This is a genomic window from Blastococcus sp. SYSU DS0669 (assembly GCF_054050895.1).
In genome coordinates this window covers 1-55,855 of record NZ_JBJHAE010000012.1, presented here as the reverse complement: position 1 = coordinate 55,855, position 55,855 = coordinate 1, and the positions used below count along the sequence as shown (strand labels likewise).

Below are 55,855 nucleotides of genomic sequence, written 5' to 3'. Positions count from 1 at the left end.
CGACGCCCCGATCGTCGACCTGACCACCGAGGCGAGCCGGGCCGGTTCGGTCCCGCTGGCCGGGACGGGCGAGGTCACGCTGACCCTCGACCGGGTGGACCTGGAGCCCGGCGCCTACTGGGTCGACGCGGGTATCTACTCCCCCGACTGGGAGGTGCCCCACGACTACCGCTGGGACAGCGTGAAGGTGCTGGTGCTCGGCACCACGACCAGCGGCTCCGTGCAGCCGCCGCACCGGTGGAGCGCCACGTGACCGGGGGACCGGGCAGGGACGGGGGAAGAGGAGCACTCATGGGTTTCCTGGGCAGACGTGCCACCGGTAGGACCGGCCGAGCCGCGGACGGCGGCTTCGCGGAGGTCGTCCACGTGCTCTTCGACGACCGCGGGCGGGTGCCGACCGGCGACTGGGCCGGACGGCTCACCCTGCTGGTCCTCTGGGCCGGGGACCGGCCGGTGGCCCAGAAGTGGGTGGCGCCCGCGGACGATCCCGAGGCGGCCCTCCGAGACCTGTTCTCGTCGGCCGCGCCGGTGCCCGCACCGGAGGCCCCGGCCGCGCGGCCGACCCCGACGGTCAGCGTGGTCATCTGCACGCGTGACCGGCCGGAGGAGCTCGCCCGCTGCCTGGCCAGCCTCCCGCGGCAGAGCCACCCGCCGGACGAGGTCATCGTGGTGGACAACGCCTCCACGGGGCCGCGGACGCGGGAAGTGGCCGTCGCCGCGGGGGTCCACTACGTGCGCGAGGACCGCCCCGGGCTCGACATCGCCCGCAACACGGGGCTGCTGGCGGCCCGGTCGGACCTGATCGCCTACACCGACGACGACACCGAGCTGCACCCGCGCTGGCTGGAGCGGCTGGTGGCCGCCTTCGAGGACGACGAGGAGGTGTTGGCCGTCACCGGGCTGGTGCTGCCGGCCGAGCTCGACACGGAGGCGCAGTGGATCTTCGAGTCCCGATGGGGCTTCGGCCGGGGGTTCATGCGGATCGACTTCGGGCCGGACTTCTACCGCGCGAAGCGCCCCTACGGCTGCCCCGCCTGGGAGATCGGCGCCGGCGCCAACATGGCCTTCCGCCGCTCCGTCGTCGACGAGGTGGGTCTGTTCGACGAGCGGCTGGACGTCGGCGCCGCCGGGTGCTCGGGCGACTCCGAGTACTGGTACCGCATCCTGGCCGCCGGCCGGACCTGCCGATACGAGCCCTCGGCGGTGGTCTTCCACCACCACCGCGCCGGCATGGCCGGGCTCCGGAGCCAGATCTTCCACTACATGCGCGGCCACGTCACCGCACTGCTCGTGCAGTACGAGCGCACGGGTGATCTCGGCAACCTGCGGCGCGCCTTCCTGAGCCTGCCCTCCTACTACCTGCGCAGGAGCGTGCGGCGCGTGACGAGGGGGCGGGAACCCGGCGACCGCGTCTTCGGACGCGAGGTCAGCGGGGCGCTCGCGGGTGTCGTGTTCTACCTCCGCAACCGGCGTACCCGCACGCGGCCGGCCGCGGTCGGGGGCCCGAGGTGAGCGGCGGGCACGACCGGAGTGACGACGCGGTGACGGTGGTGATCCCGACGCGCGACCGTCGTCGGCTGGTCCTCCGCGCCATCGACTCCGTCCTGCGGCAGCGGGAGGTGCAGGCCGAGGTCGTCGTCGTCGACGACGGGAGCCAGGACGGGACGGCGGACGCGGTCGAGGGCCTCGCCCACCCCCGTGTCCGGCTGGTGAGGCACGAGCGGAGCAGGGGCGTGTCGGGTGCCCGCAACGCCGGGCTGGCCGAGGTCCGGACGCCGTGGGTCGCCTTCCTGGACGACGATGACCTGTGGGCGCCGGGCAAGTTGCGCGCCCAGCTCGCGGCCCTGCGCGCGGTCCCCGGGGCGCTGTGGTCCTGCGTGGGGGCGCTCCACGTCGACGGCGACCTCCGGGCGACGGAGTACGCCCCGGCCCCGGCCTCCGGGCGGCTCCTCGGGGAGCTGTCGCGCCGCCCGGCCGTTCCGGGGGGCGGTTCCGGAGTCCTCGTCCGCACCACGGAGGCGAGGGACGTGGGCGGCTTCGACGAGGAGCTGTCCATCCTGGCCGACTGGGACTTCTACGTCCGTCTGGGTGCCGGCTCGCCCGTCGCCGCGGTCGACCAGCCGCTGCTGGCCTACTACGTGCACTCCGACAGCATGTACCACGACCCGGACGGGGTGGTCCGGGAGCTGACCCGTCTCCGGCACAAGCACCGCGACCTCGCCGGTGGCGAGCGGTTCGACCCGGACCTGGCGCACTGGTACGTCCGGGTGGCACGGATGGCCCAGTTGCTGGGTGCCCCCGGCACGGCGGTCCGGCTGCTGGGCAGAGGCGTGGCGGAGGCCGGCATCGTCCCCGTGAGCCGGCAGCTGGCCCGCCGCCTCACCGGCCAGCTGGGCAGCGACGCGCGCGGGGTCGGTGCGGCCCCCGCGCCGCCGCCCGAATGGCTGGCCGCGTACGCCGGCTGGGCACGATGACGACGGGGCCCGCCGTCACGGTCGTCATCCCCACACGGAACCGCCTGGACCTCGTCCGCCGGAGCGTGTCGTCGGCTCTTGCCCAGGACGGTGTCCCGGTGGACGTCGTGGTCGTGGACGACGGGAGCGACGCCGCCACGGCCGGAGCCCTGGACGCCCTGGCGAGCTGCCGGGTGCGGATCATCCACCACCCCGCGAGCCTGGGTGTGTCCCGGGCGCGGAACGCGGGGATCGCCGTGGCCAGGACGGCGTGGGTGGCCCTCTGCGACGACGACGACTACTGGGCCCCGGACAAGCTGCGCAGCCAGCTCGAGGCCCTGGCCGCCGCGCCGGGAGCCGGCTGGTCCTCCGTCGGGGCGGTGCACGTGGACGACGCCTTCCGCCCCCTGCACTGGCACGAGCCACCGACGCCCGAGACGACGCCCTCCGTGCTGGCGCGCACCGGCGGCATCCCCGGCGGTGGGTCCGGCGTCCTGGCGGCGACCGCCCTCGCCCGGCAGGTCGGTGGGTTCGACCCAGCGCTCAGCATCCTCGCCGACTGGGACTTCTACTACCGGCTCGCCCTGGCCGCACCGGTTGCGCCGGTGAACAGGCCGCTCGTCGGCTACTACCGGCACTCCGACAGCATGTTCCACGACCCGGTCGGGTTGGACCGGGAGCTCGTGGCCATCGAGCGGAAGTACCGCACCGGTGCGGCACCCATGGACCTCGACCACACCAGCTGGGCGGTGCAGCTGCTGCTGATGGCCGTCCGGTCCCGGGATCCCCGCGTGGTGGCGAAGATCCTGCGCAGCCGGGTGCTGCGGCAGGCCCGGAAGCCCGCCCTCGCCCGTGCCGCCATCGCCCGCGTGCGCGCGGGGGCGGACAAGGACCGGCGGCACTGCCCGTCCGCCTGGTCGGGCGAATCGCTGGAGTGGGTGACGTGGACGGTCTGACCGAGCACCGCTGACCACGGATTACCCGGAGGTGCCGCTGCCCGGGCGCCGACCGGCCAGACCGGGGGGACGTGCCGACCCCCAAGAGTGGGTGAACGGATCGGTTCCGACTCCGGACCAGCTCCGGGACGCCGTGCCGCCGGTTAGCGTTCGACCGCTCCTCCCCGGATGTTCCCCCGGCTCGCAGACCCTGGCGGTGATGACGATGACCACCTCGCCCCCGCCGGCGCCTGGAGCCGATCCGGGCGGCGACCCGCGGTCCGTCTCCCCTGCCCCCGGAGCCGGCTGCGGGCCACGGCGACCGACGCCGTTCCCGCGCGATCCCTCCGCCGCCCGGCCGGTGGCACCGCCGGTGCGCCGGCGCGTGGTCCCGGCTCGGTCGGCACCACGGCCGTCGCCGCCGGCCCGGTACCAGGCCCAGCTGCTGGCCCGCCGCCGGCTGCGTGCGCTGGCCGCCATGACCGGCGGCGTGGGCTCCGCGGCCCTGCTCGCCCTGACCGGGTTCGGGGCACCGGTGCCGGTGGCCGGCGCCGTGGAGGTGGCAGCCGACGACCGGGTGGACCCGCAGGCCTGGGTCCTGCCCGAGGGCGCCGGCATGGGGCCGCTGGTGATCCCGACCATCGGTGCGCTCCCCCCCGGCTCCGCCGACTGGTTCCTCCCTGGCGCGCCCGCCGCGGCCGCCCCCGTCGCCGATTCCCCCGCCGTCTCCGTCAGCTCCGTCCGGAAGGTGGTGTCATCGGCCGAGCGCGCCCTCGACGCCGCCGTCGACGCCGCCCTCGACGCCGAACTCGACCTCGACTCGGGCCCCGGCCCCTCCGCGGCGCCGGCGGCGCCCACGACCGCGCCGCCCCCGTCCGCGGCGGACCGCGGTGAGTCCCGGGACCAGGCCGTCGCGCCGCCCACCCACCCGGCACCGCCCGCCGGGTCCACGGCCCCGGCGACGACCCTGCCGCCGTCCGGACCGTCCTCCTCGGTACAGCCCTCCCCGGCGACCACCCCACCGGCGACGACCCTGCCGCCGTCCGGACCGTCCTCCTCGGTGCAGCCCTCCCCGGCGACCACCCCACCGGCGACCACCCCACCGGCGACGACCCTGCCGCCGTCCGGACCGTCCTCCTCGGTGCAGCCCTCCCCGGCGACCACCCCACCGGCGACCACCCTGCCGCCCGCGAACCCCTCACCCACGGAGCCGACCCCCGCGGCCCCCTCACCCGCCGTCCCTACACCCGCCGTCCCGACGCCCACGGACCCGACACCCGCGGCCCCCTCACCGGCCGACCCGACGCCCACCGACCCACCCCCGGTGGAGCCACCCCCGGCCGCGGAGCCGCCGCCTGTCGAGGAGCCGCCGCCTGTCGAGGAGCCGCCGCCACCCGCCGTGGAGCCGCCGCCCGCCGAGCCGGTCGAGCCGGCGCCGGTGGAGCCGCCGCCGGTCGTGATCGTCCCGGGATCCGCCGTGGACGTGCCCGACCCCGCAGGCGGTTCCGCCCTCACCGTCACCGTGGAACACGTCCTCGCGGGCGCGTCCTGCGCCGACAGCTCCGTCGTCGCGGGCATCGGCACGCTGGTGGCCGTCCGCATCACGGTGACCACCGGCGCCGACCTGGCCCCCCTGGGTGGGGAGCGCAGCGTGGGGCCCGGCGACTTCCGCCTGGTGGGGGACGACGGGAGCGTGGCCACCGGCGGCGCACCCGCCGGCTCCTGCGACACCGGTGCGGCGGCCTTCCCGGGCGGTCCGCTGGCGCCGTCCTCCGCAGTCACCGGCACCGTGGTGCTGGACGTGCCGGCGCGGTCGGGCACCGTGGTCTTCCGCCCGGCCTGGCTGTGAGCCTGGTGAGGCAGCGGGCCGGGGTGCGCTGCGGCAGGGTGGGGGCATGACGACGCCGGAGCCCGAGACGCCGCAGCCCCGCGACATCGCCCTGGAGCAGGAGTCGCCCGAGATGGCGGCGTCCCTGGAGGCGCAGAGCGCCCCGCGCGAGGCGCCGCAGGGCGACGAGGGGGACCTCGAGGGCCACCCCTCCTAGGCCTGGGAGCGGGCCCCGCCGGTGAGCTGCCGGGCGGGGATGCGGCCCTCGGCCACGTAGTACAGCGTCGTCCCGGCTTCCAGCGGGGTGTCCCACGTCGGGCTGACCGCGAGCCCCTGGGGGCCGCGCACCGCGAGCACGGTCGCGCCGAAGGTCGCGCCGAAGTGGCGCTGGCACTCGCCGAACGTGCCGTGCGGGAAGCCCCGCGGCACCGTCAGCGAGTAGGTGTTGCGCCCGCCGTGGGTCATCAGCTCGCTGTAGACCTGGGTGATCCCGGGGTCGTTCGCCTCCTCGGTCAGCAGCGAGGGCATGTGCCACTGCACGGCCTGCACCCCGGCGCTGACGTAGCTCAGCGTCTCCCGCCGCTCGAGGTCGCGCAGGGCGGCGACGAGGTGGACCCCCGGCCGGGCGTGCTCGACGGCGACCGCGACGGCGAGCGTCTCGTTGTCGTCCCGGGCGTCGATGACCACCGTCCGCGCCGCCGGCACGCACGCCCGCCGCATGACGTCCTCGTGGGTGAGGTCGCCGCGGACGAAGTGCACCGCCGGCACGTCGGGCATCGGGTTCTCGCCGACCTCGTCCCAGGCGCAGAGCACCACCTGGGTCCGCCCCTCGGCGGTGAGCTCGGCGACGATCCGCTCGGTGCGCCCGGGCCAGTAGCCCAGCAGCACCACGTGGTCGGACATGTCCAGGGGGACCACACCTCTCAGACGCCGGCCCCGCAGCGACTGCAGGGCCTCGGACAGCTGGGTGAACAGCAGGGTCAGGGTGACGATGCCGCCCACGATCACGTAGGCGCCGATCAACCGGCCGCCGGTCGAGCTCGGGAAGACGTCGCCGTAGCCCACGGTCGCGGCGGTGACGAGGAAGTACCACCAGTAGGTGCCCGGCGCGGTGATCCCGCTGTCCGCCGGCTCGACCAGCGCCATCGCCAGCCAGCTGGAGAGGAAGACGAACGCCGCGACGGCGAGCGGCAGCCGCCAGCCGCTCAGGCGCAGCCGGACGAACCGGGCGAAGTGGACGAAGAACGGCAACGGAGCTCCTGGGGCGGGAACCGGGACGACGCAAGCTACCGCGGCAGGCCCCCTCCCAGCACCGCGCCGATCGGTCCGGCCGGCGCCTCTGCCGGTCGATGCGTGATAGCACGCTGCACGAGGGGCAGCATCCGCCGGTTCGCCGTACGTTCGGGGTCGTGACCGTCGACAGCCCAGACTTCTACGCCATCGAGGACCTGCTCGAGCCCGCCGAGATCGAGCTCCGCGACCGGGTGCGCGCCTTCTGCGACGCCGAGGTCACACCGCACATCAACGACTACTGGGAGCGCGCGGACTTCCCGTTCGAGATGGCGCAGAAGCTCGCGGGGGTGGGGGTCGTCGGCGGCACCATCGAGGGTTACGGGTGCCCGGGGATGAGCAACGTCGCCGCGGGCCTCGTCGCCGCCGAGCTCGCCCGCGCCGACGGCAGCATCGGCACCTTCAACGGGGTGCACAGCTTCCTCGCGATGCAGTCGATCGCCGTGCTCGGCGACGAGGAGCAGCGGGAGCGCTGGCTGCCGGAGATGGCGCGGCTGGAGAAGATCGGCGCCTTCGGCCTCACGGAGCCCGCGCACGGCTCGGACGCCGTCGCCCTGGAGACCTCGGCCCGCCGCGACGGCGACGCCTACGTGCTGAACGGGCAGAAGAAGTGGATCGGCAACGGCTCGATCGCCGACTACGTGATCATCTGGGCCCGCGGTGAGGACGGCGCGGTGGGCGGCTACGTGGTGGAGAAGGGCACGCCGGGCTACGAGGCCACCGTCATGACCGGCAAGACGGCGCTGCGGGCGGTGTGGCAGGCGGAGATCACGCTGACCGACGTCCGGGTGCCGGCGGAGAACAAGCTGGCCAACTGCCACTCCTTCAAGGACGTCTCCCAGATGCTCGACCGGACCCGGTACACCGTGGCCTGGCGGGCGCTGGGGCTGGCGACGGCGTCCTACGAGCTCGCGCTGGCCCATGCGCTGCGGCGGGAGCAGTTCGGCCAGCCGATCGCGGGGTTCCAGCTGGTCCAGGACAAGCTCGCGCGGATGCTCGCCGAGATCACCTCGATGCAGCTGATGTGCTGGCGGCTGTCCAAGCTCGCCGACTCCGGCCGGATGACCGCGGCCATGGCGTCGCTGGCCAAGATGAACCACGCGGCCAAGGCCCGGGCGATCGTCGCCGACGCCCGCGACATCCTCGGTGGTGACGGCATCCTCCTGGACCACCACATCGCCCGGCACCACGCCGACATGGAGGCGATCTTCACCTTCGAGGGCACCGACTCGGTGCAGGCGCTGATCGTCGGGCGGGCGATCACCGGGCTGTCCGCGATCAGCGGCCGGAAGCCCGAGAAGCGCTGAGCCGGCCGGCCGGGGGTCAGCGGGCGGAGGTCAGCCGGCTGTCGACGGCGGTGATGCGCGCGCACTCGGGGCAGCCGGTGCGGCCGACGCCGACGCGCTCCCACCTCTGCGAGCCCCAGACCTGGACGATGGCGCCGCAGACGGCCAGCTCGACCTCGCCGTCCAGCTCGGCCGGCGGGCGGTGCGCCTCGACGGCGTGCCACGGGTAGCTCTGCTCGGTCCGCTGCCCGGCCGACCAGCGGTCGGGTCGGGCGAATCCCACGGCGTACGTGTCCACGGGTCACACGTGCCCCAGATCACTCCCGCTCAATCCCCTCGATCGGGCGAACACGGCTCCGGTTCGGGCGCAACGCGAGGCCCGACCCGCACGCCGGTGCGGGCGGCCCGCGCGCGCTACCGTCGGAGGCCTCGCGCGGGAGGTGCACGCAGATGGATCCGATCAGCCTGCTGGTGGGCGCCGGGCTGCTGGGCGCCGGCTTCCTCGCCGGCCGGATGGGCCGCCGCCGGGGCAGCGCCCCGCCGCCACCGGTCACGCCGCTGTGCGGCTGCGGGCACACCCTGAGCCAGCACGACACCGGGACCAACACCTGCTACGCCGAGCTGCGCCGGGACACCTACGACAAGCGCGGCCGCTGGTCCGGGCACAGCTGGGTGCCGTGCACCTGCCGCCAGTACGTCGGCCCGCGGCCGATCGACGAGGTGTTCGTGCCCCGGGTGCTCCCACCGGGCGACTGACACCTGCGCCTCGCGGGCATGCAGGTCGGGTGAGCACTCCGTCCGGGCGCCCCCGCGCCGCCCGCACCGACGACCTGCTGGCCCTCACCGAGCCCGTCCGCGCCGTGATGAGCGCGGGTGCGCTCGCCGCCGGCACCCCGCTGCTGCGGTGGGCCCCGCGCGGCGAGCCGCACCCGGTCGTCGTCCTGCCGGGGTGGCTGGCCTCCGACGTCTCCACCCGGACGCTGCGCCGCTGGCTGGGCCGCCTCGGCTACCCGGCCGTCGGCTGGGACCTCGGCCGCAACCACGGGCCGCGGCCGGAGGTCGTGGACGGCGTCCGCGACCTGGTGCGGCGGCTCGCCGACGAGCACGGAGGCCCGGTGAGCATCGTCGGGCAGAGCCTGGGTGGCATCTTCGCCCGCCGGCTGGCCGAGCGCTCGCCCCGTCTGGTGCGGCAGGTGGTCTCACTCGGCTCCCCGTTCGCCGCCGTGACCTCCCGGGCGCGCCCTGCCGGCACGCGCGCCGGCACCTACGGCGAGCTGCGACGGCTGCGGGCGGTGCAGGACGTGCGCCCCGCCCGGCCGCTGCCGGTGCCGAGCACCTCGGTCTACTCGCGGTGGGACGGCGTCGTCGACTGGCGCACCTGCCTCCAGCAGGAGGGACCGACCAGCGAGAACGTCGCCGTGCACGCGAGCCACCTGGGCATGGGGGTGGACCCGGCCGTGCTGTGGATCGTCGCCGACCGGCTGGCGCAGCCCCAGGACGCCTGGCGGCCGTTCCAGCGGCCCACGCGCCTGGGCCTGCGGGCGCTGTTCCCGGAGGCGTGAGGAGCGCGGCGGAACCGGGACAGGGGTTCCGCCGCGTCGTCCCCTCAGCGGTGCAGCAGCTCCCCGAACCGGGCGCAGGACTCCTCGATCGCCTTGTGGGCGGCCGGCGAGATCGTCCCCATGTCGAAGAAGCCGTGGATCATGCCGTCGTAGCGGAGGACCTCGGCGGTCACGCCCGCCGCGCGCAGCGCCTCGCCGTACGCCTCGCCCTCGTCGCGCAGCGGGTCGTACTCGGCCGTGACGACGACCGCGGGCGGGAGCCCGGAGAGGTCCCCGTGGTGCAGCGGCGACAGCCGCGGGTCCATGGCGTCGTCCCAGCCCTCGGCGTAGTGCCCGTAGAACCAGTCCATGGTGTCCTTCTCGAGGAAGTAGCCCTTGGCGTTCTCGATCCGCGACGGGTACTCGCCCTCGGCGTCGACCGCCGGGTAGATGAGGAACTGGGCGGTCATCGGCGTGCCGTCGGCGTGCAGGGCCTGCGCGACGACCGCGGAGAGGTTGCCCCCGGCGCTGTCGCCGGCGACGCCGAGCCGCTGGTCGCCGCCGAACTGGTCCAGGTGGGCGGCGATCCAGCGGGCGGCCGCCACGGCGTCGTCCACCGCCGCCGGGAACGGGTGCTCCGGGGCGAGCCGGTAGTCGACGGCGACGACGACGGCGCCGCTGCCCCGGCAGACGTTGCGGGCCATGTTGTCGTGGGTGTCCAGGTCGCCGATCACCCAGCCGCCGCCGTGGAAGAACACGACCGTGGGGAACGGCCCCTGACCCTCGGGGCGGTAGACGCGGGCCTTCAGGTCGCCCTCGGCACCGGGAACGGTCCGGTCCTCCGTGCTGGCCACCGGCACCAGCTGCTCGGGGGTGCGCGCGCCGTGGGTGAGCGCCAGGTAGAGCGCCCGCCCGGCCTCGGGGGTGCCTTCGTACATGGGCGGCAGCCCGGCCTCCTCCATCATGGTCAGCATCGCGGCGATGTGCGGGTCGACGGGCACGTGGTCTCCAGATCTGTGCGGGTGGGAGTGGGCGGGGCGGGCGGTCAGCGGTAGACCAGCGACCCGTCGTCGAGGTCGACGGCAGGCAGCGCCGTCCGTTCGTGGGCGTACTCCAGCAGGTGGGTCCACGGCTCGCGGTCCCCCTGCTTGAACATGCGGTCCACCGAGCGCATGACGTAGCCGGAGTTGAAGTTCTCCGGATCGGCCCAGGGCCGCAGCGGCATGTCCGCGTCCTCGGGGCGCAGCGTGGGGACGACGACGGAGGCGCCGCGTTCCTCCAGGTGCGCCAGGAGCCGGCAGACGAGCTCGCTCACCAGGTCGGCCCGCAGCGTCCAGCTCGCGCGGAAGTACCCGAACACGTACGCCATGTTGGGCACGCCGCTGATCATCGTGCCGCGCCAGGTGACCCGTTGGGTGAAGTCCACCGGTTCGCCGTCCACGGTGAACGCGATCCCGCCGAAGAGGCACAGGTCGAACCCGGTGGCGGTCACCACGATGTCGGCCTCCAGCTCCTCGCCCGAGGAGGTGCGGATCCCGGTCTCGGTGAAGGTGTCGATCGTGTCCGTGACGACCGAGGCCTTGCCCTCCCGGATGGCGGTGAACATGTCGCCGTCGGGCAGCAGGGCGAGCCGCTGCTGCCAGGGCCGGTAGGTCGGGCTGAAGTGCTTGGCGATGTCGAAGCCCTCCGGCAGCAGCGGACGCATCGCCTCGATGAGCATCTCGCGCAGCTCGTCAGGCGACTCGAACGACATCCGCGTGATCTCGTCGCCCTCGGCGATGTAGGCGCGGCGGAGGATCTCGTGGGTCCAGTCGTCGGGCACGTCGAGCGCGCGCAGGGTCTCGGCGAGCTCGTGCGTCCGGGGACGGGCGAAGAAGAAGGTCGGGGACCGCTGCAGCATGGTCACGTGCGCGGCGGTCTCCGCCATGGCCGGGACGATCGTCGCCGCGGTCGCGCCCGAGCCGATGACGACGACGCGCTTGCCGGTGTGGTCGAGGTCGTCCGGCCACTGCTGCGGGTGCACCACCACCCCGCGGAAGCGGTCCGTCCCGGGCCACTCCGGCCGGTAGGGCTGCCCGTGGTCGTAGTAGCCCTGGCACATCCACAGGAAGTCGGTGGTGAGGGTCAGCTCCTCGCCGGTGTCCTCGCGGCTGACCCGCACGGTCCACCGCCGCTCGGCCGACGACCAGCTCGCCGAGGTCACGCGGTGCCGGTAGCGGATGCTCCCGGCCAGGTCGTCCTCGGCGATGACCTCGTCGAGGTAGGACAGGATCTCGGCCGAGGTGGCGATCGAGGCGCCGCGCCAGGGCTTGAACTGGTAGCCGAAGGTGAAGAGGTCGCTGTCCGACCGGACGCCGGGGTAGCGGTGCGTCCACCAGGTGCCGCCCCGGTCGTCGAGGGCGTCGAGGACGGTGAAGGTCCGTCCCGGGAAGCGGTCCTTGAGGTGGTGGGCCGCCCCGATGCCCGAGATCCCGGCACCGACGATGAGCACGTCGACGTGCTCGGTCGTCGACGTCCTGGCGGGTTCCTGCGCGATCGCCGTCATGCGTGATGTCCCCTCCGTGCCCGACCGTGACGTCCGCGAACGTAAGGGCGGGACCGCGGTGTGAGCCATGGCACAATCGGCCGCACCTTGATGATTTCGGCCAACTCCGTCCACGCCGCGGCCCGGGGCACCGGCAGCGCGGCGCTGCTGTGCGCGCTCGCGGAGGAGCACGGCCTGGACCGGGCCGACCTGCTCGCGGCGGCCGGCGTCACCGAGGCGCAGCTCCGCGACCCGGCGGCGGAGATCAGCGCCGAGCAGGAGGTCCGGCTGGTGGCGGCCCTGGTCGGCGCGCTCCCCGAGGACGGCGGCCTGGCCGCCGGGGTGCGCTACCGGCTGGCCACCTACGGCATCTGGGGCTTCGCCCTGCTCTCCAGCCGCACGCTGCGGGAGGGGCACGAGGTGGCCATGCGCTTCCTCGACCTGACCTACGCGCTCACCCGGATCAGCGCGCACGAGGAGGACGGCGAGCTCCTGCTCTTCTTCGACGACCTCGAGCTGCCCGACCCGGTGCGCCGGTTCGTCCTTCTGCGCGACAGCTCGGCGGCCCTGCAGCTGTGGCGGGAGTCCCTGGGCCGGCCGGTCGTGCCGCGCCGGGTGGAGCTGCGGCTGCCCGAGCCCGCCGACCCCGCGCCCTACGCGGAGGCGTTCGGCGTCCCGCCGCGGTTCGCCGCGCCGCGGTCGGTCCTGGTCTTCGACGCCGTGCTGCTCGACCAGCCGCTCCCCCAGGCCGCCCCGCTGACCGCCGCGCTGTGCGAGGCGCAGTGCCGCGAGCTGCTGGAGCGCCGTGTCCACCGCCGGGGGCTCAGCGGCCAGGTGCGGGACGTGCTGCTCCGCCACCCGCAGCGGATGCCCGGCCAGGAGGCGGTCGCGGCCGAGCTGCACATGAGCGTGCGGACGCTGCGGCGCCGCCTGGACGAGGAAGGGACGAGCTTCCGCGCCGTCGTCGACCAGACCCGCAGGCACCTGGCCGAGGAGCTCCTCGCGACCGTCGGGCTGAGCGTGGAGCAGGTCGCCGAGCGCATCGGCTACTCGGAGGCCTCGGCTTTCGTGCACGCCTTCCGGCGGTGGACCGGCGACAGCCCGCGACGGTGGGCCCGATCCGCCGCGCGGGACTGAGAGCTCCGCTCGCTCAGGCCCAGGCGGTCCCGGCGGCCAGCACGACGAGTGCCGTGGTCGTCCCGGTCTCCACGGCGGCGCCGAAGACGTCGCCGGTGACCCCGCCGAGCCGGCGGCCGGCGTGCGCGGTCAGCGCCGCCGCGGCCGCCAGCGCGACCAGCACCGCGGCGACCGCCCAGCCGGCGTCGGCCGGGGAGCCACCCGCCAGCAGCCGCAGCCCGGCCGCGGCGGCGAGGAGCAGCAGCGTCGCCGTCCACCGGACCGCGGGCGTTCCCGCCCCGGCCACCAGGACGCCGAGCGCCGAGCCCGCCGCCGGTGGGCGCGCCGCCGCGTGCAGCACCGCCACCCGGCCGGCCGTCGTCGCCAGGACGACGCAGACCAGGCCTGCGGTCCGCGAGGAGTCGTCCAGCACCGCCCCCAGCGCCGCCACCTGGACCACGAGCAGGCAGACGAGGGCGGCCACCCCGAACGCGCCGACGTCGGGCCGCCGCATGATCGCCAGCGCCTGCTCGGCCGGGCGGCCGCTGCCCAGGCCGTCGGCGAGGTCGGCGGTGCCGTCGAGGTGCAGCCCGCGGGTCAGCAGGGCGAGCGCGCCCACCACCACCGCGGCGGCCAGCAGCGGGGCGCCGCCGTCGCTCCCCCGCCACACCGCCAGCGCCGGCACGAACGCCAGCGCCCCGAGCAGCGCGCCCACCAGCGGTAGCCACCGCAGCACGCCGGCGCCGGGCACGCGGGCCGACGGCGGCACCGGCAGCACGCTGAAGACCCCGAGCGCGGCGAGCGGCCCGCCGCGGGCGGGCCCGGTCACCGGAGCCGTTGCGGGATGCCGGCGGTGACCAGCCACACCCGCTGCGACGCCGCCGCCACCCGCGCGTTGAGGATGCCCAGCTCGTCGCGGTAGCGGCGCCCCGAGACGGTCGCCGGCACGACGCCGGAGCCGACCTCGTTGCTGACCGCGACCACCCGGCGGCGGGTGCCCGTCCAGGCGGCGACGACGTCGTCGACCGCGCGGGCCAGCCGCTCGTCCGCGCCCTGCTCCCCGGTCCAGACCCCGCAGTCGTCCATCGCGCGGGCCAGCCAGGTGGAGAGGCAGTCCACCAGCAGCGGCGGGCCCGCCTCCCCCAGCACGCCGACCAGGTCGACGGTCTCGCGGGTGCGCCAGCTCGCCGGGCGGCGGTCGCGGTGCAGGGCCACGCGGTCGGCCCACTCCGGGTCACCGCCGTCGGCGGGCAGGCCGCAGGCCACGTACTCGACCTGCCCGGCGCGGCCCAGCAGCTGCTCGGCGTGCCGCGACTTGCCCGAGCGCGCCCCCCCGAGCACCAGCGTGCGCCGCGGTCGGCGCAGGCTCACGAGACCCGCCCGGCGGTGCGCCGGGCCCGCAGCGCGGTGAGCAGCAGCTGCGCGGCCAGCGCGGCGCCGACGCCCTCGCCGGCCCGCAGGCGCAGGTCCAGCAGCGGCTCCAGCCCCAGGTCGGTGAGGACGGCGGCGTGCCCGCGCTCGCGGCTGCGCTGGCCGGCGACCAGCGCCGTCTGGGCGGCCGGCTCCAGGCGCACCGCGACGGCGGCGGCCACGGAGGTGACCAGCCCGTCGAGGACCACCGGCGCGCCGGCCGCGGCGGCGCCGAGCGTGACGCCGGTGAGCACCGCGATCTCCGGCCCCCCGAGCGCGGCGAGGAGGGTCATCGGGTCGGCGGAGCCGCGCTCCTCCCGGACCCGGTCCAGGGCACCGCGGACGACGGCGCGCTTGCGGTCGAGCATCGCCGCGTCGGCGCCCGCGCCGAGGCCGACGGCATCGTCGGGGTCGAGCCCCAGCAGGCCGCAGGCGAGGGCGGCGGCCACCGTGGTGTTGCCGATGCCCACCTCGCCCAGGCACACCAGGCCGGCGGCGGCGAGCTCCCGCCCGAGGGCGCGGCCCTCCTCGACCAGCGCCGCCGCCGCGTCGACGGTCAGGGCGTCGGCGGTGAGCAGGTCGCCCTGCGGCCCCGGCGGCACCGCGTGGTGCGCGTGCACCCGCAGCCCGGCCTGGCGGGCGGTCGACGCCCCGAGCGACTCCCCGGTGCGGGTGGCGGCCAGCACGTCGGCGGTCACGGTGAGCGGGTAGGCCGAGACCGCGTGCGCGTGGGCGACGGGGTGGTCGCCGGCGACGACGACCAGCGTGCCGGCGTCCGGCACCGACCCGGGCAGGGCGAGGACGCGGTCGACGGCGCGGTCGAGCACCCCCAGCGACCCGGGGACGGCGAGCAGGTCGTCACCGGTGTCGCGCGCGGCGACCACCGCCTCGGGACGCGGCCCCGCGAGGTGGCTGACGGGGGCGGCCGGGCTGTCGTCGGCCGGCCACCGCTCCCGCAGCACGACGTCCTCGAGGGGGGCGCGGTGGGACCAGCCGTGGCGCACCAGCCCGGGCTCGGGCGGGCGCTCGTCGGGCCAGCCCAGGCAGAGCCAGCCGAGGGTCTGCACCCCCTCCGGCAGGTGCAGCAGCGCGGCGAGGTCGGCCGGCTGGAAGAGCGTCACCCAGCCCATGCCCAGCCCCGAGGCGCGGGCGGCGAGCCACATGTTCTGGATCGCGCAGGCGCAGCTCCACAGGTCGGCGTCCGGGAAGGTCGCCCGGCCCAGCACGCCGGTGGCATGGGTGCGGCGGTCGCAGGCGACGACGACGCCCAGCGGCGCCTCCCGGATGCCCTCGAGCTGCAGGTCCAGCAGCCGCGCGCGGCGGTCGGGCGTCAGCAGCTCGGCCTGGCGCAGCCGCTCGCGGTCGGCGAGCACCGCGGCGCGGTCGCGGGTGCCCTGCTCGGTGACGACGACGAACCGCCAGGGCTGCGAGTGCCCCACCGACGGGGCCCGGTGACCGGCCTCCAGCACCGACCGCAGCAGCTCCGGCGGCACCGGGTCGGGCCGGTAGCGGCGGATGTCCCGGCGGGCCGCGACGACCGCGTGCAGCGCCTCCACCGTCGCGGGGTCCAAGGCCCAGCCCGCGGGATCGGCGGCCCGCTCGGCGGCGTGCGTCTGGTCACCGATCACCGGGACCGGCCGGGGCCAGGTCATGCCAACTCCTCCATCGGTCTCGGGAAGACCCTCGCACGAGGGCAGGAGCGCGCGGACCCCCGTTCCCCGCACGCGTCCGGCGGCTCAGCCCTCCGGGGTGGCCAGCTCGCCCAGCGCCCGGCGCAACCCCTCGACACGGGCAGGGCCCAGGGAGGCGGCCAGCGCCGCCTCGTGCGCCCGCACCAGGCCCTCCCAGCGGCGCAGCCGGTCGCGGCCAGGGCCGGAGAGGTGGACGACGACCTTGCGCCCGTCCTCGGGGTGCGGCAGCCGGTAGGCCAGCGCCTGGTCGACCGCACCGTCCACCAGCCGGGTACAGGTCGGCGCGGGCAGGTGCAGCGCGGTCCCGAGCTCCCCCATCGTGCGCCCGCCGCCGGTGAGCGCCCGGAGCAGCCGGTACCCGTCGAGCGTGCCGCCGTCCTCGGCGAGCGCGGCCGCCACACCGCCGGCCACCCGGCGCTGGGTCACCGTCAGCAGCTCGACCAGGTCGTCTGCGGCGGTTACCGCCTCGACGTCACCGCCCGGGAACATGGGGAGACCATACTTCTCGCCGTGACCGCTGCCAGGCCTCTGCTCGATCCGTGGGAGCTGCTGCTCGCGGGCCCGCGGACCGATGCGCTGCACGTCGGGCTGGCGGTGCCGCTGTCCGGTCCGCTCGCCCTGATCGCGCCCTCGGCCCTGGACCTTGCCGGGCTGGCCGCCGACGAGCTCAACGCGGCCGGCGGCGTGGACGGCCGGGAGGTGCGGCTGGTCGCGGTCGACTCCGGGCGAGCGGCGGAGGTCGTCGCGGCCGAGGCGGCGTCGTTGTTCGCGGCCGGGGCCTTCGACGTCCTCGTCGGGTTCCACACCAGCGACGTGCACCGCGCGCTCGAGCGCGCCCTGCCGCCGGGTGCCCGGTACGTCTTCACCCCGCCGCACGAGGGCGGGCGCCCGCGCCCCGGCGTCCTGCGCACCGGAGCCTCCCCCGCGGGGCAGCACGCCGCGGCGCTCAGCTGGCTCGTCGCGCACCGCCGGGCACGCCGCTGGGTGCTGCTGGGCACCGACTACGTGTGGCCCCGGGCGGTGCACCGGGCCGCCCACCGGGCGCTGGGCGCGGCCGGCGCCCGGGTGGTCGGCGAGGCGCTGGTGCCCTTCGGCCCCACGGACATGGGTCCGCTGCTCGACCTGGTCCGTCGCACCCGGGCCGATGGCGTGCTGCTGAGCATGGTCGGCCGGGACCTGGTGACCTTCAACCGCGAGTTCGCGCGCGCCGGGCTGGACCGGCGGGTGGTGCGGCTCTCCGGGGCGCTGGAGGAGAACGGCCTCTATGCCCTGGGCGGCGACGGCACCGGCGAGCTGTACGCCTGCATGCCCTCGTTCGCCTCGTCCGGTGACGGCCCCGATGAGGCGCAGCTGGACCTTCAGGAGCGTCATGCCCGGCGCTCCGGCCCGTCGGCGCCGGTGGTCTGCGCCTACGCCCGGGCCGTCTACGACGGTGTCCGACTGGCGGTCTCGCCCGCGGGATCGGCGCGGTCCGGCCGCCGCGCACCGGCCGCCCGGCTGGCCCGCGCCGATGGGCTGGCGCTGCGCGAGATCCCGGACCTTCTCACAGCCTGAGACAGATACTTCCATCTGGAAGGAATCGGTCCTACTCTGCTCGCGCCCCGGCACCGCACCGGGAAGAGAGACGGAGTCGACCGCCCATGAGCGAGCCCCGCACCACCACCGGCGCCCCCGGGGGCGCCCCCACCCTCGGCGGCGCGAGCCCCGCCGCGAGCGCGCAGGGCGTGGAGTCCTTCGGCTACAAGCAGGAGCTCAAGCGCTCCCTCACCTTCGGCGACCTGCTGGTCTACGGCCTGGTCTTCATGGTCCCGATCGCGCCGTTCGGCATCTTCGGCGGCGTCTTCCAGGCCTCGGGCGGCATGGTCGCCCTCGCGTACGTCGTCGGCGGCCTGGCCATGGCGTTCACCGCCGCGTCGTACTCGCAGATGTCGCGGGCGTTCCCGATGGCGGGCTCGGTCTACACCTACGCCGGGCGGGGCATCGCCCAGCCCGTCGGCTTCATCGCCGGGTGGATGGTGCTGCTGGACTACCTGCTCATCCCGGGCCTGCTGTACCTGATCTCCGGTTTCGCCATGAACTCGATCGTGCCCGGCGTCCCGGTGTGGACGTGGATCGTCGGCTTCGTCCTGCTCAACACGGTGGTCAACTACTTCGGCATCGAGTTCACCGCGCGGGTGAACAAGATCGTGCTGGTGGCCGAGCTCGTCGTCCTGGCCATCTTCCTGGTGGTCGGCGTCATCGCGCTGGCCGGCGGCGCGGGTGGCGGCTGGGACCTCACGCCGATCTACAACAGCGACACGTTCTCTCTGGAGCTGGTGTTCGGCGCGGTCTCCATCGCGGTGCTGAGCTTCCTCGGCTTCGACGCCATCTCCACCCTCGCCGAGGAGAACCGCGACTCGGCGCGCTCGATCGGCAGGTCGATGATCGCCGCACTGGTGCTCGCCGGCACCCTCTTCGTCGTCCAGACCTGGGTCGCCGCGCTGCTCGTGCCCGACCCCGACACCCTCATCGCCGAGGGCGACGCCGCGGGCACCGCCTTCTACGATGCCGCCGGGGTCGCCGGTGGCGAGTGGCTGGCGACGCTGACCGCCGTCGCCACCGCCATCGCCTGGGGCTTCGCCAACTCCCTGGTGGCCCAGGCCGCCACGTCGCGCTTGCTCTTCGCCATGGCCCGCGACCGCCAGCTCCCCGGCTTCCTCGCCAGCGTCCACCCGGTCCGCCGCGTGCCGGTCAACGCCACGCTGCTGGTGGCGGTGATCTCGCTCGTCCTCGGCGTCTACATGAGCACCCGGGACGACGGCATCACGCTGCTGTCCACGCTGGTCAACTTCGGCGCCCTGTCGGCATTCCTGCTGCTGCACGTCTCGGTGGTCGTGCACTACATCGGCCGGCTCCGCAGCCGGAACTGGTGGCTGCACCTGGTGGTGCCGGTCGTCGGCTTCGCGATCCTGGCCTACGTGGTCTACAACGCGCAGGTGGCGGCGCAGGAGCTCGGCTTCGTGTGGTTCGCCGTCGGCGTGGCCCTGATGATCGGTCTGCTGGCCACCGGCCGCCGGCCCGAGCTCCGGACGGAGGAGAAGCTGTGAGCCTCGAGGTCGTCTCCCTCACCCCGACGCCCGACCAGTACCGGTACCTCTTCGGCGGGGGGCCCGAGCCCCTGGTGCGCGTCCGGCCGGGAACCGTGGTCGAGCTGACCACCGAGGACTGCTTCGGCGGCCGGGTGACCAGCACCGACGACCTGCCCAGCCGGGTCTGCGACTTCTCGCAGCTCAACCCGGTCACCGGCCCGATCCACGTGGAGGGCGCCGAGCCCGGCGACACCGTCGCCGTCCACTTCGTGGACATCGCGCCGGCCCGTGACTGGGCCGTCTCGACGACGTTCCCGCACTTCGGTGCGCTGACCGCGACGCACAGCACGGCGATGCTGCACGACCCGCTCGAGGAGGTGGTGTGGGTCTACGAGGTCGACCGCGAACGGAGCACCTGCCTGTTCCGCCCCCGCCGCGGTGGCCCCGAGGTCGAGCTCCCGCTGGACCCGATGCACGGCACCGTCGGGGTGGCGCCGGCCGGCGGCGAGGCGTTCGCGACCATCACGCCGGGCGCGCACGGCGGGAACATGGACACCCCGGAGCTGCGCGCCGGCACGACGGCGTACTTCGGCGTCAACGTGCCCGGCGCCCAGCTGGCGATCGGGGACGGGCACTGCCGGCAGGGCGAGGGCGAGGTCTGCGGCACCGCCGTCGAGGCCGCCATGCGCACCGTCGTCGTCGTCGACCTGGTCAAGGGTGCCGGCACCCCCTGGCCGCGGCTGGAGACCGACGACTTCCTCATGTCGACCGGCTCCGCGCGGCCCCTGGAGGACGCCTACCGGGTGAGCCAGCACGACCTGGTGACCTGGGCCGCCGAGCTCACCGGCTGGGACACCCTCGACGCCTACCAGCTGGTCAGCCAGGCCGGGCTCGCCCCGGCCGGCAACGTCGTGGACACCAACTACACGATGGTCGCCAAGCTGGCGAAGGCCTACCTGGGGCGCGAGGGCGTCGTCGTCGCCGACGGCGTGCACGACCGGCTGCGGCAGACGGCCGCCGCCTACCTCGCGCAGCGCTGAGGACCGGGCGGCCCCGGTGCGTGCGTCGCGCACCTGCGGGTAGGGCCGAGGTCGATGCCTGCACCGACTTCGGAGGAGGACGGACGCATGACCAACGAGACCCCCGACACCCCGGGCCTGAGCGAGACCGCGCTCCGCGAGATGAAGGTCGACGAGCTGCGGGAGCGCGCCAAGGCCGACGGCATCGAGGGCACGTCGTCGATGAAGAAGGAGGAGCTCGTCGGCGCGATCTCCGAGGCCTACCAGCAGGGCCGCGACTCCGCCGGCGGGAGGGGCGGCGGCAACGGTGGCGGGGACGGCGGCGGGGACGAGGCCGGTGCCCCCGGTGACCGCGGCCCCGACGACGGGCACCTCCGCACGGGCGACCAGACGTCGCGGTCGCTGCAGTACTCGCAGGAGGTGACCTCCCTCGAGGAGGACCCGGAGCGCCCGGGGCGCAGCCTGGCCACCTCCAGCCACGAGGTCATCCGGCGCTGGGCCGAGGAGCGCGGTGGCGTCCCGGCCACCGTGGAGGGCACGGAGCACGGCGACCACCTCGGCGTGCTGCGGTTCGACTTCGGCGGCGAGAACGAGAACCTGCGCCACGTCAGCTGGGACGAGTGGTTCCACACCTTCGACGCCCGGAAGCTGAACTTCCTCTACCAGGAGGAGCGCAAGGACGGGAACCAGAGCAACTTCTTCCGCCTGGAGAGCCCGGACCGCGAGGACGCCTGACCGCGCGCACCGGGTCGTGCCCCCCGCGGCGGGGACACGGCCCGGCGCCGGCTCAGGAGGCCTTGCTCGACCCCTGGCGGGCGTCGGCGACGGCGCGGGCGAGCTCGTCGCGCGTCATCTTCGACCGACCGGAGACGTCGAGGTCCTGAGCCATGTCGTAGAGCTCCTTCTTGGACCTGCCCTCCAGGTCCTCCGCCGCCGGGCGCCCGCCCCGCCGGTGCGCCTTCCGCGTCCGCAGCCCGGCGTCGTCCCCGGAGTTCCCCGGCCGGTGCTTGCCCGCGGCCTCCACGCTGGCGCGCAGCGCCGACATGAGGTCGACGACGTTCGAGGCGGTCTCGGGCTCCCCCTGGGTGACCACCTCCTCGCCGCGGCGCTTGGCCTCGATCAGCTCCTCGACCCGCTCGCGATAGGTGTCGCGGTAGTTCGTCGGGTCCCACTCCGTGGTCATCGAGTCGATCAGCGAGACGGCCATGTCGAGGTCGCGGGAGGCGAAGGAGTGGCGGACGGGGAGCTGCTCGATCTCCTCCAGCGGGTCCCGCACCTCGTCGGCGAAGTACATCGTCTCCAGCGTGAGCACGTCACCCTGCGGGCGGACGGCCGCCAGGTACTGCTTGGACCGCATCACGAAGGTGGCGACCGCGACCCGCCCGGCCCGTTCCATGGCCTGCAGCAGCAACGCGTACGCACGATGCGCCTGCTCGTCCTGCGGAGCGAGGTAGTAGGTCCGGTCGTAGTAGATGGGGTCGATCTCGGAGACGTCGACGAAGTCGGAGATGTCGATGACCCGCGACCGACCCGGCTCGATCTCCTCCAGCTCCTCCGGGGTGACGATCACGTACCGGCCGTCGCCGATGTCCTCGCCCTTGACGATGTCGTCGTAGTCGACCTCCTCGCCGGTGTCCTCGTTGATCCGCTTGTAGCGGATGCGCGACGAGGTCCCCCGCTCGAACTGGTTGAAGTGGACCGACTTGTCCTCGGTCGCCGAGTACAGGCCCACGGGGACGTTGACCAGGCCGAACGCCAGGGCGCCGGTCCAGATGGCTCGTGCCACGGCTCCTCCTCCCGACTGATCCGCCAGGCGTACCCCCGGGCCGGCGGCCGTCACCCCGATCAGGCGGTCCGGTCGCCCCGGGCGTCCTCGCCGGCCTCCGCGGTCAGCCGGTCGACCCGCGCGCGGGCGCGGTCCCGCACCTCGCCGGCCCGCCGCGCCCGGCGTTCCCCGGCGTCCCGGCGCCGCTGCGCCCCGCGGAGCTCCTCGCCCGCCTCCGCGGCCTCCCGCTCCGCCTCGCGCAGCTGCTCGGCCAGCTCGTCGACCCGTGCGCGGGCTCGCTCCCGACGGGCGCCTGCCTCCTCGGCCCGTCGCTGGTCGGCCCGCGCCTCCTCCTCGGCCTCGGCCGCCGCCGCCTCGGCCTCCTCGAGCTCGCGGCGCGCCTTCTCCAGCGCGTCCTGGCGCCCCCGCCGGCGCCCCGGCAGCGCCGCCCGGGTGCCGACCGCCGCCGGTCGCAGGCCCCCGCCGGCGCCGACGTCGGCCACCGCCCCCTCGACCCCGATCCGGGCCAGGCCGTGGTGCGACAGCGGCGTCAGGAGGCGACCGGTGAGCACCGCCTGCCCGGCGGTCTCGTCGGCGATCGCCGCCCGGAGGGTGTCCTGCACCTGGCCGGCGACGGAGTCGCTCACCGGGTGGCCGAGGTCCTGGGCGAGTGAGCGCGCCTGCCGGGTCAGCGCCGCGACCACGCGGTGGCGCTGCTGGGAGAGCTCCCGCAACTCGTCGCCGTCGAGGTCGCCCTGGGCCTCGCGCAGCCCCGCACCCAGCTCCACCAGCTCGGCGACCTCGGCCGGTTGCCGGCGCACCAGGGTGTTCACCACCCAGGCCGCGGTCGTCGGCTTGCGCAGCTTGCCGATCACGCCCGCCAGCTCCCGGTCGCCGGCGGCACGGACCTCCTTGCGCCGGGCCTCCCGCGCCTCGACGAAGTCCTCGGGCGGGATGCCGTACAGCTCGTCGGCGACGTCGGCCGGCGTCACGGCACCCGTCTCCCCATGCGCTCGATCATGGCGGCCGACCCCTCGGAAGGCCACCGATCAGGGTGACGCGTAGCCCGCCGGGCGGACCTCCAGCCGGCCGCCCCGGGGGTCCTCCGAGAACAGCAGCGCCCCGCTGCGGTGACTGTCCGGAGGCACGTAGGCGATCGTGGTCGAGGACTCTTCGACTTCGCGGCCGTCCCGGGTGATCGAGCCCGACACCTCCAGCTGCTCGGCCGTGCGGTCACCGGTGTTCTCCACACGGAAGGAGACCGCCCACCCCTCGCCTCGGGGCTCCACGGCCGTCACGCTGACCGCGAGGTCGGGGGCGGCGCCGGCGTCGGTGACCGCCTCGAACCCGACGAACGCGAGCAGGACCAGGACCAGCAGCCCGCCGAGGGTGCCCAGCGCGTACTCCCCCGCCGTCGTCCGCTCCCGGCCCCCCGTCTCCTCCTCCGGCTCGTCCACCGGTTCCTCCCTCACAGGATGAGCCGCGCCGCCGCGGCGCCGATGCTGGCCGGGAAGGCCAGCACAACGGTCTGCGCCACCACGACGGCGGCGCCCGTGCCGTCGAAGCGGCCGAAGGTCCACAGCACGTACGCCGAGACGACGATGGCCGCGGCATACCCGGCTACGGTGAGGGTCAGGAACGACCTGACGAACCCGCCGGTCGACCGCTCCTGCCCGCGGAAGCCGACGGTGTACACGAAGCCGTGCATGACGACCAGGCTGAGGACGACGAGCAACCCGGTACCGACCGTGCTCATCCGGGCGGCCATGAGCACCACCTCCTCTGTCGGCGCGATGTTGGCGGCGAAGACGATGGCCCCGGCGGTCATGAGGAAGACCTCGTGCCCGTACCGGTCCGGCTCCCTCCGCCGGCTGCGCTGCCCGAGCTGGCTGCGGGCGTAGGAGGCTCCGACCGCGGCGGGGAGCGCCTCGATGGCAGTCACCCCGAGCGCGTCCCGCCAGTTCCGGACCGGATCGATGACCCCGAGCACGGAGAGCACGAGCGCGGTGGTGGCCGCGGCCACGAGCAGGGCGACCCCGGCGTCGGCGAGGTAGCCGCCCGCGCCGACTCCCCCGGGCCCGGTGCCGAAGTACCGCGACAGGGCGATCACGAGCGCGACGGTCGTGACCACCAGCAGCGCCAGCCGGTAGCGCTCGACGGTGTGCGCCAGGCGCCACAGCTCCATGGTCATCATCAGCGGCAGCGCGAACAACAGCGCCCCGCCGAAGGCCCGGCCGACGCCTCGGGCGAGTTCGTGGTCGTGGCCCCCCGTCACCCGACACCGGGTCCCGGACGGAAGGAGAGGAGGTCCACGGGCCTCCCCTACCCCGGAAGACCCGATCGCCGCCGTTACGTTTTCCCGACGAAACCGCCGGTCGGTGCCGCGCGGCGGTTGCCCGGGCCGCCGGTGGCAACCCCGTCCCCATGCCCGCCACCTCGATCGACGACGGCTCCGAAACCCCGCCCGTCGCCGCCGGACCGTCCGTGGTGCACCTCGACGACGAGGCCGCCGCCGACGAAGGGACCACCGGCGCGAAGGCGGCCGCGCTCGCGCGGGCGCGCCGCGCGGGGCTGCCGATCGTCCCCGGGTTCGTGGTGACCACCGGGGCCGTGGAGCGGATCGCCGCCGAATCGCCTCTCCCCGACGAGGTGCTGGTGGCCTGGCGCGAGCTGTCGGACGACGGGCGGCGCGCGCTCGTGGTGCGCAGCAGCTCGACCGTCGAGGACCTCGGCGACTCGTCGATGGCCGGCCGGTTCGAGTCGGTGGTCGGGGTCCGGGGCGCCGAAGAGTTCGAGCGCGCCGTGGCGACCGTCGTGGCCTCCCGGGAGACCGCCGCGGAGGGCTCGGACCAGCTCACCGGCCGGGAGCCGTTGGCCGTCCTGGTCCAGCCGCTGCTCGACGCCCGCAGCGGCGGCGTGCTCTTCGGCATCGACCCGGTGTCCGGCCGGGAGGACCGCCTCGTCGTCGCCGCGGTGACCGGTGGTCCCGACCGGCTGGTCAGCGGCGAGGTCGACGGCGACCGCTACGAGCTGGACCGCTCCGGTCGCCGCACGGACGTCCACCGCGGGGACGGCGGGGTGCGGCTGCGGAAAGCGCAGCTGCGGGCGCTGGCCGACCTCGCCCGCCGGACCGCCCAGGTCTTCGACGGCCCCCAGGACGTGGAGTGGGCCTTCGACGAGACCAACCGGCTGCGGCTGCTGCAGAGCCGGCCGGTGACGGCGGAGCCGCGCGGCCGCCCGCGGGGGCCCGTGCTCGGCCCGGGCCCGGTCGCCGAGACCTTCCCGGAGCCGTTGCAGCCCCTGGAGGCAGACCTCTGGATCCCCCCGCTGCGCGAGGCGCTGGGCCACGCGCTGCTGCTGGCCGGCACCACCGACCGTGCGGCGGTGGAGGACTCCCCGCTGGTGACCGTGCTCGGTGGCTGGGTCGCCGTCGACCTCGACCTCCTGGAGAGCCGCACCGAGGCACCCGGCCTCCGGGAGCGGCTGGACCCGCGGCCCCGGCTGCGCCGCCTGCGCGCGTCCTGGCGGGTGGGCCGGCTGCGCTCGGCGCTGCCCGCGCTGGCGCAGGACGTGCTGGAGTCCGCCGACCACGCGCTCGGGGGCGTCCCCCGGCTCGACGCGCTGTCGGACCGCCAGCTCGTCGCCGTGCTGCACCGGGTGCAGCCGGCGCTGCGCTCCGTGCACGCCCACGAGGTGCTGATGGGCATGCTGGTCGACCCCGAGACCCCCCGGCTGACCGGCGTCAGCGCGGCCATGCGGGTGCTCGCGCGCTCCCGGCAGGCCGGGCTGGGCGACGCCGAGATCGTCGCCGCCAACCCCGTCGTCCTGGCGCTGGCCCCGCCCCGGATCTGCGCCGCTCCCGTCCTCCCGCCCGAGGTCGACGCCCCCACCAGCCCCGCGCCCGGGGACCCGACCGACGCCGGGTTGCTGCGCGAGGCGCTCCGGCTGCGGGTGCGCTGGCTGCAGGAGGTCTCCGCGCGCGCGGCCTGGTCCCTCGGCGAACGGCTGGCCGCGGCCGGGCGGCTCGAGGACGCCGAGTCGGTGCGCGGCCTGCGGCTGACCGACCTCGCCGCCGCCGTCCACGACCCCGGCCTGGAGCTGTCCCCGGCCCCCGGCGAGGAGGGGGAACCGCTCCCGGCGCGCTTCCGGATGAGCGACACGGGGCGGCCGGTGCCCGTCACCGGCGCCTCGGGCGGGACCGGCGCCGGTGGTGGCACCGGCACGGGTCCGGTGCACCACGGGGAGGACCCGCCGGAGGGCTCGGTGCTCGTCGTCCGCACCCTCGACCCGTCGCTGGCGCCGGTGCTACCGCGGCTGGCCGGGCTGGTGGCGGAGACCGGCAGCGTGCTCGCGCACCTGGCCATCCTGGCGCGGGAATCCGGCGTGCCGACCGTCGTGGGCGTCGCCGGGGCGCTGGACCGGTTCCCACCGGGGGTCACCGTCAGGGTCGACGGCGCCACCGGTGCCGTCGAGGAGGAGGAGTCGTCGTGAAGAAGCTGAGCTGGCTCGTCGGAGTGGTGGCCCTGCTCGCCAGCGGCGGCTACCTGTTCGTCTACATCTACCGGTGGGAGTGGCACCGCGCCCTGCTCGTGGGCACCCTCTTCCTCGCCACGCTGGTCGGGCTGTGCACCGCCCTGGTGCTGCGTCGGCTGGCCGCCGTGGAGGAGCGGGCCCGGACGACGTCCGCCGACCCGCGGCCGCCCGGGGCGCTGGAGCGCCTGCGCGCGGCGCCGGTGCAGACCCGGCCCTTCCGGTGGCTGTCGCCCGAGGCGCTGGACCGCACGCACATCTTCATCCCGGTGCTCCTCGGCGGCGGCTTCGTGGTCTCCGGCATCGCCTGGCTGGTCGAGCGGGTGGCGGGCAGCTCCGCCCGGGCCGGCGTGGAGCAGGAGCTGGCCGCCGAGCTCGAGGAGGTCGCCTTCCCGGTCACCCCGCTGGTGCCCACGGACGCCGAGCTGCTCGGCTGCGGCGACGACTTCGCCGACGACGCGGCGCTGCGGGTGCTGCTCGGCCCGGCCGCCTCGGCGGTGCCGCGGTGAGGCGGGTGCTCGCCTGGGTGCTGGGCATCGCCGTGGCCGCCACCGGCCTCGTGCTGCTGCGCGCCGAGCTCATGACCGTGGACATCCCGCAGCCGGAGGGCTCCTACACCGACGTGGTCATCGCGGTGCAGATCCGGGAGGACCCGGCCGTGCGCGAGGAGATGACCCGCGGGCTGGTGAGCACCTGCCGGCTGCTGGTGAACGCCGACGTCGTCGAGGACTCCTTCCTGTCGGTGGACGAGGGGGTGTTCGCCTTCCGGCTGCGCCCCGGGCTCGACGAGTTCGACCGGCGCGAGCTCCGGGGCTGCCTGCGCGACACCCGGGTGCAGCACCTGCTCGCCGATGTGCGGCGGCTCGAGACGGTGTCACCGGGGGACGGGGCCCGCGGGTGACCCGCCGGCAGCCGTCACGCGATCGTCAGCTGCCTCCCGGTGTCCCCCGCTCCTCGCGGGTACCCGTGACGGGCATGAGCCGGGTCGAGGAGCACACCCACGTCCAGGGCACCCGCAGCACCGCAGGGATGGGCCGCTTCGGGTTACGGGCGGGGCTCGGCCTCGTGGCCCTGCTCGCGGGGCTGGTCCCCTTCCTGCTCCTCCTGCTGCTCGTCGAGCGGGAGTGGTCGCCGCTGGCGTCGCTGGACGGCGCGGTGGCCGACGACCTGAACTCCGTCGTCAGCGGCTCCCCCGCCCTGGTCTCCGTGCTCCGGGTCGTCACCGACCTCGGGGGCAACGCCGCAGCGATCCTGGTGTTCACGCTGACGACCGTCTTCCTGCTGATCCGCGGGCAGCGCCGGCTCGCCGCCTTCGCCGTGGTCACCGGGATCGGCCTGGCGGTCCTCGTGCCCGTGACCAAGGCGCTCATCGGGCGCGCGCGGCCGATGGTCGAGAGCCCGGTCTCGGAGCTGCCCTCCAACGCGAGCTTCCCCAGCGGCCACGCCGCCGTCTCCCTGGTCACGTGGGGGACGCTGGCCCTGCTCGCCCTCCCGGCGGTCCGCCGGGCGCTGCGCCCCTGGGTGGTCACGGCCGCTGTGCTCGTCACCCTGGCCGTCGGGTTCACCCGGCTCGCCCTCGGTGTCCACTTCGTCACCGACGTCCTCGCCGGGTACGCGCTCGGCGCCGGGATCCTGGCGGTGACGACGGCGGCGTTCCGCGGCTGGCAGCACGACCACCACGCCCGCCCCGACGCGGCGGTCGACCCGCTGGACGTCGAACCGCGGGACGCGTCGCACCTGGCGCCCTCCCGGCAGCCCGCCCTCCCCCGTGGGAAGCGCACGGTGGTCCGGCTCCTGGGCGCCGCGGGTGCGCTCGCCGTGGCGCTGATCCTGCTCGGCCTGCTGGTCACCGCGGTGCTCGGCGACACCGCCCTGGGCCGCTTCGACCGGCAGGTCGTCCAGGCCGTCGTCGAGCTGCGCACGCCGACCTTGACCGACATCGCCGACGCGGTGGAGAAGCTGTCCGGCACCGCCATGGTGATCGCGGTCCCGCTGACCCTCGGCACCGTGGCCCTGGCGGTCACGGGGAGCTGGCGGCCGGTGCTCTTCGTCCTCCTCACCGTGCTCGGGGAGCTCGGCATCTACTTCGTCGTCTCCCGCACCGTGGACCGCATGCGCCCGTCGGTGGCGGACCTGACCTCGGGCCTGCCCACCGCAGCGAGCTGGCCGTCGGGGCACGCGGCCGCCGCGGCGGCGCTCTACGGAGCGCTCGCCGCGCTGGTGATCACGCTCGCCGGCAGCCGCTGGCGCTGGGCGGTGCTCGCCGTGCCGGTGCTGCTGGCCCCGGCCATCGCCCTGGCCCGCATCTACACGGCGGCGCACTACCCCACCGACGTGGTCGCCGGGCTCCTCCTGGGCACGGTGTGGGTGCTCGTGTGCGCCCGGTACCTGCTGCCGGGGGTCGGCGACCAGGTCCGGTACCCCCGGTCGGACGCCGCGGAGCCGGTCCCGGCCGGGCGCTGACGGGCGTCGTCACCGAACCGCAAGGCACGCCGGGCGCTGGACCACCGGGGCGCGGGGTACCCCCACCGACCATGCCGGACACGCACTTCGAACCGTTCGTCCACCTCGTCGACGTCACCCCTCACCGGGCGCTGCTGGCCTGGGGCGGGTTCTGGTTCCGGCGCGACGACCCGGCCGCGCGCTGGCAGGTGGTCGGGGACGGCGAGCTGACCGGGCTGGACGGCGGCCGGACCGCCAGCATCGGCGCGTCGTCGCAGCCGTACGGCGACGCCCTGGTGGAGGTGCTGGACGGGGCCGGCGACGTCGTGGCGCAGGCCGGCACCGACAGCGGCAACAGCGTCTGGGTCGACGGGCTCGCCCCGGACACGGCCTACGGCTACCGGATCACGGTGGACGGCCGCCCCTGGGCGGAGGGGCCGCGGATGGACTGGGGGCCGGCCCCGCGCGGCGGGCTGGACCTGCTGCCGAGCGGTCGCGAGTACCGCATGCGCTTCCGCACGCACCCCTCCCCCGAGCTCCCGGCCGCCCTGGACTTCGCCGTGCTCGGTGACTACGGCATCGGCGTCCTCGCCGACACCGAGAGCGGGCGCCGGCAGCGGCGGGTGGCCGAGGTGCTCGACCGGCTGGTCGACGACCCGGGGGTGCGCCTGGTGCTGACCCTCGGCGACAACGTCTACGCGGGGCCGGGCTCGCGGGGCTCGGAGGGCAGCGGGGGCCGGGACGCCGACTGGTACGGCAGCTTCTACCAGCCGTACCGCTACGCGCTGGCGCAGGTGCCGGTCTACCCGGCCGTCGGCAACCACGACAGCAGCGACAAGGAGACCAGCGACGACCGCGAGCAGATCCGCGACAACTTCCACACCGACGCCCGCTTCACCCCCGAGGTGGCCGGGCCGCGGGCCTCGGTGGACCCCGGCATGTTCTACCGGTTCGCGTTCGGCGCCGACGTCGAGTTCGTCTGCATCGACACCTCCCTGGCCGACCCGCTGCCCACGGAGCACTTCTTCGAGCACCCGCGGCACCACGCCTTCCTTGAGGAGGCCTTCCCGCAGGACGGCCCCGGGCCGCGGTGGCGCGTGCCCTTCTCCCACCACCCTGTGTACTGCGCCGGCCCGCACCACGGGAACACCGGTGCGATGGTCGAGCACCTGGCGCCGCTGTTCGCCCGGGCCGGCGTCCGCGCCACGTTCGCGGGCCACGAGCACAACTTCCAGTACTCGCGGGTCGACGGGACCGACTTCTTCCTCTCCGGCGCCGGCGGGCAGCTGCGCGAGGACCCGCCGGAGGAGTTCGGCCCGGCGGGGACCGTCGCCTGGGCCGCCCAGGCGCACCTGCTGCACGTGCGCATCGACGACGACACCATGACCGTGCTCCCCCTCGCGGCGGTCGACCGCTCCGGCCGGCCGGAGGCCATGACCCCCCAGGCGCCCGACGGGGGCGTCGTCGAGGTGCCCTTCCTCGTGCACCGGGACCGGTGAGCCGCGCGGGATGTCACCACTTCGACACGCCCCCCGGGCCGGCTCCTGGGTAGGGATGCCCCATGACCGATGTGACCTCCTTCGACGGCACCCGCCTGGCGCTGCACTCCTGGGGACCCGACACCGCCCCGGTGATCGTCCTGGTGCACGGCCTGGGCCTGTCCACCGACTCGTGGGGCGAGGTCCCGGAACGCCTCGCCGGGGACCACCGGGTGATCGGGTACGACCTGCGAGGCCACGCCCAGAGCGGGGATGCCACGTCTCTCGACTACAGCCTCCCGGCGCACGCCCGGGACCTGGCCGCGGTCCTCGACGCGGTGGTCCCCGAGGGCGGCTCCGCGGTGGTGGTGGCGCACAGCCTCGGTGGCGGCATCCTCCTCGAGCACGCTCACGCCGGGCTGGACCCGCGGATCAAGGGGGCCGTCTACGCCGGCTCCGGCGGCTCGGGGGTGACCGTGGCCGGCTTTCCGGCGGGTGGCCTGCCGGACTGGGCGCGCGCCCGCCTGCGCATGGCCTGGTTCGCGGTGCTGCGCACCGTGGCGCGAGTGGGGCGGCGCATCCGCCTTCTCGACCCTGTCACCGACCGGCTCACCCGGCGGGCGGCCTTCGCGCCCGGCGAGCCCAGGGAGCTGGTGCGGCGGGTCCGCGACAACTTCCTCACCACCCGCCCGCTAGCCCTCGCCGGGACGACGCTGGCGAGCGTGAGCCATGACGGCGTCGAGCTGGCGCCCGATCTCACCGTGCCCACGCTCGTCATCCACGGGACCTGCGACCCCGAGGTGACCGGGGAAGAGGTCCGGGAACTCATGGACAAGCTGCCCGACGGAGAACTGGTCGAGGTCTCGGGCGCCGGCCACATGCTGGCGCTGACCAACCCCGACGTGGTGGTGGAGCAGGTCGCCCGGTGGGTGGCCGAGATCGCCGCTGAGCGGGACGCCGCGTGACCTCGCCCGCGCCGTCCGTGACCCGGGCGGCGATCATGGCCGGCCGGGGATCGCGTCCCACTCGCAGCGGGTCGCCACGGGCCCCGGGCCGGTTCCTGGGTAGGGGAGCCCGATGACCGACGTGACCTCCTTCGACGGCACCCGCCTGGCCCTCTACTCCTGGGGGGCGCAGGACGCCCCCCTCGTCGTGCTCGTGCACGGGCTGGGGATGTCCGTGGACTCCTGGGGGGACGTCCCGCAGCGGCTCGGCGAGGCGCACCGCGTGGTCGCCTACGACCTGCGGGGCCACGCCCAGTCCGGCGACGCCCGCTCCGGGAGCTACGGCCTGGCGGCGCACGCCGCGGACCTCGCGGCCGTGCTGGACGCCGTCGTGCCCCGGGGCGGCTCCGCGGTCGTCGTCGGCCACAGCCTCGGCGGGGCCGTCCTGCTGCGGCACGTCGACGGCAGCGGGGACGACCGCATCCGCGGCGTCGTGTTCGTCGGCTCCGGTGGCGCGGGGGTGACGGCGCCGGGGTTCCCCGGCCGCCGCCTGCCGGGCTGGGCGCGGGCCCGGCTGGGCACGGTGTGGTTCACCCTGCTGCGCACCGGTGCCCGGTGGGGCCGCCGGCTCCGGCCCGTCCGGGCGCTCTCCGACCGCGGCATCCGGCACTTCGCCTTCGCCCCCGGTGAGCCGCAGGAAGCCGTGGCGCGCATGCGGGACGACTTCCTCTCCACCCGGCCGCTTGCCCTGGCCGGATCGGCGCTGGGCGCCCTGACCGAGGACGGCGTCCGGCGGGCGCACTCCCTCACCGCCCCCACGCTGCTCGTGCACGGCGACCGCGACCCGGAGGTGCCGAACGCGGAGATCCACCGGCTGCTCTCCGCCCTGCCCGACGGGGAGCTGGTGCAGGTGCCCCGAGCCGGTCACATGCTGCCCCTGACCGACCCGGACGTGGTGGTGGAGCAGGTGGCGCGCTGGGTCGACCGGGTCGGCGGTGAGCGGGACGCCGCCGCCTGATCGGCCGCCCGGCGCTCACGCCTGGACCAGGACCTCGATCACCGGGTAGCCGGACGCACCGTCGGGCGCCACGGGGGTGCGCTCGTCGGTCTGCACCTCGCCGAGCCCGTCGGTCGCCCGTGCGGCGATCACGTGCCGCCCGGGCGTCGGGTCCCAGGGCAGGTACCACTGGCGCCAGACGTCGACGTCGTAGGACTCGGCGAGCTCGGCCTCCTGCCACGGGCCGTCGTCGATGCGCACCTCGACCCGCTCGATCCCCCGTGTCGGCGCCCACGCGACCCCGGCGATGGGGCGCCGCGCGGCGGGGACGGTGCTCCCGGATGCGGGGACGTCGATGCGGGCCTGCGTCTTGATCGGCCCCTCCTTGGCCCAGCCGCGCGGGATCCAGTACCCGTCGACGTCCCAGTCGGTGAGCTCGATCGCCGAGAGCCACTTCGTCGCCGAGACGTAGCCGTAGAGGCCGGGCACCACGAGGCGGGCCGGGAAGCCGTGCTCGGCCGGCAACGGCTCCCCGTTCATCGCCACCGCCACCATCGCCTCCTCCACGTCGAGGGCGGTCAGGGTGGGGAACCCGGCGGTGAAGCCGTCGACGGAGCGGCCGATGAGCTGGGTGGCGCCCTCCTGCAGCCCGGCCCGCTCGAGGAGCGCGCGCAGCGGCACGCCCTGCCAGCGGGCGTTGCCGACGAGGTCGCCGCCGACCTCGTTGGAGACGCAGGCGATGGTGATGTCGGCCTCGATCTGCGGCAGCTCCATGAGGTCGGCGTAGGTCAGGGTGAACGGGTCGTCGACCATCCCGCGGATCTCCAGCCGCCAGGTCTCGGGGTCCACGGTGGGCACCCGGAGCGCGGTGTCGATCCGGTAGAACTCCTCGTTCGGGATGAACAGCGGGGTGAGGCCCGGGATGTCGAAGGAGGCGCCGGGAGGCACGGGGCCGGCCTGCCTCACCGGGACCGGCAGCCGGATGGCGGCCCGCAGCTCGTCGAGCCGCTCCCGGCCGGAGAGCAGGTGGCCCCCGACGCCGGCGAGCACGCCGAGCACGGTGGCACCACCGGTCACGGCCAGGAACCGCCGCCGGTCCAGCTCGCTCATCGCGGGCACCGTTCCCGGGTCGGCCGGGTCGGCGGTCGACGAGCGGCCATCCGCCGACACCGCGCGGCGGGGCAGGCCCACGACGAGCAGACCCAGCACCGCGATGCCGGTGGCGGCACCGACCAGCCCCACGAGCACGGTGAGGAAGACGGGGTTGCGGTCGTCGGCCAGCGCGGCCACGACGCCGAGCGTCGCGAACAGGGCGAACCCGCCGGCGGCCAGGATGACGTGGCGCCGGGCGAGCACTCCCAGCGCGGCGCCGATCAGCACGGAGACGAGCAGGACGCCGCCCAGGAGGACGGGCTTGTCAGCGGCGCCCAGCGTCGCGATCGCCCACTGCTCGAGCCAGCCGGGCACGCTGTCGATGACCGCATCCCCGACGGCGATGACGAGGGAAGGAGCGCCGGGGATCAGCCCGGCGACGAGCTCGGCCAGCCCGAGCCCCGCGGCGACCGCCGCCACCCCGGCCAGGGCTGCGCTCCCCCGGCCAACGGGCTGCACCGCGGGCCCACGCCCGCCTGCCGACTGCGTCGTCTCGGTCACCGGAAGAGCGTGACCGTCCCGCATGGGTGGCACACGACCGGATGTGGATCGACGCGGAATCGTCACGGTGGCGGCTGCTCGTGGCGGTGTCCCTGACCGAGTCGGACGAGGATCAGCGCGTCCCGCGGCTCCGGCGGACCGCCATGCCGGCGGCGACGGCGGCACCCACGAGGGCGGTGCCGCCCAGCGCGAGGAACCCCTGGTGCTCGGTCCCGGCCGTGCTGCCGCCACCGGCGGCGACACCGCCGACCGGGGTGCGCTCGACCTGGGCGGTCGTCGGGGCCTCCGGCGCAGGGGTGGGCGACGGCGCCGGGGCCGCGGTGTCGGCGGACGCCTGGGTGACCGTGCCGCAGAGGACGGGCCGGGCCTCGTCGATGCCGGCGTCCGGGTCCTCGATCCGGTATCCCACGAGCACGACGCAACGCAGCCTTCTCAGGGGCGGCGACCGGCCAGCCCGGCCGCCCCCATGCCCCGCAGGGGGCGCCCCACCACGTCCGCGGCCACCTCCAGCGCCCGCCTGCGGAGGCCCCGGTCGCGCCACCGGTCGGCGTCGACCCGTTCGCTGAGCGAGAGGTCGTCGGCGAAGTGGCGGTCGAGCACCCCCACGACCACGGGGTCGTCGAGCACCAGTCCCACCTGCTCGTTGAGCGCGAGCGACCGGACGTCGACGTTCGTCGTGCCGACCAGCGCGACGGCGCCGTCGACGGAGACCACCTTGGCGTGGAGCAGCGAGGGCTGGTAGCGCCAGATCTCGACACCGGCGTCGAGCAGCGGCTGGAAGTCCAGCTCCGCCTGCAGGTGCACCGACGGTCGCTCCTGGTGCGGTCCGCTGACCAGCACGCGCACCCGCACCCCTCGGCGGGCGGTGTCGCAGAGCAACTGGCGCAGCCACCGGGGCAGCCGGATGTAGGGCGTGGTGATCCGGACGTCCTGCCGGGCGGCCTGCAGCAGCGCGGCGATGGCGACGGCCGCCTCGCTCCACCCCGGCTGCGACGACGTCCGGAACACCTGGACGGCCGTGGTGCCCGCCGGCGGAAGCTCCGGGAACTCGTCCTCGGCCGAGACCAGCCCGCCCGGGAGGCGGACCTGCGCCTGCATCCAGGCGGACACGAAGGCCGCGCGGAGGCCCGCGACGGCCGGTCCCCGGACCCGGAAGGCGGTGTCCCGCCAGTCCCCGGGCTGCCGGCCGCTCCCGGTCCACGTGGAGTCGATGCCCGTCCCTCCGGTGAACCCGACCTGCTCGTCGCACACCAGCACGCGGCGGTGCGTGCGCATGTTCCAGGCGGTGACCCGGAAGCTGTGCATGGGCCGATAGAAGTAGACGATGCACCCGGCCCCGCGCAGGGCACGCAGGTCGCCCCGGTCCATGTGCTTGGCGCCGTAGCCGTCGAGCAGGACCCGGACGCGCACGCCGTCCTGGGCGCGCTGGGCGAGGGCTCCGGCGACCTCGTGGCTGATCTCCCCGCCCCGCCAGGAGAACCAGAGCAGGTCGACGCTGCGTCGTGCGGCGGCGATGGCCTCCAGCAGCGCCGGGAACGTCTCGTCGCCGTCCCTCAGGACGTCGACCCTGTTGCCCTCGGTGAAGGGCACGCCCAGCAGCGACTCGACCACCCGCCGGGTGGAGACGCCGGCGACCTGGGAGCCGGGCACCGCCGTCACCCCGCGTACGGGGTCTCGGACCCGCGCGGAGAGGCGTCCGGCACGGTGACGGTGACGTCGAGGCCCGGCACGAGCCGGCGGTCGGCGTCCCTCTGCCGGCGGGCCGTGGCCAGCTGCTCCGGCTCGGCCTCGTTGCTCTCCTCCATCGGCGGGACGACCGACGGGGTCGTCCGCACCGCCACCACCCGTCCTGCGGACACGGGGATCTCCTCTCGCTGGGGGTCGTGCCGGTGGACGGCTACCCGGACCCGCCGGCGGAAACCGCCCGGCCGCCGCTGTCACGGCTTCGACACGGAGCACCGGCCCGGGGCGGTGCGGGCGGGCCGCGCCGTTCACCCCACCGGCCGGACAGCGGACAGGCGCACCCCGCTGGCGGGGCCCGCCGGCATCCGTGACAGGTCGATGCTCAGATCCTGCAGCGGGACGTCGTAGGTCATGGCCGTGGTGAGCAGCCGGACGGCGCGCTCCACCACCGTGATCGTGAGCCACTCGCCCGCGCAGCGGTGCCCCGCCTCGACGTCCCCGCCGCCCTGGGGGACGAAGCTGTACGGGCCGCCGTCCCAGGTGGCGAACCGCTCGGGCCGGAAGGCAGCCGGCTCGTCCCACAGCCGGCGGTCGTGGTTGGTGGCGTAGACGTCCAGGAGGAACCAGTCACCGGGCCCGAAGTGGCGGCCGCGCCAGTCGAACGGCTCGAGCACCCGTCCGCCCACGGCCGGGAAGAACGGGTAGTAGCGGCGGACCTCCTGCACGAACCAGCGGCGGTACTCCTCGTCGGCGGCGGCGCGGGCGCGGGCATCGGGGTGCTGGGCGAGCGCGAGCCCCGCGAAGACGACGTACCGCGCCACCGCCACCGTCGGGCGGAGCACGTTGATCAGCTCCACCCGCGCGACCTCCGGGTCGAGCAACCGGCCCTCCTCGTCGCGGTACGAGGCGATCACGTCCGCGGCCCGACCCTCCTCCACGGGGAGCGCACCGCTGCGGATCCGGTCGATCACCGCACCGGCCCAGCGCTCGGCCCGGTGCCGACGGACCTGCCCGCGGAGGTTCCGCGGCCCCACGGCCCCGGCGCCCGCCACCATCGCGGCGAGCTGCCGGGTGCGCTCACCCACCTCGGCCGGCGTGAGCGGGATCCCGGCCCACGCGCACACGGCCCGGCAGAGGACCTCGTGGACGGCGTCGAGCAGGACGACGTCGCCCGCGCCGGCCCACCGCCGCACCCCGTCCCGCCACTCGCCCTCCACCCGGTCGGCCAGGTCGTCCAGCGCGGCAGGGGTCATGAGGGACAGGAACATCGCCTTGCGGTGGCGGTGCGCCGAACCGTCCAGCATCTGGACGCTGCCCAGGTCCTGCAGGAGCGTCACCACCGTCGGAGGCAGCGCCCGGCGGCGGGTCATCCGGTCCGGTTCGTACAGCAGCCGCGCCGCCTCCTCGCCATAGGCCATGACGGCCGGCCGGAGCATCAGGCGCGTCTCGAAGACGTCGGTCCCCACGGCGGCGAAACGGTGGGTGCCGAACGTGTACCCCTCCCGGAGCAGGGCGAGGCTGCTGTCGGCGGCGCCCACGCGGGGGATGTCGTCGGTCACGGGCGGATCTCCTCTCCTGACGAACCGTGCCGGGCCCGGCGTCGGTGCCCGGACGGCAGCCCGCTGCAGACGGCCCGTTCAGCCCAGCGCGCCGAACGGGTGCCACTCCTCGGCCGCCGGGGCGCGCAGGGCGGCCGCGGCGCGCAGCCGTTCGTCCAGGAGGTGGTCGACCATCCGCGATCTGCAGTCGATCGTCACCAGCAGGGAGGCCTCGAGATCGGCGAGCTCCTCCTGGCGCCGCCGGATCTCGGCGAGCTCCCGTTCCGCGTCCAGGCGGACGCTGCGGCTGGACCGGAGGTCCCCGTCGATGGCCGCGAGGCTCCGGGGCTGCGGCGCGGACGAGGTCGGTCGGGACAGGACGGGCTGGGACATGGCGACCTCCGGGATACGGCGGGAGCGGCCGCGACGTCGGCGGCCGCTGCGCCGGATGTGCCCGTCCGCGCGGCGGTCACAGCGATTCGACCCGTGCTGACACGGATCTGCAAGAGGACCGCAACAGAACCGGGGGCCGTTGCCGGCGGGAGGGGCCCGGACCGCGTCGCCGCGGAATCCACCCGGGAGGCGCCTGCTCCTCGCCCCCGCCCGTGACCGCTCCGTGACCATGTGGCGGATCGGTGTCGGATCCGTGTCGGTGCGCGCACACACCGCGCCCCCCTGCCGTGCAGCGGGCACCTGGTGCGCCGTCCAGACCGACATCGGCCGGGCTCCGACCGGCCGGATCCCAGAGGGGGAAGCATGACCACGAACGCAGCACGAACCACGTCCACCGGCAAGCAGCGGGCGGGCCGAACCGCGACCGCGCTCGCCGCCGCCGTGCTGGGCCTGGGCGGCCTCGCGGCCTGCAGCGACGACTCGGCAGGTCCCGAGGCCGGCGGCGTCACCGCCGACGACCTCCAGCAGGTCGAGGACCAGCTGGCCGGCCTCGACGAGCGGGTGGGTGCCCTCGAGGAGGGCGTCGGCACCGAGGCGCCCGTCGACCCGCTCGGGGCGGAGGACGACACCGCCGCGTTCTTCGAGGACAGCCAGTCCTACGTCGGCCAGGAGGTCACCGTCAGCGCGGAGGTCTCGGAGATGGTGACGACCACGGACGTCGGCAGCGCCTTCCGGATCGCCGGCGAGTCGGGCGACCCGATCGCCGTCGTCTCGGCCGCCCAGACCGCGGAGATGGACGCCAACGACGTCGTCCAGGTCACCGGCACCGTCGTCCAGGTGCAGCGCGACACCTTCGAGCAGGACTTCGGCGTCGCCTCCGACGAGCTCTTCGAGGACGCCGACGCGTGGTTCCAGGAGGAGGAGGGATCGGTGGCCATCTCCGCCGACAGCATCGAGGTGCTGCAGGAGCAGGGCCAGAACGACTGATCCGCTGACGCACGCGGCACGCGGTGGAGCGCCGGGAGCGGTGCTCCACCGCGCCGTCGCGGTTCGCCCGGCCGGTCGTGCCGCGGTGGCCGAGGATGCGCAGGTACCCCGTTGCCGCTACCGGCACGGGAGGAACGGGATCACCAGGACCGGAGGAGCGACTGTGCGGACGGGACGACGGCGGTGAGCTGGTGGTCGAGGCGGGCGACGGGTGTGCCGCCGCAGGACGGCGCCGGCTCGCCCGCGCCGAGGACCGTCGCGACGGCGCCCGAGCGCTACCCGCTGGCCCCGGTCCCCGCCGCACCCGCGTGGGCGGTGCGGACCCTCGTCGTCAGCGCCGCCGTCCTGGCGCTGGCGGGGATCGCCTGGCTGCTGTTCTGGGTGCTGCTGCGCCTGCCGCTGGTGACGGTCGCCATCGCCGTGGCCCTGCTGCTCGCCGCCGTCATCGCGCCGATCACCCGGTGGCTGGCCCGCGGGCTGCCCCGGGCGGCCGCGGCGCTGCTGTCGGTGCTCCTCCTGTTCGGTGTCCTGATCGGTGCCGGGTTCCTCGTCGGCTTCCGCGCCGCGGACCAGCTGCGCAACCTCACCCGCCCCCTGGCCGCCGGGATCGACCGGATCCGGGTGTGGCTGATCGAGGGGCCGCTGGGCCTGGACCCGCAGCAGGTCACCGAGGCCCGCAACGCCGTGGTGGACCGCCTCTTCCGGCTCGCGCCGGAGCCGACCGCGGCGGCGAGCATGGCCCTCTACGTCCTGGCCGCCGTCCTCCTGGTGGCCTTCCTGACCTTCTTCCTGCTCAAGGACGGGGCGTCGATGTGGGCCTGGGTCCTGCGGCTCGTGCCCGCCCGGCGGCGCGCCCAGGTGGACGGCGCCGGGCGGACGGCGTGGACGACGCTGTCGCAGTACGTGCGGGGCATCGTCATCGTGGCGCTGATCGACGCGGTGGGGATCGGCTTGGCGCTGGTCATCCTGGGCGTGCCGCTGTGGCCCTCGCTCACCCTGCTGACGTTCGTCGGCGCCTTCATCCCCCTGTTCGGCGCGACCGTGAGCGGGGCGGTGGCCGTGCTCGTCACCCTGGTCACCAACGGCCTGACCGATGCGATCATCGTGCTGGTCGCCGTCCTGGTGGTGCAGCAGGTCGAGGGCAATGTCCTGCACCCGATCATCGTCGGCCGGTCACTGCGCCTGCACCCGGTGGTCATCCTGGTCTCGGTGACCGCCGGCTCGCTGCTCTGGGGCCTCGCCGGAGCGCTGCTGGCCGTGCCGCTCGTCGCCGTCGCCTACCGGGTGTTCGACTACCTCCGCGACAACCCGCTGGCCACCCCCCGGCCGGCACCCGCCGTCCCGGACGGGGCGGCACCCGCGCCCCCACCCGCACCGGAACCGGCACCGCAACCGGCGGCGGGCGCGGGCCTCCCGTAGCTCCGGCTCAGCCGGACGACTGCCGCACGACCTCCGCCTCGCGGGCGGCGACCGCGATCTCCCCGCCGAGCTCGGTGAACAGCCTCTCGGGGTCCTCCGCCAGCACGTCGGCGGAGATCCCGAAGTCCGCCTCGAAGGAATCCCGCTCGACGCGCCCGACGGGTCCGGTGACCCGCAGGACGTCGCCGACCTCGAGGTCACCGGGCGGGGTCGGCGTCACCACGCCGACGGTGGTCCCGTCTCCGTCGCCTAGGCGGAAGGCGGCTCCCACGTCGGCGACCGAGACCAGCTCCACCACCTCGGCGGTCACCGTGACGTCCTGCCCGACCAGCGGTTCGGGATCCTCGAACAGGCCGGCGGGGTCGTCGAACGGCTGCCCGGCACCGCCGTCGGGCGTGGGCTCGCCGTCGCCGGGCGCCGAGGGGTCCTCCGTGGGCGGGGCCCCGCTGGGGGCGGCGGACGGGGGCGGCTGCTGCTCCAGCGCCTCGACCCGGTCGCGGAGCTCGTCGACCTCCTCCCGCAGCCCCTGCACCTCGGCCTCCAGCGCCGGGGACGTCGCCCCGGCCCCGCAGGCGGCCAGGCCTCCGAGCGCGAGGGCCAGGACGAGCGCGGCCCTGCGCCCGGGGCCGCCGGCGGCTCCCCCGCGCCTGCCCGCACGCGTCCGTCGCTGGGCCACCATGCCCTCTCCTCGCTCGTCCGGTGCGCCGGCATCCCTTCGGCACCGTGAGCCGGCTAGTGCGAGGGTGGCCCCAGGGCACGGCAGGGAGCAAGCCGGGGAGTGGACGAGCCGGGCACGTGAGGCCCGGTGCGCCTGGTCCAGCGGGCCGTCGCCCACCGCTACCGTGCCGGGGGTGATCCTGCCCGACCGGCACGACGCCTCCGCCTGCGCCACGTGCGGCCGTCCCTGGGCGGACGTGGACGGCGGCCGCAGCTGGGTCCACCTCGAGGTCACCCGCCACGACGAGGCCGACGAGTTCCGCTTCGTGGATGCCGACTTCTGCACCCAGCAGCACGCCGCCCAGTGGCTCGCCCGGCCGCTCCCCGATCCGACGCCCCCCGCGCCGCACGCGTCGACCTGGCGCGACCGCCTCGCCGCGGCCTGGATCGTCCTGCTCCTCGGGCTCGGGGGCGCGCTGATGGGGCTGGGTGTCTGGACGGCGGGGCGGTTCGTCGTCGACCTGTTCTAAGCGGACGCCGGCGCCGGAACCCCTCCCCCGGGGCGCGGTCGTTCTGCCAGGGTCGGGGCATGGCGCACCGGGGCGCGAGCCGGCTGGTCCACGAACTGGGGAGCCTCCTGATCGGCGCACCGCTCCCCCTCTCGGTGCGCTGCTGGGACGGCTCCGAGACGCTCGTCGACGGCGCACCCACCCTCGTGGTGCACCACCGGAGGGCGCTGCGCCGCCTGGTCCACGCGCCGGGAGAGCTGGGCCTGGCCCGGGCCTACGTCAGCGGCGACCTCGACATCGAGGGGGACCTCTACGCCGCCCTGAGCTTCCCGGACGACCTGCCGTCCCGGCCCGACCTGCGCCTGGACCGGCGGGTGCTCGCCCGGCTGGCGGGCCCACTGCTCCGGCTGGGGGTCCTCGGGCCTCCTCCGGCGCCGCCGCCGGAGGAGGCCCGGCTGCACGGCCTCCGGCACTCGCTGCACCGCGACCGCAGCGCCATCACCCACCACTACGACGTCGGCAACGACTTCTACCGCCTGCTGCTCGGCCCGTCGCTGGTCTACAGCTGCGCCTACTTCCCCGAGCCCGGCGCGACGCTCGAGCGCGCGCAGGAGGCGAAGCTGGACCTGGTCTGCCGCAAGCTCGGACTGGAACCGGGGATGCGGCTGCTGGACGTCGGCTGCGGGTGGGGCTCGCTGGCCCTGCACGCGGCCTCCCGGTACGGCGTCTCGGTGGTGGGGGTGACCATCTCGGGCGCCCAGGCGGACCTGGCCCGCCGCCGGCTGGCCGACGCCGGGCTCGCCGACCGCGTCGAGGTGCGGTTGCGGGACTACCGGGAGGTCGACGACGGCCCGTTCGACGCCATCGCGTCGGTCGGCATGGCCGAGCACGTGGGCCGCGACCAGCTGCCCCGGTACGCCGGCCGGTTGCACGACCTGCTCGCGCCGGGTGGCCGGCTGCTCAACCACGCGATCGCCCGCGGCCCCGCGGCCGGCCCCGACCGCCCCGACCCGGGGTCGTTCCTCACGCGCTACGTCTTCCCCGACGGCGAGCTGCAGCCCTTGGCCACGCACGTGCAGGTGCTGGAGGAGGCCGGCTTCGAGGTGTGCGACGTCGAGGCGCTGCGCCGGCACTACGCACTGACCTGCCGGGCGTGGGTGCGCAACCTGGAGGCGCACTGGGACGAGGCCGTGCGGGCGTCCTCGCCGGGGCGGGCACGCGTCTGGCGGCTCTACCTGGCCGGCTCGGCGCTGGCATTCGAGCGCCACCGGGTCGGGGTGAACCAGGTCCTCGCCGTGCGGCCGGGCGGGGACAGCCGGCTCCCCCTGCGCCGTCCCGACTGGAGCCGCTCGACCCTGGACGCCGGCACCGCGTGAGCTAGTCGGGCAGCGCGACGGGGCCGAGCTCGGCGAAGACGTCGCCGGGGCCGGGGTTGCCCGCGTGGGTGCGGCCCCCGAAGTGCCGCATGATGCCCCAGACCGCGTTGAGGGAGGTCTGCACCGCGCCCTCGACCCAGGCCGGCGTCCACGAGACGTCGTCGCCGGCCAGGAAGATCCCCCGGTGCTCGGGCGGGAAGTCGTCCTGCACGAAATGGGAGTACATCCGGTGGTTGTACCGGTAGTGGCCCGGCAGGGCGCCCTTGAAGGCGCCGAGGAAGTGCGCGTCCGCCTCCCAGGAGATCGTGACCGGGTCGCCGATGATGTGCTGCGCGATGTCCAGACCGGGGTAGATCTTCTTCAGCGCCCCGAGCGCCAGCCGCACGCGCTGGTCCACCGGGTACGGCAGCATCTTCAGCGCGTCGCTCATCCACGAGTACGTCAGGCAGATGACACCGGGCTTGTCGTCGCCGTGGTCGAACAGGTACGTGCCGCGGGTCAGCCGGTCGGTCAGCGTCATGCTCATGACGTCGCGGCCGGTCACCGGGTCCTTGTCCTTCCAGAACGGCCGGTCGACCATCACGAAGGTCTTGGACGACTGCATGTAGCGCGTGCGGTCCAGGGCCGTCCACATCTTCTGCGCGAACAGGCTCTCGTCGCAGTCGATCTGCGTCGTCAGCAGCCAGCTCTGGCAGGTGACGAGCACCGCGGGGTACCGGGCGACGTGTCCCCAGGCGTCGGTGACGGCGAAGGCGCCGTCGGCGTCCCGGGCGATGGCGGCGACACCGGCACGGGGACCGCCGGAGTGGAGCTTCGCCAGCGTCGTCCCGGCCGGCCAGTGCGCGGGCGCGTCGGGGGCGTGGTTCCACAACCCCCACGGCACCTGCTCCACCCCGCCGACGACGAAGCGCTGGTCCTCGTCGCAGTTGGTCATCACCACGCGGAAGATCTCCAGCATCGAGTTCGGGAAGTCGGAGTCCCAGCCGCCGGTGCCGAAGCCGACCTGGCCGAACACCTCCCGGTGGTGGAAGGACAGCCGCGAGAACGCCTCCGAGCTGGCGATGAAGTCGTAGAAGGTGCGGTCGTCCCACAGGGGCACGAGCTCGTCCCACAGCGCCTTGAGCGACTTCACGTCGCGCGCCCGGATGGCGTCCTGGATCTCGGCGAACCCGACGGTCTGCAGTGCGTCGGCCCACGCCGCCGCCACCTCCCGGAACAGCGGCGGCAGGGCCTCGGAGGACTCCGCGTAGTGCGTCTCGCCCTCGATGTCGATGACCGTGCTGCCCGACGCCGGCGTCAGCGGGTTCGGAAAGGGCCTGGTCTCCAGGCCGAGCAGGTCGACGTAGCGGTAGAAGGCGGTCGACGACACGGGGAACCGCATGCCGCCCAGCTCGGCGACGATCTCCTCCGGCGCGCCCTCGAACCGGGCCGACCGCAGCCGGCCCCCCATCTGCGAGGCCTCGTAGAGGACCGGCTTGAGGCCCAGCTTCATCAGCTCGTACGCCGCGACGAGGCCGGAGATCCCGGCGCCGACGATGGCGACCTCCTCCCCGTGCCGCTCGGGCGGGACGGCCCCCAGGCCCGAGGGGTGGGTGATCCAGTCGTCGAACGCGAAGGGGAAGTCGGGGCCGAAGATGGTGATCGGCGGGCGGTCCTCGTCCTGAGCGTCCTCCCGATCGGGACCCATCGTCATCGCGTCTTCCCTCCTCGCCCGCACCGGCTCCCCGTGGCGCGCTGCACCCTACGGGGAGCGGTGCCCCGGTCCGGCGTCCTCACGCGAGCAGCGCCGCCATCCGCTCGCGGAGCGCGGTCGCGGCCGAGTAGGGCCGGACCATCACCGTGAGTTCGGTCAGGACGCCGCCGCGGCCGCGCAGGATGTCCACGCCCTGGAGGGCGCGGTCCCCGACCCGGGTGTCGAAGGCGAGGACGTGCCCGCCGTCGGCCGCGTAGGAGGCGGTGTAGCGAAAGTCCTCGAAGACGGACATCACGCCGGTGAGGATCGCGTGCAGCGGCCCGGTGCCGCGGTAGGGCTCGTGGACGATCGGCGACAGGAAGACGCAGTCGTCCGCGAACAGCCGCACCGCGGCGTCGACGTCACGGCTCTCGACCGCCGCCCGGAAGGCGGCGAAGGGGTCGGTCGGCACGGTCGTTCCTCTCTCGATGGCTGCACCGGTCGTCGGGTGGCCGATCACCGCGCCACCGGAGGCACCCTCCCACCGGCGCCCCGACGGGACCACACTGCGGGGATGGCGACCTGGGAGGACGTCCGACGGTTGGTCGCCGGGCTGCCGGACACCGACGAGCACCCCTCGTACGGCGGGCAGCCGTCGTGGCGGGTGCACGGCAAGGGCTTCGTCTGGGTGCGGCCGTTGCGGCCGGCCGACCGCGCGGCGCTCGGCACCGCGGCGCCGGACGAGGACGAGCCGGTGCTGGGGGTGTGCGTGGCCGACGAGGGCGTGAAGGCCTCGCTGCTCGCGGCGGCGCCCGACGTCTTCCTCACGACGCCGCACTTCGACGGGTACGCCGTCGTCCTGGTGCGGCTCGGGCGGATCCCGGTCGACGAGCTCGCGGAGCTGGTGGAGGACGCGTGGCGAGCACGTGCGCCGCGGCGGCTGCTCGCCGAGTTCGACGGCCGCGGGAGCACTCCCTGACCGCTCGGGTGCCGAGCCGCAGCGGCGGGACCGATGAGATCGCCGGAGTCCACCGGTCTGAGCTCCCGCCCGGTCACGGATCAGGAGGACGCATGCGCAAGATCGTCGTGCAGATGACGCTGTCGCTGGACGGCTACTTCGAGGGGCCGGACCACGACCTGAGCTGGCACCTGGTCGACGAGGAGCTCCACGCGCACTTCAACCAGCAGCTCGCGACGATGAGCGCATTCGTGGAGGGCCGGGTCACCTACGAGCTGATGGAGGCGGTCTGGCCGACCGCCGACCAGAACCCGGACTTCCCGCCGGTCATGCAGGAGTTCGCCGGCATCTGGCGCGCCACGCCGAAGATCGTCTTCTCCCGCACGCTGGAACGGGTGGGCCCCAACGCGACGCTGCGCGCAGCGGTGGACCCCGACGAGATCCGCGCGCTGAAGCAGGAGCCGGGCGGGGACATGACGCTCGGCGGGGTAGACCTGGTCCAGACCTTCCGCCGGCTGGACCTGGTCGACGAGTACCGCCTCTACGTCAGCCCGGTCGTCCTCGGCCGCGGCCGGCGGCTGTTCGAGAGCGCCGACGGACCGACCGAGCTGGACCTGGTGGAGAACCGGCGGTTCGGCAACGGCGTCGTCCTGCTGCGCTACGCCGTCCGTCGGCCCTGACTGCGGCGATCCCCCGACGGTCGCCCCGTCAGCCGGCGGCCGTGACCACGTGCGTCATGAGGACGCCGGGCGGGGGTGCGCGAGCGCGGCGGTCACCGACTCAGGCGACCTTGTACCCCTCGGGACCAACCGTGAGCTCGCCGTCGCGCGGATCGGCCGAGAACACCAGCACCGCCTCACGCCGGCTCTCCGGCGGAACGTAGGCGACGCTCGCGGAGGCCTGCTCGACCTGACGCCCGTCCCGGGTCAGCTGACCGCTGAGCTGCACCGTCTCGGCCGTGGTCCCACCGTCGTTGCGCACCCGTACGTGCACCTCGTAACCGGGACCTGCCTGCTCGATGGCCGTTATCTCGACGGCCAGCTCCGGGCCGCTCTCCCGGACCGCGACGGCCTGGTAGCCGAGGAAGGCGATCAGCAGCAGCACCAGCACTCCGCCCAGGCCGCCCGCGGCGTACTCGGCCGCTGACGTACCACCGGCGCCCTGGTCCTGGGCGTCCTCGTCGGATTCGGGCATGGGGCTTTCCTCTCGTCACAGGATGAGCCGGGCCGCCGCGGCGCCCAGGCTCGCCGGGAGGGCCAGGACCACCGTCTCGGTGACCGCCATGAGCAGCCCGGTGTCGTCGAAGCGGCCCAACGTCCACAGGAGGTACGCCGACACGCACACCGCGAGCGCGTAGCCGGCGACGGTGAAGGTGGTGAAGGCCCGGACGGGGCCCTCGTCCTGCTCCTGCCCGCCGAAACCGACCCCGTAGACGAAGGCGTGCATCAGCGCGAGGCTGACGCCGATGAGGGCCAGCGTGTGCCAGGGGGTCATCGTGGCCGCGAGCAGGACGATCTCCTCCGTCGGTGCCAGGTTCGCGGCGAACACCACCGCCCCGGCCACCATCAGGAAGAGCTCGTGGCCGTACCCGGACTTGCCCGGTGAGGCGCTGTTCTGCCCGAGCTGGGTGCGGGCGTAGGAGGCCCCGACCGCGGCCGGCAGCAGTTCCAGGCCGAGGATCGAGGTCGCGTCCTGCCAGTTCCGCAGCCAGTCCAGGACGTCGAGGGTGGTGAGGATGACCGCTGCGGCGACGGCGGCAGCGAGGAACGCCACGCCCGCGTCCACCAGAGCAGGGCGCCATCCCGACGCTCCGGAGCCTCCCAGGTGGCGGGCGAGGCCGATGACCAGCAGGACGGTCCCGACCGCGAGGGCGGCCAGGCGGTAGCGGTCGACGGCGAGGCTCAGCCGCCACACCTCCATCGTCATCAGGACGGGCATGGCGAAGAGCAGGGCTCCGCCGACGGCCCGGCCGAAACCCTTGATCAGGTGGTGCGCTTCGGTCTGCTGCGGCATCGCGCTCCACTCAGGTCAGGTCGCGCACGGTCCGCAGGGGTGGACGGAGTCGTCGGGCGGTCGTCCAGCCGGCGTCCAGGGCTGCCCTGCCACGGGGAGACGCGTCCGCGCGGTCCCGGAAGGGGTGGAGAGGTGTCTCTGGCGCGCGTCGTCGCCAGGAACAGAAGTCTGGCAGGCGTTCCCGGACGGCGGAGGAGAGCTCCCCGGTAGAGCCGAGGTTGACACGGCAACGTCATGGACGCCGGGGCGATCCCCGGCTCGTCAGCTGCCGGCGGGCGGGCGGACGCGAGGCGGGCGACCGACGGCGGTCACCTCGCCGTCCTGATGATCACCGTCCCGGATCGACGCGCCGTCACCCGTCCTCCCCGTCCCGGCGGGCGTGACGCCCGGTCAGTTCGGGTTGACGACGCCCGCGCCTGGGTGGTGCGCCGCGCCACCGAGATCCAGCGCCGCTCGCTGCAGGGTGGGCGAAGCGCCCCGGAGGGTGAACTGCCGGCGGTGCCGGGTGGCCCGGCGGTGGGCGACGGCGATGGCGCGCAGACCGTGCTGATCGCCCACCGTGGCTGCGCTGAGGTCGAGGGTCCACTGCGCGCACGAGGTGAGCAGGAGCGCGGAGACGGCGTCCTCGAGCAGGTGCGCGGTTGCCCGGTCGACCCGTCCGACCAGCTCCAGGTGGCCGGTCACGAGGTCCAGGCGCGCGAGGAGCCGTGAGGCGTCCTCGTGGTGCGAATCGGTCGGAGAAGCGGACGACAGGGCCACTGCGGTCACCTCGCGAACGAGGAGGAGTCGCCGGCGGCGGCAGGGCAACGGCCGGCACCCGCACCGGTGCGGGCAGAGGCCGCGTCTTCGACCCACCGAGACGCTAGCCCGCGGGCGGCGCGGAAGCCACCGGCGCAGCCATGGTCGCGGCCGGCCTGACGCGACGCGACGCCGCGCCGCGGCTAGCTCTTGACCTGGGCCGTGTGGGTCAAGGTGATCAGGAGAAGGCCACCGATCATGTTGCCCGCCGTGGCCAGACCGATGTTCTTCCACAGGTCGACGTAGGCCACGGCGTCGGAGAGCCAGATGCCGAACATCAGGTGCAACCCGGAGACGACGACGTGGTCGAACGGCCCCAGCGCCAGGAGGAAACCGACGAGAAACGCGACGAGGATCTGCGCCGCCATGCTGTTGCAGGCCCGGACCATGTACGACAGCAGAGTGATCAGCGCCCCGGCGAAGATGGCGCGGACGACGGTCGCCGCCCAGTCCTTGCCGGCGATGTCCTCGGCCACCGAGACGAGGGCGTCCGCAGCGCCGGTGGGCAGTGCGCCCGGCACCGTCATGAGCGCCACCAGGATCCCGCCGCCCACCAGGTTCAGCGCGAACGTCAGCAGCCACAGCCGGCCCAGCTGGACCCACGGCCTGCGGCCCTTCTCCTCGATCGCCGCCGCGACGGGGTCGAAGAAGTCCTCGGTGAACAGCTCCGACCGTCCCACGATCAGGAAGACGACGCCCACGGCGAACGCCAACGCGCCCGCGACGGTCGCCACTCCCCCGCCGACGTCCGGTTCGAGCAGCCCCTCGACGACCCCGAGCGCCACGATGCCGAACACGATCGTCACCCCGGCGATGAACGCGGTGGCGACCTTGTCCAGGGGCGACATGGCGAGCCGACGACGACCCTCGTGCTTCGCGCGCTCGTAGACCTCTTCGGGGCTCGGGGCGACAGCCATCCCGGCTCTATACCGCAAGCCCCAGGACTCACACGGAGGTTGGGACGCGGGACACGGCCGACCGGCTGGCCTCCCCAGCCGGCGCGTCGGACTCGGGGATGGGCGTCGAGGGCGGTACGTGCTCCTACCGGTCGCGTCCGGCGCGCACGGCGGCGGCCACCCGGTGCCCGGCCGCATCCGGGACGAACGCGGCACCGTGGGAGGTGCACGAGGCCGCGAGCGGGCACGAGGAGGCGTCCATGACGACGGACGTCCACACCACCGTCAGACGGTGCGCGAAGCACGGTCCCCGCGCTGGTCCTCGGCTGAGGTGGCGCGCGTCGGAGTTGCACGTACCTGAGCAGGTGCTGGGCCGAGCGCCCAGGACAGGGACGACGAAGGCCCCCGACTGGCGAAACCGCTGGTCGGAGGCCTTGTTCTGCTCCCCCGATTGGACTCGAACCAATAACCCTGCGATTAACAGTCGCATGCTCTGCCAATTGAGCTACGGGGGATCAGCGGGCGCGACCCGCTGGCCCGACGAGAGTACCCCACGGCCGATGTGCCCCGGCACGCGGCTCGCGGGGGCGGGGCGGTGCCCGCCACAGGTACGGTGACCGTCGTTCACCGCCCGTTCAACCAGGAGGTTCCCGTGGCCAAGCTGTCGTTCCTCGCCGGATTCGGTGCTGGTTACGTGCTCGGATCGCGGGCCGGCCGCGAGCGCTACGAGCAGATCCGCCGCACCTGGGAGCACGCCAAGGACGACCCGCGCCTGCAGAGCCTCGCCGGCATGGCGCAGGCGAAGGCCGACGACGCGGTCTCGACGCTGAAGTCGCAGCTGGGCGGCGAGCCGCCCCGCTGAGCCGCCCGCCGGCTCAGTCCGGCTGCTCGGCGGCCAGCGCCTCGGCGAGCTTCTGCCGCGCGATGTCGCGGGCCACCGGGTCGTCGCGGTCGGCGTCGTCGTCGAAGACCACGGTCCACTCGCGGGCTGCCTGACCGGGGACCCGCCGGGCCACCAGCAGCAGGCCGCCCCGGTCGGGCAGCGGGCTGCGGCGGCTGGTCACGATCGTCTGGTCGACCCGCCGGCGCACGGTCGCCGGGAGGTCGCCGGCGTCGGTGAGCACGTGCCGCACGGCGGACAGGCGCGCCTGCACCCCCGGCTCCACCTCGGTGAGGGGCGTCACGCTGAAGGAGCCGCCGCCGTCGGCGGTCGCGACCCAGCGGGCGTGCCCCACCTCGTGCCACGGCAGCACGCCACCGCCCGAGGGGCCGATCACCCGCAGGCCGCGGGAGGTGGCCACCAGCCAGCCGGCGTCGCGGGCCAGGACCCCCCAGGCGAGCACGCGCTCGTCGGGGTCGGCCAGGGCGGCGCGCACCTCCGCGGGCGGGCGCGCGAACCGGCGCCGGAGGTTCTCCAGCAGACTCACGACGCGAGGCCGCCCATCGCCCGCTCGCGCAGCGACCGCGCCTGCTGCTCCAACGCGACGAGCTGGCCGAAGACCTTCGTGTACTCGTCGGCCTGCTCCACCGGGTTCATCCGCTGCAGGCGACCCTTGAGCGCGGCCACCTGGCGCACGGTCGCCATCTCCTGGAGCCGGGCGAGGATCGCGTTCACGTAGGCGGGGTCGCACTCGCCGGTGACCGAGCGCATCGGCTCCACCGCCAGCGCCGTGAGCAGCGCCCGGGCGCTCTCCCGCTCGCAGTGCGCCGCCACCTGGTCCAGCCACGCCGGCCCCGCCACCGTCACGCCGGCGGTGCCGCCCGCCCCGGCCACGGCCGCGGCGACGGCGGCGTAGTCCGGGTCGGTGTAGGCACCCGGAGGCACGACGTCGAAGGAGGGACCGGCGTACTCGGGCGCCTGCAGCGCGGCCTTCACGGCCTCGCGCTCGACGGCGACCGCCGCATCGTCCGGCGTCCGCTTCGGCGCACGCGGGCGGCCCCGCGACGGCGCCCCTCCCCCGTCGCCGGTCAGCCGCCGCACCCGCTCCAGCACCTCGGCCTCGTCCGTGTTGCCGATCATCCCGGCGAGCTCCCGGGCGTAGGCCGGGCGCAGGGCGTGGTCCTTGATGCCCGCCACCAGCGGCACGGTCTTCTCGAGCGCGGCGACCCGGCCCTCGACGGTGTCGAGGTCGTAGCCGGCCAGCGTCGTCCGCAGCACGAAGGCGATCAGCGGGGTGCGCCGGGCGACGAGGTCGCGGACGGCGGCGTCACCCTGCTCCTGGCGCAGCTCGCACGGGTCGCGGCCCTCCTGCTCGACCGCGACGAACGTCTGCCCGACGAAGCGCTGGTCCTCGGCGAAGGTCTTCATCGCCGCGGCCTGGCCGGCGGCGTCGCCGTCGAAGGTGTAGACGACCTCGCCGCGGAACTCGTCCTGGTCCATGAGCAGCCGGCGGAGCACGCCGATGTGCTCGGCGCCGAAGGCGGTGCCGCAGGAGGCCACCGCCGTCGTCACGCCGGCCAGGTGGCATGCCATGACGTCGGTGTAGCCCTCGACGACGACCGCCTGGTGCCGGCGGGCGATGTCGCGCTTGGCGCGGTCGATGCCGTAGAGCACCGAGCTCTTCTTGTAGAGCGGCGTCTCGGGGGTGTTGAGGTACTTGGGCCCCGGGTCGTCGTCCATGAGCTTGCGGGCGCCGAAGCCGATGACGTCGCCGGTGATGTCGCGGATCGGCCACACCAGCCGGCGGTGGAACCGGTCGATCAGCGTGCCCCGGGAGGACTCCTTCGCCAGCCCCGCCGTCACCAGCTCGGCCTGGGTGAAGCCCTTGGCCCGAAGGTGGCGGGTCAGCCCGTCCCAGCCGCCGGGGGCGTAGCCGCAGCCGAAGTCCAGCGCCGCCTGCCGGTCGAAGGCGCGGTCGGCGAGGAACTGGCGGGCCGGCGCGGCATCGGGGGTGCCCAGCTGCTCGGCGTAGAAGGCGGCCGCCGCGGTGTTGGCCGCGACCAGCCGCGCGCGCTGTCCCACCGAGGCGCGGTCGGGCCCGGCGGTGGGACGTCCGCCGTCGTCCTCGTACTTCAGCTCGATGTTGGCGCGGTTGGCCAGCAGCTCGACGGCCTCGCTGAACGACAGGTGGTCGATCTGCTGGACGAAGGAGATGACGTCGCCACCTACCCCGCAACCAAAGCAATGGAAGAGGTTCCTCGACGGCGTGACTTGGAAGGACGGCGACTTCTCGTCGTGGAAGGGGCACAGGCCCTTGAGGCTGCCGCCGCCGGCGCGCTTGAGCTGCAGGTGCTCGCCGACGATGTCGTCGATCTTGCTGCGCTCGCGCACCAGCGCGATGTCCGCCGCCCGGATGCGGCCCCGGCCGGCCATCAGCTGCTCCCGCCGATCACGGCCACCCCGACCGCGTCCCCCGTCACGGCGGTGTTGCGGCGGGAGAGAACGAGCTCGATCCAGAGCAGGAAGACCTGGTGGTGCAGCGGCACCGTCGGCTCGGCGTGGAGCGTCGGCCGCGGCGACCAGCCGCCTGTCGTCCCCGACTCGGCGACGGTGCGCGCCCCGGCGGTGTAGCGGTGAGAGCTCTTCCACACCGACGCCGTCGCCCGCTCCAGGACGACGCCCTCGAGGTCGAGGCCCCAGGTGCTCTTCCAGAACGACGTCTGCCGGGCGCGCAGCCGGGAGGAGTCGGTGGGGTCGACCTCCCAGCGGCCGCTGAGCACGCCCTTCTGCTTGCCGAAGAGCCAGCGCGGGTCACCGATCACGGCGGTCGCCGCCTCCCGCCAGTTCTCCGCCCGCAGGGTCGCCACGACCGCGCCGTCCGACAGGACGGGGACCACTCCCCCGCCGACGCCGGAGGTGCCGGCCTTGCCCAGTTCGAGCACCGTGTCCTCCCTCAGCCGATGCCGGGTGCGCCGGCGACGCTCTCACCGGTCACTCGGTAGAGCAGGTAGGCAGCAGTCTCCCGCAGGATGTAGCGGAACTGCGTGGCGCGGGTCTGCACGGCCGGGCCCTGACGGGTCGGGGAGCTCTCCGCCTCCATCCCGGCGTCCTCGGCCATGCGCTCGGCGCGCATCGCGTGCCAGGGGTCGGTGACCAGGACGGCCCGCTCCCAGCCCCGCTCGGCGAAGGCCTCGCCGACCACCCGCATGCTCTCCAGGGTGTCCACCCCCTCGGGCACCGCGAGCAGCGACTCGGCGGGGACGCCGGTGGCGGCGAGGTAGTCGCGGCCGGCCTCGGCCTCGGCGAACTGGTCGCCGGCGGCCTTGCCCCCCACGGTCACGATCACGGGGGCGACGCCCTGCTCGTACAGCCTCAGCGCGTGCTCCAGTCGCGCCTCGAAGATCGACGACGGCACGCCGTTGTACTGGGCCGACCCGAGAACCACGATGGCATCGGACTGCGGCCGGGCGTCCTGCCGCGCGGTCCACCAGATGCCGAGGGCCGTGGAGACCACCAGGAGCACGGCGGAGAGGACCCCGGCTCCGATCACCCGGCCCAGCAGACTCCGCACACCCACCCGTCATGGGTACCACGCGGAGCTGACCTTCCTGCGGCCCCGGGGACGGTGCGTCCCGCGCCGGTCGCGTGCGCGACGGCGTCGCGGGCCCGGGGCCCGCGAGCACCCGACCAGTGAGAATGATTGTCGTATTCGTTACGGTGTCGGCGTCCCGTCCATCCCGTGAAGGAGCCCCCCGTGCGTCCCCTGGCCGCCCTCCGAACCACCGTCCTCGCGGCGGTCGTCCCCCTGGCCGCCGTCACCGGCTGCGCATCGACCGACGCGGGCGCCACCGCCGCGCCGGCGGAGGAGACGACCCCCTACCCCGCCGCCGAGCCCACCGAGGTCGGCGCCAACCAGCCGCGCCTGGCCGCCACCTACGACGGCGGGCTGCTCGTCCTCGACGGCACCACCCTCGAGGTGCTCGCCGACGAACCCCTCGAGGGCTTCAACCGGCTCAACCCCGCCGGCGACGGCCGCCACTTCCTGGTCTCCACGCAGGGCGGCTTCCGCCTCCTCGACGGCGGGGCCTGGGGCGAGCCGCACGGCGACCACGCGCACTACTACACCGCCGACCCCGAGCTGACCGACGTGCTCTTCGAGGCCGAGCAGCCCGGGCACGTGGTCGCCCACGCGGGCCGCACCGTCCTGTTCGACGACGGCACCGGTGACATCACCGCCTTCGACAGCGCGCACATCGCCGACGACGACGTCGAGCTCACCCGGTCCTCCACCCCGGAGGCCCACCACGGCGTCGCGGTCGAGCTGGAGGACGGCACGATGCTGGTGTCGGAGGGCACCGAGGAGTCGCGCAGCGGCGTCCGGATCCTCGACGCCCACGGCCAGGAGATCGCCGCGCGCGACGACTGCCCCGCCGTCCACGGCGAGACCGTGGCCGCCGACGAGGCGATCGTCATCGGCTGCCAGGACGGCGCCGTGCTCTACGCCGGCGGCGAACTCACCAAGATCCAGAGCCCCGACGAGTACGGGCGCATCGGCAACCAGTTCGGCACCGAGGAGTCGCCGATCGTGCTCGGCGACTACGAGCGCAGCGCCGAGGACCGGTCCAGCACCGTCGCGCTGATCGACACGACGACCGCGGAGCTGCGCCTGGTCGACCTCCCGGCGCCCTACTGGTACCGCTCCTTCGGCCGCGGGCCGAACGGCGAGGGCCTGGTCCTCACCTACGACGGCGCCCTGCAGGTCATCGACCCCGTCTCCGGCACCGTGACCCGCTCCATCCCCGTCACCGGCGCCTGGGAGGAGTCCGAGGACTGGCAGGACCCGCACCCGCAGGTCGTCGTCGTCGACGGCATGGCCTACGTGACCGAGCCCGCCACCCAGCAGATCCACGCGGTCGACGTCGAGGGCGGCGCGGTGTGGAAGAGCGGCGACCTGGAGGTGGCACCGATCGAGCTCGCCGGGGTCTCCGGCGACGTCGAGGGGCACACCGCGCACGAGCACGGCGACGAGGAGCACGCCGAGGGCGACGAGCACGACGAGAACGGCGAGTGATCGCCGCCGGTGCCGCGCGGAGGGCGGCCCTCACCGGGCTCGTCCTGTGCGCGGTCTCCGGGTGCGCCGGGGACCCGGCCGGCCCACCGGACGACGGCGGCGTCGACGTCCTCGTCTCGTCGTACCCGCTCGAGTACGTCGCCGAGGCGGTCGGGGGGAAGCACGTCGAGGTCACCAACCTGACGCCCGCCGGCGACGACACCCACGGGCTGGAGCCGGCACCCCGGGACGTCGCGGCCATCGGCGAGGCCGACGTCGTCGTCCACCTCTCCGGCGGCCTGCAGCCGGCGCTCGACGAGCTCCTCGACCAGCAGCCACCGGAGCACCTGGTGGACGCCGCCGCCGTGGCCGACCGGGGGCCGGACCCGCACTTCTGGCTCGACCCGCTCCGGCTGGCCGAGCTGGGCGAGCAGGTGGCCGAGGAGCTCGCGGCGGTCGACCCCGACCACGCGGCGGAGTACGCCGCGGCGGCCGGACGGCTGGCCGACTCGCTCGCCGACCTGGACCGCGAGTACGCCGAGACCCTCGCTCCCTGCCAGGGGGCCACGCTGCTCGCGACGCACGAGGCGTTCGGGTACCTCGCCGACCGGTACGGCCTGCGCCAGGTCGGGGTCGCCGGCCTCGACCCGCAGGTCGAGCCTCCGCCGAGCCGGGTGCGGGCCGCGGCCGACGCGGTCCTGAGCTCGGGCGCGCGGACGATCTTCTTCGAGGCCGCCGCGGGCTCCTCCGTGGCGGAGGTCCTCGCCGCCGACCTGGGGCTGGCGACCGACGTGCTGCACCCCATCGAGCGGGTGACGGCCGAGCAGACCTATCCCGGCCTCATGGCCGCCAACCTGGAAGCGCTGCGGCGCGGCCTCGTCTGCAGCGGCTGACGACGGGACCCTGCACCGCGGCCGCGGTGCAGGGTCCCGCGCCGAGCCTGCGAGGCGTGGGGGGCGCCCCGGGCCCCGGTCAGGACCCCCCCCGCGCCCCCCCCCCCCCGGCGCGGCCCCCCACCACCCCGGCGCCGCGCCCCCCGAAAGCCCAGCAGGTGAC

60 protein-coding genes and 1 tRNA gene (1 of these 61 cut by a window edge) are annotated in these 55,855 nt (G+C 75.0%); 30 read left to right on the top strand and 31 right to left on the bottom strand.

The window, feature by feature from the left end; genetic code table 11:
• From ACI792_RS13350 to ACI792_RS13325, 6 genes are all read left to right on the top strand, one after another.
• Positions 1–253, top strand: the end of a protein-coding gene (locus ACI792_RS13350; protein WP_456603015.1) for an ABC transporter ATP-binding protein. It extends 938 nt beyond the left edge of the window; the window shows 253 of its 1,191 coding nt (coding positions 939–1,191); the start codon falls outside the window, past its left edge; the stop codon is at positions 251–253.
• Positions 254–291: 38 nt separating this feature from the next.
• Positions 292–1,512: a glycosyltransferase family 2 protein gene (locus ACI792_RS13345; protein WP_456603014.1), complete on the top strand. Its 1,221-nt coding sequence runs from the start codon at positions 292–294 to the stop codon at positions 1,510–1,512.
• Positions 1,513–1,550: 38 nt separating this feature from the next.
• Positions 1,551–2,474, top strand: coding sequence for a glycosyltransferase family 2 protein (locus tag ACI792_RS13340; protein ID WP_456603013.1), 924 nt, complete (start codon positions 1,551–1,553; stop codon positions 2,472–2,474).
• Positions 2,441–3,409, top strand: a complete 969-nt coding sequence (locus ACI792_RS13335) for a glycosyltransferase family 2 protein (protein ID WP_456603012.1) — start codon at positions 2,441–2,443, stop codon at positions 3,407–3,409. The genes ACI792_RS13340 and ACI792_RS13335 overlap by 34 nt, the downstream gene beginning before the upstream one ends.
• Before the next feature lie 364 nt (positions 3,410–3,773).
• Positions 3,774–5,237, top strand: a complete 1,464-nt coding sequence (locus ACI792_RS13330) for a hypothetical protein (protein ID WP_456603011.1) — start codon at positions 3,774–3,776, stop codon at positions 5,235–5,237.
• A 46-nt stretch (positions 5,238–5,283) separates the two neighbouring features.
• A complete protein-coding gene (locus ACI792_RS13325) occupies positions 5,284–5,433 on the top strand; it encodes a hypothetical protein (RefSeq protein ID WP_456603010.1) in 150 nt (49 codons plus the stop codon).
• Here ACI792_RS13325 and ACI792_RS13320 read toward each other — a convergent pair.
• The gene (locus ACI792_RS13320; protein WP_456603009.1) at positions 5,430–6,467 is read right to left on the bottom strand and encodes an ion channel; all 1,038 of its coding nucleotides are present in this window, start codon (positions 6,465–6,467) and stop codon (positions 5,430–5,432) included. The genes ACI792_RS13325 and ACI792_RS13320 overlap by 4 nt on opposite strands.
• A gap of 158 nt (positions 6,468–6,625) precedes the next feature.
• On the opposite strand from ACI792_RS13320, the gene ACI792_RS13315 reads away from it, so the two are divergent.
• Positions 6,626–7,813: an acyl-CoA dehydrogenase family protein gene (locus ACI792_RS13315; RefSeq protein WP_456603008.1), complete on the top strand. Its 1,188-nt coding sequence runs from the start codon at positions 6,626–6,628 to the stop codon at positions 7,811–7,813.
• A 16-nt stretch (positions 7,814–7,829) separates the two neighbouring features.
• Here ACI792_RS13315 and ACI792_RS13310 read toward each other — a convergent pair whose 3' ends face one another.
• Positions 7,830–8,090, bottom strand: coding sequence for a hypothetical protein (locus ACI792_RS13310; RefSeq protein ID WP_456603007.1), 261 nt, complete (start codon positions 8,088–8,090; stop codon positions 7,830–7,832).
• 152 nt (positions 8,091–8,242) lie between these two features.
• Between ACI792_RS13310 and ACI792_RS13305 the strand changes: the two genes are divergently transcribed.
• Together ACI792_RS13305 and ACI792_RS13300 are read left to right on the top strand one after the other, a co-directional pair.
• On the top strand, positions 8,243–8,548 hold the full coding sequence (locus ACI792_RS13305) for a hypothetical protein (RefSeq protein WP_456582396.1): 306 nt from the start codon (positions 8,243–8,245) through the stop codon (positions 8,546–8,548).
• Between the two features lie 29 nt (positions 8,549–8,577).
• Entirely contained in the window at positions 8,578–9,354 is a 777-nt protein-coding gene (locus ACI792_RS13300; protein WP_456603006.1) for an esterase/lipase family protein, read from the top strand.
• 44 nt (positions 9,355–9,398) lie between these two features.
• Here ACI792_RS13300 and ACI792_RS13295 read toward each other — a convergent pair whose 3' ends face one another.
• Positions 9,399–10,334, bottom strand: a complete 936-nt coding sequence (locus ACI792_RS13295) for an alpha/beta hydrolase (protein WP_456603005.1) — start codon at positions 10,332–10,334, stop codon at positions 9,399–9,401.
• Between the two features lie 44 nt (positions 10,335–10,378).
• Entirely contained in the window at positions 10,379–11,878 is a 1,500-nt protein-coding gene (locus ACI792_RS13290) for a flavin-containing monooxygenase (RefSeq protein ID WP_456582393.1), read from the bottom strand.
• Between the two features lie 90 nt (positions 11,879–11,968).
• On the opposite strand from ACI792_RS13290, the gene ACI792_RS13285 reads away from it, so the two are divergent.
• A complete protein-coding gene (locus tag ACI792_RS13285; RefSeq protein WP_456603004.1) occupies positions 11,969–12,994 on the top strand; it encodes an AraC family transcriptional regulator in 1,026 nt (341 codons plus the stop codon).
• Between the two features lie 13 nt (positions 12,995–13,007).
• Here the strand turns inward: ACI792_RS13285 and ACI792_RS13280 are convergent, their stop codons facing one another.
• The 4 genes from ACI792_RS13280 to ACI792_RS13265 all read right to left on the bottom strand — a co-directional run bounded on the left by ACI792_RS13280 (position 13,008) and on the right by ACI792_RS13265 (position 16,563).
• Complete coding sequence (locus ACI792_RS13280) at positions 13,008–13,802, bottom strand: adenosylcobinamide-GDP ribazoletransferase (protein WP_456603003.1); 795 nt, start codon at positions 13,800–13,802, stop codon at positions 13,008–13,010.
• The gene (locus tag ACI792_RS13275; protein ID WP_456603002.1) at positions 13,799–14,344 is read right to left on the bottom strand and encodes a bifunctional adenosylcobinamide kinase/adenosylcobinamide-phosphate guanylyltransferase; all 546 of its coding nucleotides are present in this window, start codon (positions 14,342–14,344) and stop codon (positions 13,799–13,801) included. The genes ACI792_RS13280 and ACI792_RS13275 overlap by 4 nt, the downstream gene beginning before the upstream one ends.
• Positions 14,341–16,035, bottom strand: a complete 1,695-nt coding sequence (bluB, locus tag ACI792_RS13270) for a 5,6-dimethylbenzimidazole synthase (protein WP_456603001.1) — start codon at positions 16,033–16,035, stop codon at positions 14,341–14,343. The genes ACI792_RS13275 and bluB overlap by 4 nt, the downstream gene beginning before the upstream one ends.
• Before the next feature lie 84 nt (positions 16,036–16,119).
• Positions 16,120–16,563: a MarR family winged helix-turn-helix transcriptional regulator gene (locus ACI792_RS13265; protein WP_456603000.1), complete on the bottom strand. Its 444-nt coding sequence runs from the start codon at positions 16,561–16,563 to the stop codon at positions 16,120–16,122.
• 21 nt (positions 16,564–16,584) lie between these two features.
• Here ACI792_RS13265 and ACI792_RS13260 point away from each other — a divergent pair, with 21 nt between their 5' ends.
• The 4 genes from ACI792_RS13260 (at position 16,585) to ACI792_RS13245 (ending at position 20,896) form a co-directional block, all read left to right on the top strand.
• Positions 16,585–17,628, top strand: a complete 1,044-nt coding sequence (locus ACI792_RS13260; protein ID WP_456602999.1) for an ABC transporter substrate-binding protein — start codon at positions 16,585–16,587, stop codon at positions 17,626–17,628.
• Positions 17,629–17,714: 86 nt separating this feature from the next.
• Positions 17,715–19,160 (top strand): APC family permease, encoded by a 1,446-nt coding sequence (locus ACI792_RS13255; RefSeq protein WP_456602998.1) that lies wholly within the window; start codon positions 17,715–17,717, stop codon positions 19,158–19,160.
• A complete protein-coding gene (locus ACI792_RS13250; RefSeq protein WP_456602997.1) occupies positions 19,157–20,182 on the top strand; it encodes an acetamidase/formamidase family protein in 1,026 nt (341 codons plus the stop codon). The genes ACI792_RS13255 and ACI792_RS13250 overlap by 4 nt, the downstream gene beginning before the upstream one ends.
• Before the next feature lie 87 nt (positions 20,183–20,269).
• Positions 20,270–20,896 (top strand): Rho termination factor N-terminal domain-containing protein, encoded by a 627-nt coding sequence (locus ACI792_RS13245; protein ID WP_456602996.1) that lies wholly within the window; start codon positions 20,270–20,272, stop codon positions 20,894–20,896.
• Positions 20,897–20,948: 52 nt separating this feature from the next.
• Here the strand turns inward: ACI792_RS13245 and ku are convergent, their stop codons facing one another.
• From ku to ACI792_RS13225, 4 genes are read right to left on the bottom strand one after another with little or no spacing between them, the layout of a single operon-like run.
• On the bottom strand, positions 20,949–21,947 hold the full coding sequence (gene ku / locus ACI792_RS13240; protein WP_456602995.1) for a non-homologous end joining protein Ku: 999 nt from the start codon (positions 21,945–21,947) through the stop codon (positions 20,949–20,951).
• Positions 21,948–22,006: 59 nt separating this feature from the next.
• The gene (locus ACI792_RS13235; protein WP_456602994.1) at positions 22,007–22,918 is read right to left on the bottom strand and encodes a hypothetical protein; all 912 of its coding nucleotides are present in this window, start codon (positions 22,916–22,918) and stop codon (positions 22,007–22,009) included.
• A gap of 57 nt (positions 22,919–22,975) precedes the next feature.
• The gene (locus ACI792_RS13230) at positions 22,976–23,383 is read right to left on the bottom strand and encodes a hypothetical protein (protein ID WP_456602993.1); all 408 of its coding nucleotides are present in this window, start codon (positions 23,381–23,383) and stop codon (positions 22,976–22,978) included.
• Between the two features lie 11 nt (positions 23,384–23,394).
• Positions 23,395–24,201, bottom strand: coding sequence for a TIGR02587 family membrane protein (locus tag ACI792_RS13225; RefSeq protein ID WP_456602992.1), 807 nt, complete (start codon positions 24,199–24,201; stop codon positions 23,395–23,397).
• Between the two features lie 149 nt (positions 24,202–24,350).
• Here ACI792_RS13225 and ACI792_RS13220 point away from each other — a divergent pair, with 149 nt between their 5' ends.
• The 7 genes from ACI792_RS13220 to ACI792_RS13190 all read left to right on the top strand — a co-directional run bounded on the left by ACI792_RS13220 (position 24,351) and on the right by ACI792_RS13190 (position 32,338).
• The gene (locus tag ACI792_RS13220; RefSeq protein WP_456602991.1) at positions 24,351–26,417 is read left to right on the top strand and encodes a PEP/pyruvate-binding domain-containing protein; all 2,067 of its coding nucleotides are present in this window, start codon (positions 24,351–24,353) and stop codon (positions 26,415–26,417) included.
• Positions 26,414–26,965 carry a hypothetical protein gene (locus ACI792_RS13215; protein ID WP_456602990.1) on the top strand — a complete coding sequence of 184 codons (552 nt, stop codon included), beginning with the start codon at positions 26,414–26,416 and terminating at the stop codon, positions 26,963–26,965. Before ACI792_RS13220 ends, ACI792_RS13215 begins: the two co-directional genes overlap by 4 nt.
• Positions 26,962–27,357 carry a hypothetical protein gene (locus ACI792_RS13210; RefSeq protein ID WP_456602989.1) on the top strand — a complete coding sequence of 132 codons (396 nt, stop codon included), beginning with the start codon at positions 26,962–26,964 and terminating at the stop codon, positions 27,355–27,357. Before ACI792_RS13215 ends, ACI792_RS13210 begins: the two co-directional genes overlap by 4 nt.
• 74 nt (positions 27,358–27,431) lie before the next feature.
• A complete protein-coding gene (locus ACI792_RS13205) occupies positions 27,432–28,919 on the top strand; it encodes a phosphatase PAP2 family protein (protein WP_456602988.1) in 1,488 nt (495 codons plus the stop codon).
• Positions 28,920–28,990: 71 nt separating this feature from the next.
• Entirely contained in the window at positions 28,991–30,397 is a 1,407-nt protein-coding gene (locus ACI792_RS13200) for a metallophosphoesterase (RefSeq protein ID WP_456602987.1), read from the top strand.
• A 62-nt stretch (positions 30,398–30,459) separates the two neighbouring features.
• Complete coding sequence (locus tag ACI792_RS13195; RefSeq protein ID WP_456602986.1) at positions 30,460–31,341, top strand: alpha/beta fold hydrolase; 882 nt, start codon at positions 30,460–30,462, stop codon at positions 31,339–31,341.
• Between the two features lie 112 nt (positions 31,342–31,453).
• On the top strand, positions 31,454–32,338 hold the full coding sequence (locus ACI792_RS13190) for an alpha/beta fold hydrolase (RefSeq protein WP_456582376.1): 885 nt from the start codon (positions 31,454–31,456) through the stop codon (positions 32,336–32,338).
• A gap of 15 nt (positions 32,339–32,353) precedes the next feature.
• Here ACI792_RS13190 and ACI792_RS13185 read toward each other — a convergent pair whose 3' ends face one another.
• From ACI792_RS13185 to ACI792_RS13160, 6 genes are all read right to left on the bottom strand, one after another.
• Positions 32,354–33,970: a molybdopterin-dependent oxidoreductase gene (locus tag ACI792_RS13185; RefSeq protein ID WP_456602985.1), complete on the bottom strand. Its 1,617-nt coding sequence runs from the start codon at positions 33,968–33,970 to the stop codon at positions 32,354–32,356.
• Positions 33,971–34,082: 112 nt separating this feature from the next.
• Positions 34,083–34,385 carry a hypothetical protein gene (locus ACI792_RS13180; protein ID WP_456602984.1) on the bottom strand — a complete coding sequence of 101 codons (303 nt, stop codon included), beginning with the start codon at positions 34,383–34,385 and terminating at the stop codon, positions 34,083–34,085.
• Between the two features lie 17 nt (positions 34,386–34,402).
• Positions 34,403–35,620, bottom strand: coding sequence for a phospholipase D-like domain-containing protein (locus ACI792_RS13175; protein ID WP_456602983.1), 1,218 nt, complete (start codon positions 35,618–35,620; stop codon positions 34,403–34,405).
• A 5-nt stretch (positions 35,621–35,625) separates the two neighbouring features.
• Positions 35,626–35,829, bottom strand: coding sequence for a hypothetical protein (locus ACI792_RS13170; protein WP_456602982.1), 204 nt, complete (start codon positions 35,827–35,829; stop codon positions 35,626–35,628).
• 132 nt (positions 35,830–35,961) lie between these two features.
• Positions 35,962–37,212: a cytochrome P450 gene (locus ACI792_RS13165; RefSeq protein WP_456602981.1), complete on the bottom strand. Its 1,251-nt coding sequence runs from the start codon at positions 37,210–37,212 to the stop codon at positions 35,962–35,964.
• A gap of 78 nt (positions 37,213–37,290) precedes the next feature.
• Positions 37,291–37,584, bottom strand: coding sequence for a hypothetical protein (locus ACI792_RS13160; RefSeq protein WP_456602980.1), 294 nt, complete (start codon positions 37,582–37,584; stop codon positions 37,291–37,293).
• 363 nt (positions 37,585–37,947) lie between these two features.
• Here ACI792_RS13160 and ACI792_RS13155 point away from each other — a divergent pair, with 363 nt between their 5' ends.
• Both ACI792_RS13155 and ACI792_RS13150 read left to right on the top strand, forming a co-directional pair.
• On the top strand, positions 37,948–38,571 hold the full coding sequence (locus ACI792_RS13155; protein WP_456602979.1) for a hypothetical protein: 624 nt from the start codon (positions 37,948–37,950) through the stop codon (positions 38,569–38,571).
• Between the two features lie 213 nt (positions 38,572–38,784).
• On the top strand, positions 38,785–39,990 hold the full coding sequence (locus ACI792_RS13150; protein ID WP_456602978.1) for an AI-2E family transporter: 1,206 nt from the start codon (positions 38,785–38,787) through the stop codon (positions 39,988–39,990).
• Between the two features lie 7 nt (positions 39,991–39,997).
• On the opposite strand, the gene ACI792_RS13145 is transcribed toward ACI792_RS13150, so the two are convergent.
• Entirely contained in the window at positions 39,998–40,669 is a 672-nt protein-coding gene (locus ACI792_RS13145; protein ID WP_456602977.1) for a hypothetical protein, read from the bottom strand.
• A gap of 172 nt (positions 40,670–40,841) precedes the next feature.
• Here ACI792_RS13145 and ACI792_RS13140 point away from each other — a divergent pair, with 172 nt between their 5' ends.
• Together ACI792_RS13140 and ACI792_RS13135 are read left to right on the top strand one after the other, a co-directional pair.
• The gene (locus ACI792_RS13140) at positions 40,842–41,177 is read left to right on the top strand and encodes a hypothetical protein (protein WP_456602976.1); all 336 of its coding nucleotides are present in this window, start codon (positions 40,842–40,844) and stop codon (positions 41,175–41,177) included.
• 59 nt (positions 41,178–41,236) lie between these two features.
• Positions 41,237–42,532 carry a class I SAM-dependent methyltransferase gene (locus ACI792_RS13135; RefSeq protein WP_456602975.1) on the top strand — a complete coding sequence of 432 codons (1,296 nt, stop codon included), beginning with the start codon at positions 41,237–41,239 and terminating at the stop codon, positions 42,530–42,532.
• A 1-nt stretch (position 42,533) separates the two neighbouring features.
• Here the strand turns inward: ACI792_RS13135 and ACI792_RS13130 are convergent, their stop codons facing one another.
• Both ACI792_RS13130 and ACI792_RS13125 read right to left on the bottom strand, forming a co-directional pair.
• Positions 42,534–44,225, bottom strand: a complete 1,692-nt coding sequence (locus tag ACI792_RS13130; protein WP_456602974.1) for a flavin monoamine oxidase family protein — start codon at positions 44,223–44,225, stop codon at positions 42,534–42,536.
• Positions 44,226–44,304: 79 nt separating this feature from the next.
• Positions 44,305–44,676 carry a nuclear transport factor 2 family protein gene (locus ACI792_RS13125; protein ID WP_456602973.1) on the bottom strand — a complete coding sequence of 124 codons (372 nt, stop codon included), beginning with the start codon at positions 44,674–44,676 and terminating at the stop codon, positions 44,305–44,307.
• Between the two features lie 102 nt (positions 44,677–44,778).
• Here ACI792_RS13125 and ACI792_RS13120 point away from each other — a divergent pair, with 102 nt between their 5' ends.
• Entirely contained in the window at positions 44,779–45,183 is a 405-nt protein-coding gene (locus ACI792_RS13120) for an MmcQ/YjbR family DNA-binding protein (protein ID WP_456602972.1), read from the top strand.
• A 92-nt stretch (positions 45,184–45,275) separates the two neighbouring features.
• Positions 45,276–45,842: a dihydrofolate reductase family protein gene (locus ACI792_RS13115; protein WP_456602971.1), complete on the top strand. Its 567-nt coding sequence runs from the start codon at positions 45,276–45,278 to the stop codon at positions 45,840–45,842.
• 100 nt (positions 45,843–45,942) lie between these two features.
• Here the strand turns inward: ACI792_RS13115 and ACI792_RS13110 are convergent, their stop codons facing one another.
• The 6 genes from ACI792_RS13110 to ACI792_RS13085 all read right to left on the bottom strand — a co-directional run bounded on the left by ACI792_RS13110 (position 45,943) and on the right by ACI792_RS13085 (position 49,384).
• Positions 45,943–46,356, bottom strand: coding sequence for a hypothetical protein (locus ACI792_RS13110; protein ID WP_456602970.1), 414 nt, complete (start codon positions 46,354–46,356; stop codon positions 45,943–45,945).
• Positions 46,357–46,371: 15 nt separating this feature from the next.
• The gene (locus ACI792_RS13105) at positions 46,372–47,175 is read right to left on the bottom strand and encodes a TIGR02587 family membrane protein (RefSeq protein ID WP_456602969.1); all 804 of its coding nucleotides are present in this window, start codon (positions 47,173–47,175) and stop codon (positions 46,372–46,374) included.
• A 390-nt stretch (positions 47,176–47,565) separates the two neighbouring features.
• The gene (locus tag ACI792_RS13100) at positions 47,566–47,934 is read right to left on the bottom strand and encodes an STAS domain-containing protein (RefSeq protein WP_456602968.1); all 369 of its coding nucleotides are present in this window, start codon (positions 47,932–47,934) and stop codon (positions 47,566–47,568) included.
• Positions 47,935–48,116: 182 nt separating this feature from the next.
• Positions 48,117–48,890 (bottom strand): formate/nitrite transporter family protein, encoded by a 774-nt coding sequence (locus tag ACI792_RS13095; RefSeq protein WP_456602967.1) that lies wholly within the window; start codon positions 48,888–48,890, stop codon positions 48,117–48,119.
• A 124-nt stretch (positions 48,891–49,014) separates the two neighbouring features.
• Entirely contained in the window at positions 49,015–49,152 is a 138-nt protein-coding gene (locus ACI792_RS13090) for a hypothetical protein (RefSeq protein ID WP_456602966.1), read from the bottom strand.
• Between the two features lie 159 nt (positions 49,153–49,311).
• Positions 49,312–49,384: transfer RNA gene (locus ACI792_RS13085), tRNA-Asn, on the bottom strand.
• Positions 49,385–49,521: 137 nt separating this feature from the next.
• Here ACI792_RS13085 and ACI792_RS13080 point away from each other — a divergent pair.
• Positions 49,522–49,731, top strand: coding sequence for a hypothetical protein (locus ACI792_RS13080; protein WP_456582904.1), 210 nt, complete (start codon positions 49,522–49,524; stop codon positions 49,729–49,731).
• A 13-nt stretch (positions 49,732–49,744) separates the two neighbouring features.
• Here the strand turns inward: ACI792_RS13080 and ACI792_RS13075 are convergent, their stop codons facing one another.
• From ACI792_RS13075 to ACI792_RS13060, 4 genes are read right to left on the bottom strand one after another with little or no spacing between them, the layout of a single operon-like run.
• Positions 49,745–50,296, bottom strand: coding sequence for a hypothetical protein (locus ACI792_RS13075; protein WP_456602965.1), 552 nt, complete (start codon positions 50,294–50,296; stop codon positions 49,745–49,747).
• Positions 50,293–52,182 (bottom strand): DNA primase, encoded by a 1,890-nt coding sequence (dnaG, locus tag ACI792_RS13070; protein WP_456602964.1) that lies wholly within the window; start codon positions 52,180–52,182, stop codon positions 50,293–50,295. The genes ACI792_RS13075 and dnaG overlap by 4 nt, the downstream gene beginning before the upstream one ends.
• On the bottom strand, positions 52,182–52,691 hold the full coding sequence (locus tag ACI792_RS13065; RefSeq protein WP_456602963.1) for a hypothetical protein: 510 nt from the start codon (positions 52,689–52,691) through the stop codon (positions 52,182–52,184). Before ACI792_RS13065 ends, dnaG begins: the two co-directional genes overlap by 1 nt.
• An 11-nt stretch (positions 52,692–52,702) precedes the next feature.
• On the bottom strand, positions 52,703–53,326 hold the full coding sequence (locus tag ACI792_RS13060) for a YdcF family protein (protein ID WP_456602962.1): 624 nt from the start codon (positions 53,324–53,326) through the stop codon (positions 52,703–52,705).
• 177 nt (positions 53,327–53,503) lie between these two features.
• Here ACI792_RS13060 and aztD point away from each other — a divergent pair, with 177 nt between their 5' ends.
• Together aztD and ACI792_RS13050 are read left to right on the top strand one after the other, a co-directional pair.
• Entirely contained in the window at positions 53,504–54,820 is a 1,317-nt protein-coding gene (gene aztD, locus ACI792_RS13055; protein ID WP_456602961.1) for a zinc metallochaperone AztD, read from the top strand.
• Positions 54,817–55,692 (top strand): metal ABC transporter substrate-binding protein, encoded by an 876-nt coding sequence (locus ACI792_RS13050; protein WP_456602960.1) that lies wholly within the window; start codon positions 54,817–54,819, stop codon positions 55,690–55,692. Before aztD ends, ACI792_RS13050 begins: the two co-directional genes overlap by 4 nt.
• Positions 55,693–55,855 lie beyond the last annotated feature (163 nt).

Excerpts from the sequence above, each read along its gene's own strand:
- ACI792_RS13345 (WP_456603014.1), top strand. The coding sequence starts at position 292 with ATGGGTTTCCTGGGCAGACGTGCCACCGGTAGGACCGGCCGAGCCGCG.
- ACI792_RS13335 (WP_456603012.1), top strand. The coding sequence starts at position 2,441 with ATGGCTGGCCGCGTACGCCGGCTGGGCACGATGACGACGGGGCCCGCC.
- ACI792_RS13325 (WP_456603010.1), top strand. The coding sequence starts at position 5,284 with ATGACGACGCCGGAGCCCGAGACGCCGCAGCCCCGCGACATCGCCCTG.
- ACI792_RS13305 (WP_456582396.1), top strand. The coding sequence starts at position 8,243 with ATGGATCCGATCAGCCTGCTGGTGGGCGCCGGGCTGCTGGGCGCCGGC.
- ACI792_RS13290 (WP_456582393.1), bottom strand. The coding sequence starts at position 11,878 with ATGACGGCGATCGCGCAGGAACCCGCCAGGACGTCGACGACCGAGCAC.
- ACI792_RS13285 (WP_456603004.1), top strand. The coding sequence starts at position 11,969 with ATGATTTCGGCCAACTCCGTCCACGCCGCGGCCCGGGGCACCGGCAGC.
- bluB (WP_456603001.1), bottom strand. The coding sequence starts at position 16,035 with ATGACCTGGCCCCGGCCGGTCCCGGTGATCGGTGACCAGACGCACGCC.
- ACI792_RS13265 (WP_456603000.1), bottom strand. The coding sequence starts at position 16,563 with ATGTTCCCGGGCGGTGACGTCGAGGCGGTAACCGCCGCAGACGACCTG.
- ACI792_RS13255 (WP_456602998.1), top strand. The coding sequence starts at position 17,715 with ATGAGCGAGCCCCGCACCACCACCGGCGCCCCCGGGGGCGCCCCCACC.
- ACI792_RS13245 (WP_456602996.1), top strand. The coding sequence starts at position 20,270 with ATGACCAACGAGACCCCCGACACCCCGGGCCTGAGCGAGACCGCGCTC.
- ACI792_RS13220 (WP_456602991.1), top strand. The coding sequence starts at position 24,351 with ATGCCCGCCACCTCGATCGACGACGGCTCCGAAACCCCGCCCGTCGCC.
- ACI792_RS13205 (WP_456602988.1), top strand. The coding sequence starts at position 27,432 with ATGAGCCGGGTCGAGGAGCACACCCACGTCCAGGGCACCCGCAGCACC.
- ACI792_RS13200 (WP_456602987.1), top strand. The coding sequence starts at position 28,991 with ATGCCGGACACGCACTTCGAACCGTTCGTCCACCTCGTCGACGTCACC.
- ACI792_RS13195 (WP_456602986.1), top strand. The coding sequence starts at position 30,460 with ATGACCGATGTGACCTCCTTCGACGGCACCCGCCTGGCGCTGCACTCC.
- ACI792_RS13190 (WP_456582376.1), top strand. The coding sequence starts at position 31,454 with ATGACCGACGTGACCTCCTTCGACGGCACCCGCCTGGCCCTCTACTCC.
- ACI792_RS13160 (WP_456602980.1), bottom strand. The coding sequence starts at position 37,584 with ATGTCCCAGCCCGTCCTGTCCCGACCGACCTCGTCCGCGCCGCAGCCC.
- ACI792_RS13155 (WP_456602979.1), top strand. The coding sequence starts at position 37,948 with ATGACCACGAACGCAGCACGAACCACGTCCACCGGCAAGCAGCGGGCG.
- ACI792_RS13145 (WP_456602977.1), bottom strand. The coding sequence starts at position 40,669 with ATGGTGGCCCAGCGACGGACGCGTGCGGGCAGGCGCGGGGGAGCCGCC.
- ACI792_RS13135 (WP_456602975.1), top strand. The coding sequence starts at position 41,237 with ATGGCGCACCGGGGCGCGAGCCGGCTGGTCCACGAACTGGGGAGCCTC.
- ACI792_RS13130 (WP_456602974.1), bottom strand. The coding sequence starts at position 44,225 with ATGACGATGGGTCCCGATCGGGAGGACGCTCAGGACGAGGACCGCCCG.
- ACI792_RS13120 (WP_456602972.1), top strand. The coding sequence starts at position 44,779 with ATGGCGACCTGGGAGGACGTCCGACGGTTGGTCGCCGGGCTGCCGGAC.
- ACI792_RS13115 (WP_456602971.1), top strand. The coding sequence starts at position 45,276 with ATGCGCAAGATCGTCGTGCAGATGACGCTGTCGCTGGACGGCTACTTC.
- ACI792_RS13110 (WP_456602970.1), bottom strand. The coding sequence starts at position 46,356 with ATGCCCGAATCCGACGAGGACGCCCAGGACCAGGGCGCCGGTGGTACG.
- ACI792_RS13105 (WP_456602969.1), bottom strand. The coding sequence starts at position 47,175 with ATGCCGCAGCAGACCGAAGCGCACCACCTGATCAAGGGTTTCGGCCGG.
- ACI792_RS13095 (WP_456602967.1), bottom strand. The coding sequence starts at position 48,890 with ATGGCTGTCGCCCCGAGCCCCGAAGAGGTCTACGAGCGCGCGAAGCAC.
- dnaG (WP_456602964.1), bottom strand. The coding sequence starts at position 52,182 with ATGGCCGGCCGGGGCCGCATCCGGGCGGCGGACATCGCGCTGGTGCGC.